At 54.7% G+C, this 56491-nt stretch carries 55 protein-coding genes, 2 tRNA genes and 1 other RNA gene (2 of these 58 cut by a window edge); 23 read left to right on the forward strand and 35 right to left on the reverse strand.

Annotated features, from left to right (window positions below):
- From gcvP to Q3O59_RS11245, 7 genes are all read right to left on the reverse strand, one after another.
- Positions 1 to 679 carry the beginning of an aminomethyl-transferring glycine dehydrogenase gene (gene gcvP / locus Q3O59_RS11215; RefSeq protein WP_305945666.1) on the reverse strand. It extends 2216 nt beyond the left edge of the window, so 679 of the gene's 2895 nt are visible here — the first part of the coding sequence; its start codon is at positions 677 to 679; the stop codon falls past the left edge of the window.
- Between the two features lie 88 nt (positions 680 to 767).
- Positions 768 to 1157: a glycine cleavage system protein GcvH gene (gene gcvH / locus Q3O59_RS11220; protein WP_228592017.1), complete on the reverse strand. Its 390-nt coding sequence runs from the start codon at positions 1155 to 1157 to the stop codon at positions 768 to 770.
- 122 nt (positions 1158 to 1279) lie between these two features.
- Positions 1280 to 2359: a glycine cleavage system aminomethyltransferase GcvT gene (gene gcvT / locus Q3O59_RS11225; RefSeq protein WP_305945667.1), complete on the reverse strand. Its 1080-nt coding sequence runs from the start codon at positions 2357 to 2359 to the stop codon at positions 1280 to 1282.
- 196 nt (positions 2360 to 2555) lie between these two features.
- On the reverse strand, positions 2556 to 3785 hold the full coding sequence (locus Q3O59_RS11230) for an FAD-dependent monooxygenase (RefSeq protein ID WP_305945668.1): 1230 nt from the start codon (positions 3783 to 3785) through the stop codon (positions 2556 to 2558).
- On the reverse strand, positions 3772 to 5019 hold the full coding sequence (gene ubiH / locus Q3O59_RS11235; RefSeq protein ID WP_305945669.1) for a 2-octaprenyl-6-methoxyphenyl hydroxylase: 1248 nt from the start codon (positions 5017 to 5019) through the stop codon (positions 3772 to 3774). The genes Q3O59_RS11230 and ubiH overlap by 14 nt, the downstream gene beginning before the upstream one ends.
- Entirely contained in the window at positions 5003 to 6364 is a 1362-nt protein-coding gene (gene pepP, locus Q3O59_RS11240) for a Xaa-Pro aminopeptidase (protein WP_305945670.1), read from the reverse strand. Before pepP ends, ubiH begins: the two co-directional genes overlap by 17 nt.
- Positions 6365 to 6385: 21 nt before the next feature.
- Entirely contained in the window at positions 6386 to 6988 is a 603-nt protein-coding gene (locus tag Q3O59_RS11245) for a UPF0149 family protein (protein WP_305945671.1), read from the reverse strand.
- A gap of 139 nt (positions 6989 to 7127) precedes the next feature.
- Between Q3O59_RS11245 and ssrS the strand changes: the two genes are divergently transcribed.
- The 4 genes from ssrS (at position 7128) to serA (ending at position 9983) form a co-directional block, all read left to right on the forward strand.
- Positions 7128 to 7310, forward strand: a non-coding RNA gene (gene ssrS, locus Q3O59_RS11250) — 6S RNA.
- A gap of 38 nt (positions 7311 to 7348) precedes the next feature.
- Complete coding sequence (locus Q3O59_RS11255; protein ID WP_228592004.1) at positions 7349 to 7936, forward strand: 5-formyltetrahydrofolate cyclo-ligase; 588 nt, start codon at positions 7349 to 7351, stop codon at positions 7934 to 7936.
- Between the two features lie 112 nt (positions 7937 to 8048).
- A complete protein-coding gene (rpiA, locus tag Q3O59_RS11260) occupies positions 8049 to 8702 on the forward strand; it encodes a ribose-5-phosphate isomerase RpiA (protein WP_228592002.1) in 654 nt (217 codons plus the stop codon).
- Positions 8703 to 8756: 54 nt separating this feature from the next.
- Complete coding sequence (serA, locus tag Q3O59_RS11265) at positions 8757 to 9983, forward strand: phosphoglycerate dehydrogenase (protein WP_305945672.1); 1227 nt, start codon at positions 8757 to 8759, stop codon at positions 9981 to 9983.
- A gap of 74 nt (positions 9984 to 10057) precedes the next feature.
- On the opposite strand, the gene Q3O59_RS11270 is transcribed toward serA, so the two are convergent.
- Together Q3O59_RS11270 and gltX are read right to left on the reverse strand one after the other, a co-directional pair.
- Entirely contained in the window at positions 10058 to 10849 is a 792-nt protein-coding gene (locus tag Q3O59_RS11270) for a DUF481 domain-containing protein (protein ID WP_305945673.1), read from the reverse strand.
- A 233-nt stretch (positions 10850 to 11082) separates the two neighbouring features.
- On the reverse strand, positions 11083 to 12492 hold the full coding sequence (gltX, locus tag Q3O59_RS11275) for a glutamate--tRNA ligase (protein WP_305945674.1): 1410 nt from the start codon (positions 12490 to 12492) through the stop codon (positions 11083 to 11085).
- Between the two features lie 188 nt (positions 12493 to 12680).
- On the opposite strand from gltX, the gene Q3O59_RS11280 reads away from it, so the two are divergent.
- The 3 genes from Q3O59_RS11280 to Q3O59_RS11290 all read left to right on the forward strand — a co-directional run bounded on the left by Q3O59_RS11280 (position 12681) and on the right by Q3O59_RS11290 (position 14911).
- Positions 12681 to 12756 (forward strand) — tRNA-Val (locus Q3O59_RS11280).
- 30 nt (positions 12757 to 12786) lie between these two features.
- Positions 12787 to 12862: transfer RNA gene (locus tag Q3O59_RS11285), tRNA-Val, on the forward strand.
- A 396-nt stretch (positions 12863 to 13258) separates the two neighbouring features.
- On the forward strand, positions 13259 to 14911 hold the full coding sequence (locus Q3O59_RS11290; protein ID WP_305945675.1) for a response regulator: 1653 nt from the start codon (positions 13259 to 13261) through the stop codon (positions 14909 to 14911).
- Here Q3O59_RS11290 and Q3O59_RS11295 read toward each other — a convergent pair.
- The 10 genes from Q3O59_RS11295 to Q3O59_RS11340 all read right to left on the reverse strand — a co-directional run bounded on the left by Q3O59_RS11295 (position 14905) and on the right by Q3O59_RS11340 (position 26600).
- A complete protein-coding gene (locus tag Q3O59_RS11295) occupies positions 14905 to 16707 on the reverse strand; it encodes a putative bifunctional diguanylate cyclase/phosphodiesterase (protein ID WP_305945676.1) in 1803 nt (600 codons plus the stop codon). The two genes, Q3O59_RS11290 and Q3O59_RS11295, sit on opposite strands and share 7 nt — an antisense overlap.
- A 170-nt stretch (positions 16708 to 16877) precedes the next feature.
- Positions 16878 to 17360, reverse strand: a complete 483-nt coding sequence (locus Q3O59_RS11300; RefSeq protein WP_305945677.1) for a DUF2919 family protein — start codon at positions 17358 to 17360, stop codon at positions 16878 to 16880.
- Positions 17360 to 17692, reverse strand: a complete 333-nt coding sequence (locus Q3O59_RS11305; RefSeq protein ID WP_305945678.1) for a DUF3392 domain-containing protein — start codon at positions 17690 to 17692, stop codon at positions 17360 to 17362. Before Q3O59_RS11305 ends, Q3O59_RS11300 begins: the two co-directional genes overlap by 1 nt.
- Entirely contained in the window at positions 17692 to 19725 is a 2034-nt protein-coding gene (ligA, locus tag Q3O59_RS11310) for an NAD-dependent DNA ligase LigA (RefSeq protein WP_305945679.1), read from the reverse strand. Before ligA ends, Q3O59_RS11305 begins: the two co-directional genes overlap by 1 nt.
- A gap of 55 nt (positions 19726 to 19780) precedes the next feature.
- Complete coding sequence (gene zipA / locus Q3O59_RS11315) at positions 19781 to 20686, reverse strand: cell division protein ZipA (protein WP_305945680.1); 906 nt, start codon at positions 20684 to 20686, stop codon at positions 19781 to 19783.
- Positions 20687 to 20704: 18 nt separating this feature from the next.
- Positions 20705 to 24124, reverse strand: a complete 3420-nt coding sequence (locus Q3O59_RS11320) for an AAA family ATPase (RefSeq protein WP_305945681.1) — start codon at positions 24122 to 24124, stop codon at positions 20705 to 20707.
- A gap of 6 nt (positions 24125 to 24130) precedes the next feature.
- The gene (locus Q3O59_RS11325) at positions 24131 to 24634 is read right to left on the reverse strand and encodes a YcgN family cysteine cluster protein (RefSeq protein WP_305945682.1); all 504 of its coding nucleotides are present in this window, start codon (positions 24632 to 24634) and stop codon (positions 24131 to 24133) included.
- Positions 24631 to 25296 carry a fumarylacetoacetate hydrolase family protein gene (locus tag Q3O59_RS11330; RefSeq protein ID WP_305945683.1) on the reverse strand — a complete coding sequence of 222 codons (666 nt, stop codon included), beginning with the start codon at positions 25294 to 25296 and terminating at the stop codon, positions 24631 to 24633. Before Q3O59_RS11330 ends, Q3O59_RS11325 begins: the two co-directional genes overlap by 4 nt.
- A gap of 3 nt (positions 25297 to 25299) precedes the next feature.
- Positions 25300 to 26268, reverse strand: coding sequence for a lytic murein transglycosylase (locus Q3O59_RS11335; RefSeq protein ID WP_228591529.1), 969 nt, complete (start codon positions 26266 to 26268; stop codon positions 25300 to 25302).
- Between the two features lie 53 nt (positions 26269 to 26321).
- Positions 26322 to 26600 carry a YcgL domain-containing protein gene (locus Q3O59_RS11340; protein ID WP_228591516.1) on the reverse strand — a complete coding sequence of 93 codons (279 nt, stop codon included), beginning with the start codon at positions 26598 to 26600 and terminating at the stop codon, positions 26322 to 26324.
- A 344-nt stretch (positions 26601 to 26944) separates the two neighbouring features.
- Between Q3O59_RS11340 and minC the strand changes: the two genes are divergently transcribed.
- Genes minC through minE form a run of 3 tightly spaced genes read left to right on the forward strand, consistent with a single transcriptional unit; the run spans position 26945 to position 28763 of the window.
- A complete protein-coding gene (gene minC / locus Q3O59_RS11345) occupies positions 26945 to 27655 on the forward strand; it encodes a septum site-determining protein MinC (RefSeq protein ID WP_305945684.1) in 711 nt (236 codons plus the stop codon).
- Between the two features lie 33 nt (positions 27656 to 27688).
- Positions 27689 to 28498, forward strand: coding sequence for a septum site-determining protein MinD (gene minD, locus Q3O59_RS11350; RefSeq protein WP_228591510.1), 810 nt, complete (start codon positions 27689 to 27691; stop codon positions 28496 to 28498).
- Positions 28499 to 28502: 4 nt separating this feature from the next.
- On the forward strand, positions 28503 to 28763 hold the full coding sequence (gene minE / locus Q3O59_RS11355) for a cell division topological specificity factor MinE (protein WP_228591508.1): 261 nt from the start codon (positions 28503 to 28505) through the stop codon (positions 28761 to 28763).
- 65 nt (positions 28764 to 28828) lie between these two features.
- Here the strand turns inward: minE and Q3O59_RS11360 are convergent, their stop codons facing one another.
- From Q3O59_RS11360 to Q3O59_RS11375, 4 genes are all read right to left on the reverse strand, one after another.
- Positions 28829 to 30205 (reverse strand): DUF4397 domain-containing protein, encoded by a 1377-nt coding sequence (locus tag Q3O59_RS11360; RefSeq protein ID WP_305945685.1) that lies wholly within the window; start codon positions 30203 to 30205, stop codon positions 28829 to 28831.
- A 145-nt stretch (positions 30206 to 30350) separates the two neighbouring features.
- Complete coding sequence (rnd, locus tag Q3O59_RS11365; protein WP_369812385.1) at positions 30351 to 31487, reverse strand: ribonuclease D; 1137 nt, start codon at positions 31485 to 31487, stop codon at positions 30351 to 30353.
- A gap of 6 nt (positions 31488 to 31493) precedes the next feature.
- Positions 31494 to 33152 (reverse strand): long-chain-fatty-acid--CoA ligase FadD, encoded by a 1659-nt coding sequence (fadD, locus tag Q3O59_RS11370; RefSeq protein ID WP_305945686.1) that lies wholly within the window; start codon positions 33150 to 33152, stop codon positions 31494 to 31496.
- Between the two features lie 378 nt (positions 33153 to 33530).
- Positions 33531 to 34148: an alpha/beta fold hydrolase gene (locus Q3O59_RS11375; protein ID WP_305945687.1), complete on the reverse strand. Its 618-nt coding sequence runs from the start codon at positions 34146 to 34148 to the stop codon at positions 33531 to 33533.
- Between the two features lie 120 nt (positions 34149 to 34268).
- On the opposite strand from Q3O59_RS11375, the gene Q3O59_RS11380 reads away from it, so the two are divergent.
- The gene (locus tag Q3O59_RS11380) at positions 34269 to 35600 is read left to right on the forward strand and encodes an alkaline phosphatase (protein ID WP_305945688.1); all 1332 of its coding nucleotides are present in this window, start codon (positions 34269 to 34271) and stop codon (positions 35598 to 35600) included.
- 20 nt (positions 35601 to 35620) lie between these two features.
- Here the strand turns inward: Q3O59_RS11380 and Q3O59_RS11385 are convergent, their stop codons facing one another.
- The 7 genes from Q3O59_RS11385 to Q3O59_RS11415 all read right to left on the reverse strand — a co-directional run bounded on the left by Q3O59_RS11385 (position 35621) and on the right by Q3O59_RS11415 (position 40769).
- Positions 35621 to 36121 (reverse strand): chalcone isomerase family protein, encoded by a 501-nt coding sequence (locus Q3O59_RS11385; RefSeq protein ID WP_305945689.1) that lies wholly within the window; start codon positions 36119 to 36121, stop codon positions 35621 to 35623.
- A complete protein-coding gene (locus Q3O59_RS11390) occupies positions 36102 to 36593 on the reverse strand; it encodes a DUF2878 domain-containing protein (RefSeq protein ID WP_305945690.1) in 492 nt (163 codons plus the stop codon). Before Q3O59_RS11390 ends, Q3O59_RS11385 begins: the two co-directional genes overlap by 20 nt.
- On the reverse strand, positions 36590 to 37327 hold the full coding sequence (locus Q3O59_RS11395; protein ID WP_305945691.1) for an SDR family NAD(P)-dependent oxidoreductase: 738 nt from the start codon (positions 37325 to 37327) through the stop codon (positions 36590 to 36592). The genes Q3O59_RS11390 and Q3O59_RS11395 overlap by 4 nt, the downstream gene beginning before the upstream one ends.
- 76 nt (positions 37328 to 37403) lie before the next feature.
- A complete protein-coding gene (locus Q3O59_RS11400) occupies positions 37404 to 37700 on the reverse strand; it encodes a hypothetical protein (protein WP_305945692.1) in 297 nt (98 codons plus the stop codon).
- An 83-nt stretch (positions 37701 to 37783) separates the two neighbouring features.
- On the reverse strand, positions 37784 to 38467 hold the full coding sequence (gene tsaB / locus Q3O59_RS11405) for a tRNA (adenosine(37)-N6)-threonylcarbamoyltransferase complex dimerization subunit type 1 TsaB (protein ID WP_305945693.1): 684 nt from the start codon (positions 38465 to 38467) through the stop codon (positions 37784 to 37786).
- A 69-nt stretch (positions 38468 to 38536) separates the two neighbouring features.
- Positions 38537 to 40471: a DNA repair helicase YoaA gene (gene yoaA, locus Q3O59_RS11410; protein ID WP_305945694.1), complete on the reverse strand. Its 1935-nt coding sequence runs from the start codon at positions 40469 to 40471 to the stop codon at positions 38537 to 38539.
- 55 nt (positions 40472 to 40526) lie between these two features.
- Complete coding sequence (locus Q3O59_RS11415; protein ID WP_305945695.1) at positions 40527 to 40769, reverse strand: hypothetical protein; 243 nt, start codon at positions 40767 to 40769, stop codon at positions 40527 to 40529.
- A 502-nt stretch (positions 40770 to 41271) separates the two neighbouring features.
- On the opposite strand from Q3O59_RS11415, the gene hisG reads away from it, so the two are divergent.
- The 9 genes from hisG to Q3O59_RS11460 all read left to right on the forward strand — a co-directional run bounded on the left by hisG (position 41272) and on the right by Q3O59_RS11460 (position 50746).
- Complete coding sequence (hisG, locus tag Q3O59_RS11420) at positions 41272 to 42180, forward strand: ATP phosphoribosyltransferase (RefSeq protein WP_305945696.1); 909 nt, start codon at positions 41272 to 41274, stop codon at positions 42178 to 42180.
- Positions 42181 to 42183: 3 nt separating this feature from the next.
- Positions 42184 to 43521 carry a histidinol dehydrogenase gene (hisD, locus tag Q3O59_RS11425; protein ID WP_305945697.1) on the forward strand — a complete coding sequence of 446 codons (1338 nt, stop codon included), beginning with the start codon at positions 42184 to 42186 and terminating at the stop codon, positions 43519 to 43521.
- Positions 43511 to 44611 (forward strand): histidinol-phosphate transaminase, encoded by a 1101-nt coding sequence (gene hisC / locus Q3O59_RS11430; protein WP_305945698.1) that lies wholly within the window; start codon positions 43511 to 43513, stop codon positions 44609 to 44611. Before hisD ends, hisC begins: the two co-directional genes overlap by 11 nt.
- Positions 44608 to 45678 carry a bifunctional histidinol-phosphatase/imidazoleglycerol-phosphate dehydratase HisB gene (hisB, locus tag Q3O59_RS11435; RefSeq protein WP_305945699.1) on the forward strand — a complete coding sequence of 357 codons (1071 nt, stop codon included), beginning with the start codon at positions 44608 to 44610 and terminating at the stop codon, positions 45676 to 45678. The genes hisC and hisB overlap by 4 nt, the downstream gene beginning before the upstream one ends.
- The gene (gene hisH / locus Q3O59_RS11440) at positions 45678 to 46274 is read left to right on the forward strand and encodes an imidazole glycerol phosphate synthase subunit HisH (RefSeq protein WP_305945700.1); all 597 of its coding nucleotides are present in this window, start codon (positions 45678 to 45680) and stop codon (positions 46272 to 46274) included. The genes hisB and hisH overlap by 1 nt, the downstream gene beginning before the upstream one ends.
- Positions 46271 to 47008: a 1-(5-phosphoribosyl)-5-[(5-phosphoribosylamino)methylideneamino]imidazole-4-carboxamide isomerase gene (gene hisA, locus Q3O59_RS11445; RefSeq protein WP_305945701.1), complete on the forward strand. Its 738-nt coding sequence runs from the start codon at positions 46271 to 46273 to the stop codon at positions 47006 to 47008. Before hisH ends, hisA begins: the two co-directional genes overlap by 4 nt.
- Positions 46990 to 47763, forward strand: coding sequence for an imidazole glycerol phosphate synthase subunit HisF (gene hisF, locus Q3O59_RS11450; RefSeq protein ID WP_305945702.1), 774 nt, complete (start codon positions 46990 to 46992; stop codon positions 47761 to 47763). The genes hisA and hisF overlap by 19 nt, the downstream gene beginning before the upstream one ends.
- A gap of 562 nt (positions 47764 to 48325) precedes the next feature.
- Entirely contained in the window at positions 48326 to 48940 is a 615-nt protein-coding gene (gene hisIE / locus Q3O59_RS11455) for a bifunctional phosphoribosyl-AMP cyclohydrolase/phosphoribosyl-ATP diphosphatase HisIE (protein WP_305945703.1), read from the forward strand.
- Positions 48941 to 49054: 114 nt separating this feature from the next.
- Positions 49055 to 50746, forward strand: coding sequence for a PocR ligand-binding domain-containing protein (locus Q3O59_RS11460; protein ID WP_305945704.1), 1692 nt, complete (start codon positions 49055 to 49057; stop codon positions 50744 to 50746).
- A 41-nt stretch (positions 50747 to 50787) separates the two neighbouring features.
- Here the strand turns inward: Q3O59_RS11460 and Q3O59_RS11465 are convergent, their stop codons facing one another.
- From Q3O59_RS11465 to Q3O59_RS11485, 5 genes are all read right to left on the reverse strand, one after another.
- Positions 50788 to 51225, reverse strand: coding sequence for a CBS domain-containing protein (locus Q3O59_RS11465; protein WP_305945705.1), 438 nt, complete (start codon positions 51223 to 51225; stop codon positions 50788 to 50790).
- A 67-nt stretch (positions 51226 to 51292) separates the two neighbouring features.
- The gene (locus Q3O59_RS11470; RefSeq protein ID WP_305945706.1) at positions 51293 to 52156 is read right to left on the reverse strand and encodes an EamA family transporter; all 864 of its coding nucleotides are present in this window, start codon (positions 52154 to 52156) and stop codon (positions 51293 to 51295) included.
- A gap of 91 nt (positions 52157 to 52247) precedes the next feature.
- Entirely contained in the window at positions 52248 to 52673 is a 426-nt protein-coding gene (locus Q3O59_RS11475) for a CBS domain-containing protein (RefSeq protein WP_305945707.1), read from the reverse strand.
- Between the two features lie 29 nt (positions 52674 to 52702).
- The gene (locus Q3O59_RS11480) at positions 52703 to 53827 is read right to left on the reverse strand and encodes a PilT/PilU family type 4a pilus ATPase (protein ID WP_305945708.1); all 1125 of its coding nucleotides are present in this window, start codon (positions 53825 to 53827) and stop codon (positions 52703 to 52705) included.
- A 9-nt stretch (positions 53828 to 53836) separates the two neighbouring features.
- Complete coding sequence (locus tag Q3O59_RS11485; RefSeq protein WP_305945709.1) at positions 53837 to 54889, reverse strand: type IV pilus twitching motility protein PilT; 1053 nt, start codon at positions 54887 to 54889, stop codon at positions 53837 to 53839.
- A 29-nt stretch (positions 54890 to 54918) separates the two neighbouring features.
- Between Q3O59_RS11485 and Q3O59_RS11490 the strand changes: the two genes are divergently transcribed.
- The 3 genes in view from Q3O59_RS11490 to Q3O59_RS11500 are tightly spaced (at most 31 nt apart) and all read left to right on the forward strand, a layout consistent with a single transcriptional unit that may run on beyond the window.
- Complete coding sequence (locus tag Q3O59_RS11490; RefSeq protein ID WP_305945710.1) at positions 54919 to 55617, forward strand: YggS family pyridoxal phosphate-dependent enzyme; 699 nt, start codon at positions 54919 to 54921, stop codon at positions 55615 to 55617.
- A complete protein-coding gene (gene proC, locus Q3O59_RS11495; protein WP_305945759.1) occupies positions 55610 to 56425 on the forward strand; it encodes a pyrroline-5-carboxylate reductase in 816 nt (271 codons plus the stop codon). The genes Q3O59_RS11490 and proC overlap by 8 nt, the downstream gene beginning before the upstream one ends.
- A gap of 31 nt (positions 56426 to 56456) precedes the next feature.
- Positions 56457 to 56491, forward strand: the 5' end (the start) of a protein-coding gene (locus Q3O59_RS11500) for a YggT family protein (RefSeq protein WP_305945711.1). It continues 508 nt past the right edge of the window; 35 of the gene's 543 nt are visible here — the first part of the coding sequence; the start codon lies at positions 56457 to 56459; the stop codon falls past the right edge of the window.

A 56491-nucleotide genomic window follows, 5' to 3' on the forward strand; every position in this document is an offset into this window, starting at 1 on the left:
CGCTGCTGCTTGGGTATTGCAGCAAGGCACCGAACACATCGTGGTTGGCAGCCTCGCTGGCAGGACCAGTGACGATGTCAAAACCAAACATCTCGGCACGGGTTTTCACCACGTCCAGTGTTTGTGGGTGCACATCGTTGGCAATAAAATAGCTGTTGGATTTTTTGTTTTTCGACACCCGCTTGGCCAGTGCCATGGCTTCGGCAGCGGCGGTGGCTTCATCCAGCAAGGACGCACTGGCCAGTTCCAGGCCGGTTAAGTCCAGTGTCAACTGCTGGAAGTTCAGCAGGGCTTCTAAGCGGCCCTGAGCGATTTCCGGCTGGTACGGCGTGTAAGCGGTATACCAGCCCGGGTTTTCCAGCACGTTGCGCAGGATCACGTTCGGCGTCAGCGTTGGGTGGTAGCCCATGCCAATGTAGGACTTGAACACTTTGTTTTTTGCAGCAACGGATTTCAGGTACGCAAGGGCTTCGGCCTCGCTGCGGCTGTCACCAATGGCCAGTGGTTGTGGCAAACGGATATCGGCCGGAATGGTTTGCGCGATCAGCTCTTCCACCGAGCTGACATTCAGCTCGGCCAGCATCGCCGCGGTTTCGTTGGCATCCGGGCCAATATGGCGTTGAATAAATTCCTGATGATTCGCAAGTTGCGACAGCGTTTTAGCAGCAGGGTTGCTCATGCTTGATGTGTCCTATAAATACAAAAGTGTACAGCCGATAAAAGGTAAGCCCCGAATAATACGGGGCTTACGCAGCAACAGATTGGTTTTAGTCTTCGTCGATCACGTTCTGGTAGCCTTCGGCATCCAGCAGTTCATCCAGCTCCGCCAGATCGGAGGCTTTGATTTTGAACATCCAGCCATCGTGGTAAGGGCTGGCGTTCACTTGCTCCGGCGCATCGGTCAGCGACTCGTTCACTTCGACCACTTCGCCAGACAAAGGGGCGTAGATATCCGAAGCGGCTTTAACCGACTCGGCCACCGCGCAGTCGTCGCCCTGAGACACCGTATCGCCAACTTCTGGCAGCTCGACAAAGACCATATCGCCCAGCAGCTCTTGCGCATGCTCAGAAATACCGACGCTGTAGATGCCATCGCCTTCGTGACGAACCCACTCGTGGGACGAGGCATACTTTAATTCTGTAGGGATAGAGCTCATGTTTAGTTCCTTACCTGATGTTGTTCTTTTAAGTCCGCATGCACAGACGGTTGCCATGCTATTGTGATACAGCAGGCAGGCTGTTGTACAGCTTTTGCACAACAGCCTGCCATCATTAAACTTTAGATCAGTTTTTTGCCCATGCGGACAAAGGCTGGCTTGATCACCTTCACCGGCACCAGCTTGCCGCGAATATCCACCTCGGCGCTATCGCCGACATTGGCCGGAACCCGCGCCATCGCAATACTAAAGCCCAGCGTCGGAGAGAAGGTGCCCGAGGTAATGATGCCTTCGCCGCCTTCAACCACCACCCGCTGACCATGGCGCAGCACGCCTTTTTGTTCCATCACCAGCCCCACCAGCTTGTCGGTGCCGGTTGCTTTCTGATGCTCCAGCGCTGCACGGCCAATAAAGTGACGATCGGCCGGCTCAAAGGCAATGGTCCAACCCATGTTGGCCGCCAGAGGCGACACAGTTTCGTCCATATCCTGGCCGTACAAATTCATGCCGGCTTCCAGGCGCAAGGTATCACGGGCACCCAGGCCACAAGGCTTGACACCTGCTGCCAGCAGTTGCTGCCAGAAATCCGCCGCCAGGCCTTCTGGCATGGCAATTTCGTAGCCGTCTTCACCAGTGTAACCGGTGGTGGCGATAAACAAATCACCGCTTTGCACGCCAAAGAACGGCTTCATGCCTTCAACCGCTGCCTGTTGAGCGGCATCCAGTAAGGTAGCGACTTTAGCTTTGGCATTGGGGCCTTGCACCGCAATCAGCGCCAGCTCTGGCCGCTCGGTAACGGTCACCTCAAACGCTGGTGCGTGCTGGTTGAGCCAGGCCAAATCTTTTTCACGGGTGGCGGAATTCACCACAATGCGGAAGTAGTCTTCTTGCAGGAAGTAAACAATCAGGTCGTCGATCACGCCACCGGCTTCATTCAGCATGGCGGTGTACAGGGCTTTGCCTGGCACCGTTAATTTGGCAACATCGTTGGCCAGCAAGTAGCGCAGGAAGTCACGGGTACGGGCACCGGTCAGGTCCACGATGGTCATGTGCGACACATCAAACATACCGGCATCCTGGCGCACCGCGTGGTGCTCTTCCATTTGAGAGCCGTAGTTAATGGGCATCTGCCAGCCGAAAAAATCCACCATTTTGGCACCGGCTTCCAGATGTTTGGCGTGTAACACGGTTTGTTGGGACATGGGCTTGCTTCCTGTGATCTGAGGCGACGCTCTGCCTGGTTGGTAGCCACAAGGCTCAAGCTGGCAGCAACGCCGCTGGTTCAGGCTGTACCCCGCAAGGTTATGCAACCCGACCGACTAAGAATGCATCGATTATAACGGAAGCCTGCGACGGCCAACAGCCCCCTTACCCTTAGATTTACTAATGATTAGACGTTCAGCCGAGGGCGGCATCCGATCCAGGCTGTGCTGGCCTGGCTGCTTTGGGCAAATCGCCGCTGTTGCCAAGCGCCAGCGCCATCATCGGTTGCTTCAGCTTGCTTTGCTTATCCAGCAGGCTCATGCCGATAGAGCGCAGCACTTTCGGCAGCAAAGCGCCACCGGCAAAGCCGCGTTTAAAGGTCTCCATCGCCAAAATCAGGCTTTGCGCTTCGGATTTTCGCCAGCGCTGATAACGGGCCAACAGCCGTGGGCAATCGATAGCGCCCTGCTGCTCCCGCTGCTCTGAGATTAGTTCTGCTAATGCAGCAACATCCATCAGTCCCAGATTCATGCCCTGACCGGCCAGTGGGTGGATGCTGTGGGCGGCATCAGCCACCAACACCACCCGGCCCTGCACCCATTGATTGGCGTAGCGCATGCGAAGCGGGATCCGTTGCCGTTCACTCACAAGTTGCAGCGGCCCCAGCACCGATTGACTGGCTGCTGTCACCGCTTTGGCAAAGGCCTCGGCCGGCAGTGCCTGCAAGGTCTGAGCCCGCTCGGGCGGTACACTCCAGACGATGGACACTTGACGGCTGTCCGGCAATGGCAACAACGCCAAGGGCCCATCCGGCCAGAACACCTGGCGGGCGGTGGCCTGATGCGGCTCGGTGCTGGCTAAGGTAGCGACCAATGCATGGTGTTGGTAATCCCAGTGCGTCAGGGGCAGTTGCAGCGATTCGCGGATAAAAGAGTTGGCACCATCGGCCGCCACCAGCAAACTGGAGAGCAGCAAGTCACCGCTTTCCAGTTGCAGCGCAACATTCTGGTCGCCCTGGCTGATGCGGCTGATGCCGCTGCCAAACAAGCACTGCACATTGCTGTGCTGGCTCAGCTGCTGATAGAGCTGCTGACGAATGCTTTGGTTGTCGCAGATCCAGCCAAGAGCCGGCAGCTGCTGCTCGGCCGCCGAAAAGCCCAGCCGGCCAAAGCTGTCGGCTTGCCACACTTCCATCTGCTGATAAGGCGCGGCCTCGGCGGCAATGCCAGACCAGACACCCAGCCCGGCCAACAAGCGCTGCGATGCCAGGTTCAGGGCACTGACGCGGGAAAAGTCGGCTGCACCTGGCTGCGGCTGCGGGCCTTTTTCCAGCAGCCGGATCTGAAGCCCGAGCGGAGCCAACAGCAAGGCCAGCGTCAGGCCAGCGCTGCCTGCGCCAACAATGGTGATATCACAATGCTGCATCGTTTGAAAACTCCTTCAGCTGTGCCTGCTGGCGCAGCGTCGCGCTGTAGCCCATGGCCTGGCGGGCCAGTGGTTGTTGCAACGGCTCACACAGCAGCATGCCGAGCAAACCCAGATTGCGGCCCAGTGCCAGCAACCGGGAGCGATTGGAAAATAGCCGCACCAGCCCATCGGTCAGGGTCATCACCTGCTGCATATCGGCCTCGCGGGCCAGCTGGTACTGGCGCAGCATGGCGTAATCGCCAATGGCTGTCGGCATCTGCTGCACCAGCGCGACCAAAGCAGCAATATCGCGCAGCGCCAGATTAAAGCCCTGACCGGCAATCGGATGCAGGCTGTGCAGGCTGTTGCCAAGCAGTGCAATGCGATGACGCACCGGGCTGTCGCTGCGCCTGAGTGTCAAGGGGTAACTGGCCCGGGCGCCACTTTTGACAAAGACCCCGGCCCGGTAGCCAAAAGCTTGCTGAGCGGCGGCGGTAAAGGCTGGCTCGTCCAGCTGCATCAACTGAGCGGCTTCTGCCGGTTGGGTGGTCCAGACCAAGGAGTAGCGCTTGCCAGGCAAGGGCAACAGCGCTATCGGACCATCGGCGGTAAAGCGCTCAAAAGCCCGCTGCTGATGCGGCTCGGCCAGCGCCAGATTGGCGATCACCGCCGTTTGCTCGTAGTGCTCGCTGCGCAGGGCAAAACCAGCCAGCTGCCGGGTGGGCGACAGGCCGCCTTCGCACACCACCAAAAGCCTGGCAGAGAGCGTTTTGCCACTGGCCAGTTGCAGCTGCACCTGATCGGCTTGTTGCTGCAAGGAGGCCACCTGATCCGGCTGCAGCATCATCAGTTGCTTGCCCGGTAATGCTTGCAAGCGCTGCTGCAGCAACTGCCCCAAGTGCTCCACTTCGAGCACTGCGCCAAATTCGCTCAGGCCAAAGTGATCGGCTTCAAGGTAGCATTTGCCAAAATGGCCGCGATCCGACACATGAATATGGCGGATGGGGCTGGCTTTGGCCCCAAGCTCCGGCCACAGCTGCCAGTTGCGCAATTGATCGACACTGGCTGCCGCCAAAGCGATGCTGCGACTGTCAAAACTGACCGAGCGCTCTACAGCGGCTTGTTGTTCTATCACCGCAATGCGAAGCGTCGGCCTGGCCTTAAGCAAAGCCCAGGCCAGCGTGAGTCCTGCCATGCCGCCACCGGCAATGGCGATATCGACCTCTGGAGCTGTGTCAGTCAAACTGGCCATGGCCTTGTCCTGGGTCGCTTGCATCCTGAGCCATTAAGGCTTCAATCTCAGCAATGGTTTTGGGCACCGCCGCCGTCAGATTGCGATGGCCCTCTGCGGTAACCAGCACATCGTCTTCAATGCGAATGCCAATGCCCCACCATTTGGGATCGGTGTCGCAGCCTTTGGGAATGTACAGGCCGGGCTCGACCGTTAGCACCATACCGGGTTCAAACACTCGGTTTTTCGCACCGGGCTCGGGTACGGCGCCTTTCGGCTGGTAAGAGCCAACATCGTGCACATCCAGCCCCAGCCAATGGCCCAGACTGTGAATCATCCAGGGCTTGGCCGCTTCGGCTTCGATGAGCGCATCCAGCTCGCCCTGGAGGATCCCAAGCCGATGCAGGCCTTCGGTCAGCACCCGGTAACAGGCTTGGGTGGCGAGCGCAAAGCTGCTGCCGGGTTTGATTTCAGCCAGCGCCGCCAACTGGGCATCCAGCACCAGCTGATAGAGGGCCGCCTGCTCAGTGCTAAAGCGGCCATTCACCGGGAAGGTACGGGTAATATCGGCAGCATAGCCCTGCCACTCGCAGCCAGCATCGATCAACACCAGATCGCCATCGCAAAGCTCGGCGTTGTTTTCGGTGTAATGCAAAATGCAGGCATTCTCGCCCCCGCCAACAATGGCGTTGTAGGCCGGGTAGCGGGCGCCCTGCATCGCACTGTGGTGCAAAATGCAGGCTTCTAACTGGTATTCCTGCATGCCGGGCTGACACAGCTGCATCGCGGCCTTGTGTGCATCCGCGCTAATGGTGGCGGCTTGCTGCATCAGGCTGATTTCGTGTGCATCTTTCAACAGCCGCAGCTCGCTAAGCAATGGCCGTAAATTGCATTGCTGCTGGGGCGCCAGCTCGCTTTGGCGTGGCGTAGTGCGGATCTGCTGTTGGCAAGCGTTCAACTGGCTTAGCAAAGCCTCATCGTCGCCAAAACAAAACCACAGCTGCTGTTTGCCTTTCATGGCGGCGACCAGCTGCGCTTGCTGTTCGCTGATGGAGGCTGCCGCTATACCAAACTGCTGCTCTGCCTGCTCCGGGCCAAAGCGCCGGCCTTGCCAGACTTCTTTTTCCACGTCTTTATCGCGGCACAGCAGCAGCTCAGCGCTTTGTCCGGCTGCATCTTTGGTTAAAATCAGCAGCGCATCGGGTTCCGGGAAAGCCGTCAGGTACCAAAAGTCACTGTTGGGACGAAAGGGGTACTCGGTATCACGGCTACGGGTCTGTTCATGGCCAGCGGCAATGACCGCGACCGAAGAGGCAGGTAATTCAGCCAGCAACCGCTGGCGACGCTCAGCCTGGGGCCTGTTCATGGTTTTTCCTTTGTACGGGGATCAGTGCAAGGTCTTTTTCGGCGCCGTGCCCTGTTGGTACTTTACACCCACTTCGTGGAAGCAGTTCAGCGCCAGGATACGGATATGTTCCAGCACCAGGTAATAGGACTCTTCGTTTTCCTGCTCGGAAAAATCGCTGCTGCTGTGCACATCGAGCCGGGTGATTTCGGTCAGCTGATTGACCGCATCGCGAATGTCTTCCGGCACCAGGGATAAGTCGGTTTGCAGCACGGCAAAGCCAACCAAAAAGGCCTGACACCACTCGACCACGGCTTCGAGCCGTTCAATCAGACTGTCGTCATCGCTGGGCAGCAACAAAGCAAAAGCGTAGTCGGTTTGCTGCAGTTGCTCGGCAGTAAGACCAATCAACTCGACAATCTGTTTTTGCACCGCGACCGGCACCGCCTGATTGTCGTTCAGAAAATCGTACAGTACCGGCAGGATCTGCTGTTGTTCTGCCTGGACACCGGCGGAGAGCAAGCCACTGATTAAACCATGCAGTTCGGCCGGAGAGGCCATCAGCTGCGATTCTTCCATCCGAAGCAGCCATTGCTCATACGGCATTAAATAAGGGGTCGGCATTTTGGCATCACCTAAAAGCATCCATGACCTTATCCTACCACTTGAGGAGCTGTCAGGCCAAGAAGCGGTCGACGATAAAGAAGACAGTGTTGGCACCAAGCGCACAGCTTTTCAGCACCCTGCCCTTTCATCCGGCCAGCAGCCGGTGCTATACTGAATTTGTTCTCTGAGCTGTTGGTGATTGGATCGACGTCCCTGAGCCGATATTCAGATTGCCAAGGGATTCACCTTGTCACTTTTGTGCAAGCCCGGCCCGTACCGGGAAGCCTACGGTGGCATCAGACTCCCGCCTTGAACCCAGGGTTCAAGGGCTACCATCCGACACGGCAGCTTCGGAGAACATAACCCCAGGTAACCATCACAACTTCAGGGAAGCAACGGGTGCAAAGCCGTCACGAACTGCGCCAACTGATCCGCCAGCGTCGCCAACAACTCAGCACCCAGCAACAACAGCAGGCCGCAGAGCAACTGGCCGAACGCTTTACTGCCCTCCCCTTTTTAGCCGATTGCCAGCATATTGCACTCTATTTAAGCAACGACGCCGAGCTCGATACCTGGCCGTTGATCCATGCCCTGTGGCAACTGGGCAAGCAGCTGTACCTGCCATTGCTGCACCCTGTTACCCCTGGCCATCTTATTTTCCAGCACTTTCATGCCAATACCCCGATGCGAGCCAATCGTTTTGGCATTCCCGAGCCCGACTGGAGCTGCCCGGATCTCTGCCCGGTGGCACAACTCGATCTGATTTGCACTCCCTTGGTGGCCTTTGATGCCAGTGGCAATCGTCTGGGCATGGGAGGCGGCTTTTACGACCGCACTCTGGCCAATGCTCCCCTTCGCAGCCGCGACGGCCAGCCCAGAGTGATTGGTCTGGCGCATGCTTGTCAGCAGGTGCCGGCAGTCCCCGTCGAGGAATGGGATGTGCCCCTACCGGCCATCTGTACCCCGACACAAATTTTCCTGCCGTAATTTCCGGTCAAAACTTTCTATAAAATACCGCGGGAACTGCTGTTGTCTGACGCGGAGTTGGTTATAATGACTGCCTAATTTATCCATCTGTACGGCTAATCAAGGTTTTCTTATGCTCGATGACATGAAACGCAAAGCAGCCTGGGCGGCGCTTGAGTTTATTCCGCGCCATACGGTGGTTGGTGTCGGCACAGGTTCGACCGTCAATCACTTTATTGACGCTCTTGCCAGCATCAAAGATGAGATCCAGGGAGCGGTTTCAAGCTCCGAGCAGTCCACCGCTAAACTGAAAGCCTTGGGCATTCCGGTGCTGAACCTGAACGACATTGACAGCTTCTCCGTCTACGTGGATGGCGCCGATGAAATTAACCCCGACAAGCACATGATCAAAGGCGGTGGCGCAGCCCTGACCCGGGAAAAAATCGTCGCTGCAGTGGCGGAAACCTTTATCTGCATTGTCGATGAAAGCAAGCAGGTCCCGGTGCTGGGTCGTTTCCCCTTGCCGGTAGAAGTGATCCCAATGGCCAGCAGCTACGTGGCTCGTGAGTTGAATAAATTGGGCGGCCGCGCTGTGTTGCGTGATGGCGTTACCACCGACAACGGCAACGTGATCCTGGATGTGCATGGGCTGGAAATTCATCAGCCGATACAGCTGGAGGCACAAATCAACAATATCGTTGGTGTGGTCACCAATGGCATTTTTGCCATTCGCGCCGCCGACAAAGTGCTGGTTGGCACGCCCGCTGGCACCACCCTATTAAAATAACAAGAAAGAACCAAGTTCTGCGTCCATTGTAGACGATGCAACAAGAGAAGAATCATGGAAAAATTTTCACTGGCGAAAGATAAAATCAAAATTTTACTGCTGGAAGGTCTGCACCAAAGTGCGGTTCAGACTTTCAAAAATCAGGGCTACAGCAACATTGAGTACCTGAAAACCTCTTTGCCGGAAGAGGAGCTGATTGAAAAAATCCGCGATGTGCATTTTATTGGCATTCGCTCGCGTACCCAATTAACCGCCAAGGTACTGGCTGCCGCTGACAAGCTGGCGGCGATTGGCTGCTTCTGCATTGGCACCAATCAGGTGGACCTGGCTGCGGCGTTAGAGCGCGGTATTCCGGTATTTAATGCGCCTTTCTCCAACACCCGCTCGGTCGCCGAGTTGGTATTGGGCGAAATCATTATGCTGCTGCGCGGCATTCCGGGCCGCAATGCGGCGGCGCATCGTGGTGAGTGGCTCAAAACGGCCAACAATTCCTATGAAGCCCGCGGCAAAACTCTGGGTATCATTGGTTATGGCCACATTGGTACCCAGCTGAGCATCATGGCTGAGCATTTAGGCATGCGGGTGCAGTTTTACGACATTGAAGACAAGCTGGTGCTGGGCAATGCGACTCAGGTGGATTTCTCTACCTTGCTGAAAACCTCCGATGTGATCAGCTTGCATGTGCCGGAAACAGCGCAAACCAAAAACATGATTGGCGAAGCCGAACTCGACCTGATGAAGCAAGGCGCCATTTTGATCAATGCTTCTCGTGGCACTGTGGTGGATATTGACGCCCTGGCCGAAGCCTTGAGCAGCCAGAAACTCAATGGCGCAGCCATCGATGTGTTCCCGGTGGAGCCGAAAAGCAATCAGGAAGAGTTTGTCTCACCACTGCGTGCTTTTGATAATGTGCTGCTGACCCCACACATTGGCGGTTCAACCCAGGAGGCCCAGGAAAACATTGGCTACGAAGTGGCGGGCAAGCTGGTCAAGTACAGCGACAATGGTTCAACCCTGTCTGCGGTTAACTTCCCGGAGGTCTCCTTGCCAGAGCACACCGGTCGCCACCGCTTGCTGCACATCCACAAAAACCAGCCAGGCATGCTGACCAAGATCAACGAAGCCTTTGCCCGTCACCAAATCAACATTGCCGGTCAGTACCTGCAAACCAGTGCCGATGTCGGTTATGTGGTGATAGACATCGATTCGGCCGATTACGAATTGGCGCTGGCGGAACTCAAAGCCATTCCTGGCACCTTGCGGGCCCGGGTCCTGCATTGAGAGCTGTGACAAGTGACAAGCTGAAACAATAAAACCGGCTGCAAAGCCGGTTTTATTGTTTAGAAGCCGAAAGATTAGAAAGAATAGACCACCGACGCAGAGGTTTCGGTATCGGTTTTAAAACGCCCGGCATCCGGCTTGGAGTCGTATTTCACCACAAAGTTAAAACGCATCGACAAGCGGCCATTGAGCTGGGCGGTTAAGCTGCTGCGACTGAGCACACTGGAGCTTTCGCCATCCAGCGACAACACCGTCTCCAAGGCCTGACGAAAACGGGTGCCTTGATACACTTTGTACTCCAGATTTGCCGCAGCAAACCAAATCAGGCCACCTTCACTGTCGCCATTTTGCCGCTTTTGATACCCCACACCCGGGCCAGTTTCCAAATCCAGGTAACTTGGGCTGCGCTCAAACACCCGGTTGGCATAACCAAGCGCCACAGAGGCTTGTTCACGAAAAGCACCAAAGCGGTCATTCAGATAAGCGGCACGGCCAAAGCCACTCTGGTTGCTGGCAGCAAATTTGTAGTTGCTCTGACCGGTCAGGCCAATGCGCTGGCCGGAGGTAATGCGATCATAGCCGTCGTTGTCGGCATTGCGGACTTTGCTGGTACGGGTTAATCCTTGCACCTGATAGCGGTTTCGAAAGTAGGGGATCTCGTGCACCAGTTCAGAGTTCAAACGCACTGAGGTTGCTTTGGTATTGCCGCTGCTGTACAGCAGGCCCAACTCGACATCCCCACCTAAGCTGGGTTCGGTCAAATGCTGCGATGAAAAAGGACTTTGCTCTGCCAACAAGGCAGCCGATGCCATCAGCCCAACAACACCGCAGAACAAAATAATGACTTTTGAACGCACTGCAACCACTTAAAATTTTTCCTGAACTGTAAAAAGCAATTATTGTAAAGCTTTTCAGACAGCAGTCCAATACAAGGGTTCACTAAAACACCAACAAAGGGATGAGTGGCGCAATTTACCGGATGGGCACCGCTTAGGCCCCTGCAACGGGGGCCTGCTAACCGGCCTTGGGATACTTTGTTTGTATCCCTAAACAGTATTCCTGCGCTGAATTCGTGCCCGCCTTTTGAGACGGGCACGACTTAGTCGGCAGCTCGGTTGGCAATAAAATCAAGCGCCAGGCTCAAACGCGCCAGGGTGCGCTCACGACCCACCAGTTTTAGGGTAACATCCAGCGACGGGGAGTTGCCGGCACCACTGACAGCAACCCGCAACGGCATGCCGACTTTCCCCATGCCAAGGCCTAACTCTTCTGCCGTGCTGTGAATGGCCTGCTGAATCGCCTCGACTGTCCAATCGCTTAAAGTAGTGAGCTTTTGCTGCACCAAAGCCAGCGGCTCAGCCGCAACCGGACGCAAGTGCTTTTTCGCTGCGGCTTCGTCAAAGGCATCGAAGTCCTCGTAGAAGTAACGGCTGACCTGCACCAACTCCTTCAGAGTTTTCACCCGATCGGCCTGCACCTGAATCACTTCGGTAATAGCCGGGCCCTTGCTGGTATCCAGCTGCTGATCGTTCAGATGCCAGGCCAGCTCTTCAGCAACCCGCTCGGCAGGTAGGGTTTTGATGTAATGCTGGTTCAGCCAAATGAGTTTTTCAGTGTTAAAGGCTGAAGGCGCCCGGTTGCAGTTCTTCAGATCAAAAAGCTCAATCAATTCGGTTTTGCTGAAAATCTCCTGATCGCCATGCGACCAACCCAGCCGGACCAGGTAGTTGAGCAGCGCTTCTGGCAAAAAGCCGTTATCGCGGTATTGCATCACCCCAACAGCACCATGACGCTTGGACAGGCGCTTGCCATCATCACCCAGGATCATCGGTACATGAGCGTAATGTGGGATCTGAGCGCCAAGGGCTGCCAGGATGTTCATCTGACGCGGCGTATTGTTGACGTGATCATCGCCACGGATCACGTGGGTAATGCCCATCTTCCAATCATCCACCACCACCGTCAGGTTGTAGGTGGGTGAGCCATCAGTTCGGGCAATGATCAAGTCGTCCAACTCTTTGTTGGCAATCTCGATACGACCCTTGATTAGATCGTCGATCACCACAGTGCCTTCCTGCGGGTTTTTAAACCGAATAACGAACGGCTTGTCGGTTGGATGATCGGTTCTGTCGCGCCACAAGCCGTTGTAACGGGGCTTTTCGCCCGCCGCCATTTGCGCCTCACGCATCTGGTCCAGCTCTTCGATGGTGCAAAAACATTTGTAGGCTTTGCCGGCATCCAGCAGTTGCTGAATCACCTCTTTGTACAAGTCGAAGCGCTTGGTTTGGTAGTAAGGACCTTCGTCCCAGTCCAGTCCCAACCAATCCATGCCTTGCAAAATGGCATCGACCGAGGCTTGGGTCGAACGTTCCAGATCGGTATCTTCGATCCGCAGGATAAATTTGCCACCCATTTTCTTGCTGTATAACCAGCTGTACAAGGCTGTACGAGCCCCTCCAACATGCAAATAACCAGTGGGGCTTGGCGCAAAACGGGTCACAATCGACATAGGGCATTCCTGTAGCAGTATTCAAGTGGCGCTATTGTAGCAAGTTTTCACTGGACTGTTGTGGCCTTTGCAGAGGAAACTGCATTGAATGACAACAAAATGACGCTTTTTGCAGCAACCGAATCGCATTTCTAAATTTCCTGTTGACAGCCTAACGCTGAACTCTATAATGGCGCCATTGATGCAGCGGATGATTAGCTCAGCTGGGAGAGCACCGCCCTTACAAGGCGGGGGTCACTGGTTCGAACCCAGTATCATCCACCATCATCAATGCTTCAGTTATTCTCTCAGAGTGGATGATTAGCTCAGCTGGGAGAGCACCGCCCTTACAAGGCGGGGGTCACTGGTTCGAACCCAGTATCATCCACCACTCTCAATTGCTTCTATTATTCTCAAACTCAATCATTAGCTAAGCCGAGAGAGCACCGCCCGCTCCCTGTGACAATACGGTTGCCTCTGGTTCGAACCCAGTATCATCCACCACTCTCAATTGCTTCTATTATTCTCAAACTCAATCATTAGCCAATCCGAGAGAGCACCGCCCGCTCCCTGTGACAATACGGTTGCCTCTGGTTCGAACCCAGTATCATCCACCACTTTCATTACCCCAATTATTTCACAGTAAATCATTTATCGTTTTATCTTCTTCACTTTTCTTGTTTCATTTAATTTCCCATTAAGCAGCTATTTTTATTCAAAACTTAGCCGTTATCTTGCTATAGTTGTGACATGACTAGGCTTTTCTTGTCCGGGTTTTAATCACTTCATGGATGCCAGCATTTCGCCCGATGTACAGATCCTGATTATCGACGAGCAGTCGCTCGCACAAAGCTACCTGAAATTCGCGCTGGAAAAGCTGGGCTACCAGCAAATCGATATGGCCGATCGGGCTCAGGATGCCATACAGCTGTGCAAAACCCGTCAGTACGATTTGATTATTTGCGCCCATAATCTGCAAAAAGGCAAAGATGGCTTTCAGCTGTACGAAGAGCTTAAAGCCCGGGGCCTGCAAAAACTTAGCACTGGCTTTATCTTTATCAGTGCCGATACCGATCCCTCCCTGGTGTACAGCGTGATTGAATTGCAACCGGATGAGTTTCTGGCCAAGCCCTTTGTGATGGGTGATCTGGAAGTCCGGATCGAGCGAGTATTAAAGCGCAAACAACGTCTTAAGCCCATTTACCAACTGTTGGATCATGGCCAGCCAGAGCGTGCCCTGGAGCTGGTGAATACCGAGCTTGCCAAGTCCTCCAGCACTGCTTTTTATCCTCTGCTGTTAAAGCTCAAAGGCGACTTGCTGCTGCAACTGCAACAGTACAATGAAGCCGAGCAGTTTTTTAACAGCATGCTGGATTTACAGCCTTTTCCCTGGGCACGAATTGGGCTGGCCCGTACCCTGCTCTGGCTGCAAAAAGAGGATCAGGCACTGGCCATGTTGCAGCAATTGACCCGACGGCCAGAAACCCGGCTGGAAGCTCTGGACTGCATGGCCGAGCTCGATTTTCGGCAACAGCAGTACGATGAAGCGCAGCAGCATTTGCAGCAAGCAGCCGCACTGGCACCCCGCAACTTGCTACGCCAGCAAAAACTGTTGCAGTTGTGCCGCATCAATCATGATTACGAGACCCAGTATCAGGCAGCCAAAAGCATGGTGAAGTTTTCCCGCCACTCCATGCATGAACAGCCCGATCTCTATCTGAATATGGCCCGGGCCGGCATTGACTTTGCGTTGACACTGGAGCAAGACGACGAACAGAGCTTGCGATTAAGCCGACAAATCAATCAATGCTTAAGCTCGATCCGTCAGCAGTTCAATGAAAACCGCAAAGAGTTTCAGCAAGAAGTGATTCAGGCCCGCTTGTTGTATCTCAAAGACAACAAAGACAAGGCACAACAATTGCTGAAAGATTTGCAGGAAAAAGTACCGGACAACGACTCCATTGAAGATGCACTGGACCGCGCCAAAGCTTTGCATGAAGTGGGTTTAAGCGATGCTGCCAACAAACTGTTCCGCCAGATCAGTCAGCGTTGTCAGCGAGAAGGGTCCGATCCGGTTTTCAGTGCCTACTTAAAACAAGAACAACAAGAACGGGCCAGCATGCCATACGGTGCCCGCGAGCTGAACAACAATGCGGTGCATCTTTACCAGCATGGCAATTGGCAGGAGGCCTTCAAAGCTTTTGAGCTGGCCCTGCGCGTGATGCCTAAAAGTGCTGCCATTGCGCTCAACCTGCTGCAAACCATTTTATCGGCGCCACGCCGCACCGCCATCAATGAAAGCCAGCAGGAAACATTGATCCTGCGCTGTCTGGACATTATTGAGCGCGGTAAACTGAATCCGGATCAAGTCAAACGCTATCAAAAGCTGAAAGAAAAACATCCGGAGCGTTTTGGCGATCCCAGCGTCATCAGTCATTGATGGCTGATGGACTGGCTTGGGCTAGCTTGGGCTTGGGCTGGCACAGCCCTCAAACCCTGAGCCAGCGCTTCAGCCTTTAAAGGTTTACTAAAAAAGTAACCTTGAAAACAGGAGCATCCTAAGGCGGTTAAGGTTTCCAGCTCAGCCTGCGTCTCGACCCCTTCGGCCACCACTTCCAGCTCCAAACTGGCAGCCAGAGCAATGATGGCTTTGGTGATGGCTGTGTTGTGTGCCAGGCTGTCCAGGTCCCGCACGAATTTTTGATCGATTTTTAACTGGCCAAGCGGCAACTGCTGCAAATAGCTCAGCGACGAGTAGCCTGTACCAAAATCGTCCAGCGCAAAGCGAACCCCCAGCTGTTGCAATGTCACCATTTTTGTGCGGACTTTGTCCACATCATCCACCAACATGCCTTCGGTTAACTCCAGCTTTAACCGCTCGGGTGCAGCGCCGGTGCGAATCAGGCACTGAATCACTTTTTCGACAAAGTTGTCCTGAGCAAACTGGTAGGGACTGATATTGACGGAGCAGATAAGATGTTTGCACTGTGCTTGCTGCTGCCACTGCACCAACTGGCGACAGGCTTGCTCCAGTACCCAGTCGCCGATGGCGACAATCAGACCGGACTGCTCGGCAAAAGGAATAAAAACGCCCGGTGAGACCGCTCCTTGCTCCGGGTGCTGCCAACGGATCAAAGCCTCCACTGCCACCACCTGCTGACCAGAGACGATGGGTTGGTACAATAAATGAAATTGCTGCTGCCGGATGGCTTGGTGCAGATCCTGCGCCAGCTGACTGCGCTGCTGCGCCAGTGTTTGCATTCTGGTATCAAAGAACTCCACCCCGTTCCGTCCTGCGGTTTTAGCACGGTACATCGCCATCTCTGCCTGCGCCAAGAGCGCATCGACCGGGCTCTGGCTCCCCTGAAATACCGTGATACCAATGCTAACCGATGCCTGGTAGCGATGCTCCCCCAAAGGGAGCGGGCAATTGATGCTATTTAACAGCAAATCGGCCACCTTGCGAGCATGAATCGCCGCATCCTGAGCCGAGCTGGCCAGCTCGCTCAGCACCACCACAAATTCGTCGCCGCCAAGACGTGCCATCACATCGCTGTCGCGCAGTTGATGACGAATGATCTGCGCCACCTGCTGCAAGTAGAGGTCTCCGAGCAAATGGCCATGGCTATCATTCAGGTTTTTGAAATGATCCAAATCGATCAACAGTACCGCACCCGCCAGGCCTGAGCGATTCGAGCTGGCCAACTCTTGCTGCAACAATTCAGACAGCAAGCGGCGGTTGGGTAGCTCGGTCAGGGCGTCGTAAAACGCCAATTGTGCCGCTTTGGACTCCACCCGTTGCCGCTCCAGGCCGCCGCCAATATTGCCGGCAATCAGCTCAAGCGCTGCGATACTTTCTTCCGACCAGTGATGCACAAAACGCACGATATCGAGTCCGAACATGCCTTGCAGCTGACCGGCCGCCATCACCGGCAGCATAATGACCGATTGAATGTGCTGAGCTTGCAATAACGCTTGCTCAGCACTGCCGGCAGGCAAAGTCGAGACATCGCTGATGGCGACCGGCAGTCCTTGTTGCATCGGCTTCATCCAGGCTGCTAAAAGCTCGGTATCCAAGCCCTGCAACATCGCTCGTTGACTGGAAACGCCGACCGCACACCATTCATGGGTGTTGTTGGCATGACGAAGATCCGGGGTAAAGGCAAACAGATAACTGCGATCGGCCTGGAAAAACAGACCGATATCGGCCAGCGCCTGATCAATAGCTGTGTTCATGCAATCACTGCTTGCCCCGGTTAACAAGGCCGACAGTTTAGCAACCAGTTGAAATAACGCTTTGTTGGACATCTGTGCCGCTAAGCTCACCAGGGTACCTTTTGATCGGTTCAACCTTAAGGCCGGTTCAAACTCTTAGTTTAGACGTCCTGCATAGAGGATGCAAAAAGCTACTTTTTGCCTATGATAGGATCTGGCCACTCGGCAAAAACCTGCGGCATGCGGCGACTGCGCAGCAACCAGAGCCCGAAAATCAGCAGCAAAGATGGCGCCAGCAGCAGCCAGGGTTGTTCTACCGCCACATAGGGGGGCAAGGCTTGCACCGTGAGCAGCAGATCCGGTACCAGACTGGCCAGCAACCACCATTTGCCATAACGCCAGACCCGAAACCAGGCGGGATGGCCTTTGGGTCGTCGCTGTGTCAGGGCGACGCAAAGCAGAAAAGTTGGCAACGCCAGCAGGCAAGCCAGCAAGAATTGCTGCTGATCCGGGTAGAAAAACGCCAGCATTTCACCTTTTTGCTCCGGTATGGTCAGTGCCAGCACCCAGCTGAGCAAGGGCCGCAGCAGCAACAGCAGCAGCAAGTAAAAGCGCAGCGGGATCACCACCAAGCCGTCGTTATCAAGTGGCCAGTGCAAATCCGGCTGCCGCATCAGGCCTGACGCCTGCGCTGGGCTAAGATGCCCAGCAGGGTAAAGATGCCCAAGGTGACCCAGGGCAGCCAGAGGTTACTAAGCCCGGCCAGCTGACGGGCCACAATAGGGGTGACAAAAAGAGTAAAAGCACCGTAGCCAAAGGCACAGACCAACACAAAGATCAGCGTGCGCCAGACAAAGTGCATCCCCGCCACCTGGCGGCGAATAAAGCGGTTGATGTCATCACCAAACACCACCAGGCTGGTAGCCACCATGGCCAGGGCAATGTCCCGGATATAAGGCCGGAACAAAGCGCCCCATTGCAGCAGCAGATCCTGCAACGCATCCATCAGGCAACTCCATGTTCAGTAAAAAGCGCCTGCATTTGCGCCTCATCCCACACCGGAACACCCAATTCTTCGGCTTTGGCCAGCTTTGAACCGGCATTCTCACCGGCAATCACGGCATAGGTTTTTTTCGACACCGAGCCGGAGACTTTCGCCCCTAAGCGCTGCAACAAGGCTTTGGCGTCATCCCTTCCCATGCTGCTTAAGGTACCGGTCAGCACCAGCGTCTGACCTGCCAATGGCTGCGCAGCGGCGCTTTGTACGGCGATGGCCGGCCAATGCACACCGACCGCTTGCAGAGCCTGGATCACCGCCTGATTGTGTGGCTCATGGAAGAATGCCACCAGATGCTGTGCCACCACAGTGCCCACATCCGGCACTTGTTGTAAGGCCTCTTCGTCCGCCTGCATCAGGGCAGCCAACTCACCAAAGTGCTGCGCCAGATTCAAGGCAGTGGCCTCACCGACTTCACGGATACCGAGGGCATAAATAAAACGCGGCAAGCTGGTGCTTTTGGCGGCTTCGATGGCGTTGAGCAATTTACTGGCCGATTTTTCGGCCATCCGCTCCAGCCCTAACAAGGCGGGTAAATCCAACTTAAAAATATCGGCCGGTGTTTGCACCAACTGCTGCTCGACCAGCTGATCAATCAACTTCTCACCAAGGCCATCGATATCCAAGGCTTTGCGCGAGACAAAATGCTTTAAAGCTTCTTTGCGCTGGGCCGCGCAATACAAACCACCTGTACAGCGGGCAACGGCCTCGCCTTCAACCCGCTCCACCTGGGATTGACACACCGGGCATTGCTGTGGAAAAACGATGGCACGACTGTCGGCCGGGCGCCGCTCGGACAGCACCGAGACAATTTGCGGGATCACATCACCCGCCCGGCGCACCGTCACGGTATCGCCAATTTGCACGCCCAGCCGATTGATCTCGTCCTGGTTGTGCAAAGTCGCATTGCTGACGGTTACGCCGCCCACCAGCACCGGTTCCAGCCGGGCGACAGGGGTGATGGCGCCGGTTCGCCCCACCTGGAACTCAACATCCAGCAAGGCGGTTAACTGCTCCTGTGCAGGAAACTTAAAAGCGATGGCCCAGCGAGGTGCCCGGGCGACGAAACCCAGCGCCCGTTGCTGTGCCAGACTATCGACTTTGACCACCACACCATCAATTTCATAAGGCAAGCTGGCACGGCGTTCGGCCACCTGCTGGTAATACGCCAGTACCGCCGCCGCACCCTGCACCCGCTCGATTTCCGGGCAAACAGGAAAGCCCCAGCCTTTGAGTTGCTGCAACCGCTGGTGATGGCTTTCTGCATCCAACTGGCCGGCGCTGTCCTGCACTTCGCCCAAACCATAGGCATAAAACATCAGTGGCCGGGCTGCGGTCACTTTCGGGTCCAGTTGGCGCAAGCTGCCTGCGGCGGCATTGCGCGGATTGGCAAAGACTTTATCGCCTTTAAGGCGGGCAGCATCGTTCATCCGCTCAAAGCCAGCCAACGGCATAAAGACCTCGCCACGAACTTCCAGCACTTCGGGCCAATCGGAGCCTTGCAAGCGCAAAGGAATGGCGCGAATGGTGCGAATGTTGCTGGTAATGTCTTCGCCGGTGCTGCCATCACCCCGGGTGGCGGCTTGAACCAGCAGTCCGTGCTGGTACCGGATGCTGACCGCCAAACCGTCCAGCTTCGGCTCGCAACAAAAGGCAAAGTCGCCGGCAAAGTCCAGTCGGTCGGCCATCCGCTTGCAAAAAGCGGTGAAATCCTCTGCCGCAAAGGCATTGTCCAGCGACAACATCGGCACCGAATGCGCAACCTGGGCAAACTGCCCCAAAGGCTTTTCTCCCACCCGTTGGGTTGGCGAATCTGGGCGGACCCATTCAGGATGCTGCTGCTCCCAGACTTGCAGCTGACGAAACAGCCGGTCGTACTCGGCATCAGGGACGCAAGGGTCGTCCAGCACATAGTAGTGGTAACTGTATTGATTCAATTGCTGTTGCAATTGCTCGACATCGGCTTGTGTCGGCGTGCTCATGGCGGGAAACTCACTTAAAGGAAGCAAGCAGGCAGCCGGGGCTGCCTGCAATGGATTAACGGGCGCCGCGGATCAACTGCTGGCGCTGGAACTCACGAATTTTTTCAACATAATGCCGCACGGTTTGCACTGTCAGCACGCTGCGCTGGCCATCCAACACCTGGCCACCGAACTCTTCGGCGATCTTCTTGGCCGCGTTGTTCATTAAATTGAAGTTTTGCAGCGGCTCACCAGGCCCCGGCAAGGTCATAAAGAGACTGATGCCTCGAGTGCTGATTTTTTCCATCTGATCGACATCAAAGGTGCCGGGATTAAACATATTGGCCAGACTGAACAAGACCTCACCGGCGCCGGTGCTGTCCTGATGCCGGTGAAAGATATCCATCTCGCCAAACTTAAAGCCGAGCGTCAGCAACAGCGGCAGCAAGTCCTGACCTTTGATTTCACGGCCTTCCGGCAGCAAGACGTACAAAATTAAAACCTCAGAGGGTTCGGCGCTGCCCGTGGCCTGCGCTTCCGCGTCATCCAGTTGCTGCTGTGCCGCGGCGGCGCTTTCTGCCCGCTGCACCGGGGCCTCATCGGTTGCATCCAGTGCGCTGAAGCTGAGCTGCGGCTCGGCTGGCTCGTCAAAATCAAACTGGTTTTGCACCTCGGCCGCTTGCTGGCTGTCGGCTGACTGCTCTGATTGTGCTTGCTGGGGCTCAGCCGCCTGGGCTGCGCCTTTGCGCAGTACCCGGACTTTACCCACCCCAAACTCGTCAAAGCCATCGCCATCGGACCGGTTTTGCTGACTTTCGCTGTCATCCTGCCCGCTGAGGTCATGATCCGGGCGGCCCTGGCCCGGGTGGTAGCGGTGCTTTTGACTGCCATTTTTACGCACCGTCCACAGCCCATGCAGCAGCAAGGCACCGATGGCCAAAGCTATCAAGATAAAAAGCGCTAAACGTAATTCACTCGCCATTCCCGGATCCTTTTGATTCTAAGAGGCTTCAGCCATTTTTACTGCATCATCAACATCGACAGCCACCACTCTGGACACGCCAGGTTCTTGCATGGTGACTCCCATCAGCTGCGCTGCCATCTCCATGGCTATTTTATTATGACTAATATAAATAAATTGTACCGTTTCTGACATTTCCCGCACAAGGTTGCAGAAACGCCCGACATTGGCATCATCCAAGGGTGCATCCACTTCATCCAGCATGCAAAATGGGGCCGGATTCAGCTGAAAAATCGAAAACACCAATGATAATGCGGTTAAGGCTTTTTCACCACCCGACAGCAAATGAATGGTGCTGTTTTTTTTCCCGGGAGGTCTGGCCATAATGGCCACCCCGGTTTCCAATAAATCGTCATCGGTCAGCTCCAGATAGGCACTGCCGCCGCCGAACACCTTAGGAAACAAGGTTCGCAAGCCCCGGTCAACCCGCTCAAAGGTGTCTTTAAAGCGTTGACGGGTTTCCCGATCGATTTTCCGAATGGCTGTTTCCAGCGTTTCAAGCGCTTCGGTTAAATCCTGATGCTGGGTGTCGAGGTAGCTTTTGCGCTCGGCTTGCTGCTGGTACTCGTCGATGGCAGCCAGGTTAATAGCACCCAGCCGGCCAATGGCGTCGGTGGTTTTATCCAGCTCTGTTTGCAGACCTTGTTCGTCGGCATCGGTTGCCAGCTGTTCCAACACCTGCTTTAACTGGACCTGCTGCTCTTGCAGAAGTTCCAACATGTTGTTGGCGCGGATGCGATGCCCTTCGGCGTCCAACCGCAGCGACTCCAGCTGTTGCCGCTGCTGATTCACCCGTTGCAAAATGCTGTGCTGCCCTTGCTCCAGCTGACGAATTTTTTGCTCACAGTCCGACAGCTGGTTTTGCAGCTGCTGCAACGCCTGCTCGGCAGCCTCCCGTTGCAACAGAGTTTCTTGCAGCGTTTCATGCAGCTGCATATCCGGCTCATCGTCGTCGCTCTGCTGCAACAACTGCTGCTCCCGCTCCTGCAGATGCTGGGACTGCTGCTGTGTGCGGTTTAGGCTTTGTTGCAACACCTGCAGCTGGCGCTGGCCGCTGGTGAGTTGCACGCTCAGTTGTTGCAGCTGCTGTTGCTGCTGATCCCGGGCCGCCCGCTCCGCGCGCAATGCCTGCTGCAAGCGCTCGCGCTCTTGCTCCAGTGGCAACTGCTGCGCTGCCAACTGCTGCAGCTGCTCTTCGTGCATCAGCAATTGCTCCGATAACTGCTCTTGCTGCAGCTGGCTTTCTTCCAACAACAGATCCAGCTCGCGCTGCTCTTGTTGCAACTGCTGCTGTTGCTGCTGCCATTGGCTGCTTTGCTGCTGCTGCAACAGCCAGGCGGTGCGGGCTTCTTGTTCCTGCTGCGATGCCTGCTGTACCCCTTGTTTGCATTGCTGCAACTGCTGCTGTTGGTCCGCGTGCTCTTGCTGTGCTTGACTCAGCGCCGCTTGCAGCTCTTGTTGCTGCTGGTTCAAATCTGCCAGCTGTGCACTTAGCGCCGTCAGTTGCTCGGCCCGGGCCAGGTAGCTGTCTTGCTCGTGCAAGCCGGCGACCAGGCACCAGTTGCTTCCATACCAATGCCCAGTCGGGGTCATCAGGCTAACGCCGGGTTCAAGCCTGGCCAGTTGCTGCTGTGCGTCAGCGTCATCCTGCACCAGCACAATGCGCTGAAAATAATCCGGCACCCCTTCGCCTTTCACCTTATCCGCCAGTACCGGGCCAGCCAGCCCCGAGCTATCAAGCTTTGATTTGCCGGTGAGCACCAGGGACGCGGTCAGGCTGTCAGGCCACTGGCTTTCGGTGCTGGCATGGCGCAATGCACCTAAGGCCAGGGTCACGGCCTCGGCCCAGCCGGCTTCGACCTGCCATGAGGCGACTAAATTGTGTTGCTGCTGGTGTTGCGCCTGCTGCAAGCGATGCTGTTGCTGTTGCAACTGCTGCCTTTCCAGCTGCAACCGGTCCTGCGAGCGCTGCAACTGTTGCAGTTGCTGCTGCCCTTGCTGCAGTGCTGCCTCGCTAGCTTCGAGCTGGCTTTGCTGATGGCTGGATTGCTGCTGTGCTTGCTGCCACTGCTGGTGCAGGCTCTGAACGGAGTCGCTGGCTAACTGCTGCGCCAGCTCGGTCAGCTGTGAGGTTAACTGATGCGCACGTTGCTGGTGCTGACTTTGTTGCTGACGCGCATTGGCCAGCTGCATTTCCCATTGCTGTTGCTGGCGCTGCTGGGCAAAATGCTGTTGTTGCCATGCCTGCCAGTCCCGCTCTGCCTGCTGCTGATCCTGCTCCAACTGCTCGAGCTGCTGCTGTCGCTCGGCCAGTTGCTCTTCGAGCAGAGCTTGCTCGGGCGCTAACTCCTCCAGCACAGCTTGCTGCTCTTCAAGCTGCTGTTGCTCCATCACCAGGTGCGCCTCTGCATCCTGCAATTGCAATCGCAGTTTATCCAGCTCACTGCTGCGCTGCTGCCGCTGTTGGCGCTGATGCAACAACTGTTGCTCAATACGACTGATCTCGGCACCCAGCCGATAGAAACCTTCTTGCTGCTCACTTTGACTAAGACGCAGCTCCTGCTGCTGCTCTTTCAGCTCAATCAACACCCGCTGATCGCCCAGCTGGGCCGCCTGAAACTTTTCCAGCTCGGTCTCTTCAGCCGCCAGTTGTTGCTCCAGCTGAGTTTGCAGCTGATGGTACTTTAACCAGCGCAGCGCCGTCACTTCGGCCTTAAGCACCCGTTCGCGGGCTTTTAATGCTTTGTAGCGCTCGGCAGCACTGGCCTGACGCTTTAATTTTTCCAGATTCTTACCGAGTTCTTCACGCACATCGGACAGCCGATCCAGATTCTCCCGGGTATGACGGATGCGGTTTTCGGTTTCACGCCGTCGCTCTTTGTATTTGGAGATGCCGGCGGCTTCTTCAATAAAGACCCGCAATTCTTGCGGTTTGGATTCAATCAGGCGGGAAATCATCCCCTGTTCGATGATGGCGTAGCTGCGAGGCCCGAGCCCGGTGCCGAGAAAGATGTCGGTAATGTCCCGCCGCCGGCATTTGCTGCCATTTAAAAAATAGCTGGATTGCGCTTCCCGGGTCACCAGACGTTTGATGGCGATTTCACTGCGATCGGCCATCGAGCCATGCAATCGACCCTGCGTATTTTCAAACACCAGCTCAACCGACGCCTGCGAAACCGGCTTACGCTGCGCCGAGCCATTAAAAATGACATCGGTCATCGCATCGCCACGCAAGTTTTTGGCCGAGCTTTCCCCCAGCACCCAACGTACTGCATCGATCACATTGGACTTGCCGCAGCCATTGGGACCCACCACGGCGGTCATCTGCTGTGGAAAAGGCACAGAGGTTGCGTCAACGAAGGATTTAAACCCCGCCAGCCGGATCTGCTTTAAGCGCATTTACCCTCAATCAAGGTCGTTCAGTGGCCAGCGCACAATGAAGTCTTCAAAGTCCTGCATATCCACCTGCGTTTCTGAGATGGTTTTATTGCGCACCGACATTTGTTTTTTATGCATCAGGCTTTTTTTACCATTGTTCAGCAATGGATGCCAGCTTGGCAAACCACGCCCTTCATGCAGCCGACGATAACTGCAGGATGGCGGCATAAAAAAGATATCGGACAAGTTGTCTTTGGTTAGCTGAATGCAGTCCGGTACCAGCACCGTGCGTTGTTGGTACTCGGTGCACTCGCATTTGTGCGAATTGAGATAACGGCAGGCGATGTTGGTGTAATGCACCTCCTCGCCCTGATGCAGTTGATCGGTCGGAGCAAACTCAAGCTCAGCGGCATCGTCGTCGATGAATTTGTTGAGACAACATTTGGCGCAGCCATCGCAGACGGCCTCCCACTCCTGCTGCGTCATCTCGGCCAGGGATTTGTGCTCCCAGAAGCGTTCAGTCAGGCTCATGCCGCCACCACCTTGGTTTGAACCCGCAGCAGATCGGCCAGCTGCAAGCTTAAAGCGTCTCCCGGCTGCAAAGGGCCGACACCTGCCGGCGTGCCGGTCAGAACCATATCGCCAGGCAAGAGGGTAAACCAGTGCGACATCTCGCTGATTATCTGGTGGATGCCGCGGATCATGGTGGCGGTGGTCCCGGACTGACGCAACTGACCATTGACCTGCAAGCTAAAATCCAACTGCTGTGGATGCTTGACCTGGGCTTGCGGAATAAAAGGCCCTACCGGGCAAGCCCCATCGAAGCCTTTGGCGATGTCCCAGGGGCGCCCCAAGCGTTTCAGCTCGGTTTGCACCTCGCGCAGGGTGAGGTCCAGTGCCAGACTGTAGCCCCAAACCGCAGTACCGACCTGCTCGACGGAGGCTTTGCAAAGCGGCGACTTAATCAGTACCGCCAACTCGGTTTCATTGTGCACGGCACCATGCTGCATCGGGATGGCAACCGGCTGCGTCAGATCGGCCAGGGCGGTTGCAGGCTTTATGAAAAACAAGGCCTCGGCTGCCACCTGGCTTTTCATCTCGGCGATGTGATCCTGATAATTTTGGCCAATACAGACCACCTTACCCACAGGCAGATCTATCCGGTCCCCACAAAGGTTTCGATGCTGGTACATAGCTTACTCGCTGATGATTAAATCGGCCAAATACCCGACACTGGTGACAAAATAATAAGAACGGTTCCAGTGCATCAGGGTTTTGTAGTTATCATAGGCCAAATAGGCCCGGCCGCCCTCATTATCAGGTAAAATCAGCGCTGCTTTAATGTCGCGCTCTGGCAAATCACGGCCATCAAGCCGCCGTACGCCCAGCTCTTGCCATTCAGCCAGAGTCCGTTCAGTACGGGCCCATTCACGCAACCAGGCCGCCCGGTTTGGGGTACCACGCGGGATGGCGTAGTCCATTGAAAAATTTGCTGGCAGTTTCACTTCCCGGCCCCAGGTCTGGCTGTTGTCCCAACCCAGGCTACGCAGGTAGTTGGCAATGGAAGCGAACACGTCCATCTGATTGCCCCAAATGTCTTTTTTACCATCGCCATCAAAGTCCTGCGCATAAGCAAGGAAAGAACTCGGCATAAACTGGCTTTGCCCCATGGCGCCGGCCCAGGAACCTTTCATGTCTTCAAGCGCAATGTGGCCAGCGGCCAGAATGTCCATGGCATGAAAAAATTCACTGCGGAAGAAGGCTTCCCGCCGGCCTTCATAAGCCAGGGTTGCCAGCGAGGAAGGTACCGAATGATTGCCCATAAAGCGGCCAAAGCTGCTCTCAAGCCCCCAGAGTGCAATGATAAAGCGCCCTTGCACCCCGTAGCGCGCTTCCACTTCTTTTAACTGCTCCTGATAGCGTTGGTAGCGCTCACGCGCCATCCGGATCCGGGTTTCGCTGACCCGCTTAGGTAAGTAAGTATCCAGAGTTTCAATGCGCTCGGGTTGATTGCGGTCGGCCGTGACCACCCGCTGATGAAATTCCAGACTGCCAAAGACCTGCTCGATCAGTGCCTGATCATAGCCCCGCTCGATGGCTTCTTGCCGCAAGCCCTCGGCATAGTCGTCAAAGGTTGGTGTGGCCAGTACCGGAAAAGCCAGCATGGCGCTCAAGGCACCGGCTTTTAGCCATTGAAGTATGCGCATAACACTCCCGTTTATGATTTTGATTGCAGCAAAGCTTTGTGTTCTGCCAGCAAGTCCTCTGGCGGTGGCGGCAATTGCAGATAATACCCCTGCTCTGTCAGAGCCGCTTTTACCTTACTGAGATCCGCCTGGGCTAAAGAAGTTCGCTTATTCAGATCAATCAGGGTAACCAATTGTGGCGTACCAAAGGTTGCCAGCAAGGCCTCCGGCACGTTGGAGAAGTCATCCCGTCGCTCGATGTAGAGGTAGGTTTGTTCTTTTTTGAGGCTTTTATAGACAACACACAACATGGCGTAAAATCACTTTATCAAACTTGCCTAACAAGGGTGTAAACTATACCATGAAGCCTGGGCCTTGTACCGCGCTTCCCGCTCTGCTGCTACGCTAACAGGATGAAATTCATTCAGCCGGATATCCCATTAGCAGCTTTAGCAGTTTTCCTGGTGTCAGGGTAGATGCTAACTAGTTTCCAACCTGAAACGGCATCCCTGCCGTTTCAGGGAGTCGCCAGGAAAAAACGCGTTTTTTCCTGACTCGCAAAAATGAGCCCAGGACGAATAGAACAAAGCCGAATAAAATAAAGCCAAATAAACTAAACGTGCGCTGCATTCAATTGAGATGATCATACCCAACTATGTCCGAACCATTCTTTGAGTTAAAAGGAAGTCTGTTCCCACTGTCTGTGATTCACAGCAGCGATCTGACACTGGCCGGTTTGCAAACCGCCCTTGAAAAAAAACTCAGCCAGGCACCTGGCTTTTTCCATCAGGCTGCCATGGTGATCCAACTGGCACCCGAGCAGCAAAACATCGACTTTGCTGGCATCAAGCAACTCTTTACTGCGCTTAAACTGGTGTTGGTGGGTGTGGCCAACGCCAGTCCAGAGCAAAAACAACAGGCACAAGCTGCAGGTCTGGCCGTGCTACGGCTGGGGCAAGATGCCAAACCAACGTCTTCAGCCTCAACAGCAGCAGAAAAACAGAACGACAGCGCCGCTGCCTCTGTGCAGCAGGTGCCGATGCACACCAAAGTCGTCGAGCAAAACATCCGCTCCGGCCAGCAAATTTATGCCAAAGGCGCCGATTTAATAGTGCGCGGCGCAGTGGGGGCTGGTGCTGAAGTCATTGCCGATGGTCATATCCATATCTATGGTACCTTACGGGGTAAGGCCATTGCCGGTGCTGCTGGCGATACCGGCAAACGCATCTTTTGTCACAACCTGCAGGCCGAACTGGTCTCGATTGCCGGTCATTACTGGCTAAGCGATAGCTTGCAAGGGGATTTTTGGAATAAAGCAGCCTGCATTCGGATGCAGGACGACAGCATTGTCATTGGCGAGCTGTAACATCAACTGAATTATAAAGAAGGAATTGAATCCATGGCAAAAATTATCGTGGTGACCTCTGGCAAAGGCGGCGTGGGTAAAACCACCTCCAGTGCCGCCATTGGCACAGGCCTGGCGTTGAGTGGCCATAAAACTGTAATTGTCGACTTTGATATTGGCTTGCGCAATCTTGATCTGATTATGGGCTGTGAACGCCGGGTGGTCTACGACTTTGTCAATGTGATCAATGGCGAAGCCAACCTCAAGCAAACCCTGATCAAGGACAAACGTGTCGACAACCTCTTTATTCTGCCGGCCTCACAAACCCGCGATAAAGATGCCTTGACCAAAGAAGGCGTGGAAAAAGTTCTGAATGAACTGGCGAAAGACTTTGAATTCATTATTTGCGACTCACCAGCCGGCATTGAAGCCGGTGCCATGATGGCACTGTACTTTGCCGACGAAGCTGTGGTGGTAACCAACCCCGAAGTGTCTTCGGTGCGCGACTCGGATCGTATTCTGGGCATGCTTAGCAGCAAGTCTCGGCGGGCCGAGCGTGGTGAAGATGCCATCAAGGAGCACCTGCTGCTGACCCGTTACAACCCAGAGCGGGTTGCCAAAGGCGAAATGTTGAGTGTGGAAGATGTGCAGGAAATTCTGGCAATTCCGCTGATTGGCGTCATTCCGGAGTCGCAGGCGGTCCTCAACGCATCCAACTCCGGCCAGCCGGTCACGCTGGATCAGGACAGCGATGCAGGCCAGGCCTATTTGGATACCGTCAGCCGCTTGCTGGGCAACACCGTCGACTTCCGCTTTTTAACGGTGGAGAAAAAAGGACTGCTGAAACGGATTTTTGGAGGTTAGCCGCATGTCGTTATTGGATTATTTTCGTTCCACCAAAAAGAAAAGTGCCAGCACCGCCAAAGAGCGGCTGCAAATTATCGTGGCCCATGAGCGCAACCGCCGCTCCGGGCCTGATTACTTGCCGCAACTCGAACGCGATATCCTGGAGGTGATCCGCAAATACGTCGACATTCCGGCCGATCAAATTTCGGTGTCGCTGGAGCAGCGCTCCGACGAGCTTTCGGTGCTGGAACTTAATGTCAGCTTCCCGGACGAAAAACGTTAATTGCTAAAAAAAGGCCCGGGTTACCCCGGGCCAAACTGCACATCAGTCAGGATGCTAGCACAGAATTAATCTTGCTGGACAAAGTCGTCCATCAGAATTAAACCAAAATCTGCGGTTAAGCCTTCACCATCACGTGCAATGGCGGTGTAAATGGTGTTTGCTTCCAAATCCAGCGTTACCGGGCCAATCGCCACATCTTTGGTTCCGGCCACTGTCACAGAAACCACATAAGAGCCCGCTGCCAGAGAGACATAGCCAGTTTCAGCCAGGAAAGGTACCTCGCTAAACGCAGGCTCGGCTTCGCTGATATCCGCCGTTTCAGTCACATAGATATCCACCTCAGGGGCTAGGAAGGAACCGTGGATGATACGGACTTTGGCTTCGGTGGCAACACGACGCGGCTGGTCAAGCAGCACCAGAGGCGTGATTTCTTCTTCACCCAGAGAACCCAGGGCCAGGACACTGTAAAAAACGCCTGCCGCCAAATCCAGATCAGCATCAATCGCAACGATGGAGTTGTCTGCATTGGCAGCAACCTTCACATTGTACTCCGCTGGGTCAACATTCAGATAGTCTGTAAAGTCTGGGAAAGCCAAGTCTTCAACCAACCGAATCTCGTCATTTACCAGCACATCCACAGCAGGCGCATCGGAAACACCATGCACAACACGCACAGCCGCTTTGCTGTTGGCATCCATCACGTCAAAGAAATTGCCATCCGGTGTGACTGCCAACAATGAGACAGGCGAATCGCCGGCAAAGCGATTGTTGATGGCTGCCACGACCAGATCAGTCCCTGCCGCTAAATCCAATGGGCCACTGTCAAACACCACTGTGTCTTCTCCAGGCAAGGTGATCCGCACCTGGTAATCACCAGCAGGCACATCGATTGGGGCTGTGTGATCTTTGAATCCTAAAGTCGCTATCGGCGCTGATAATGCGTCGCCAGGCGCTGTTACATGAATATCGACATCTGGCGCTGCGGAAGAAGCATGAACCACTTGCAACCGAATGTTACCGGATGCCAGACTGGTTTTGCTGTCGGCGATGATCAAAGGCTCAATGGTGCCGTCAGCCGCCGAACCAACCGCAAAGACTTTGTGATCTGTTTGTGAAGTCAGGCCAACAGTGGCTGGACCAATCACAGTCGCCCGCTCACCGCCCGGTAGTATTGCCCGCACTTCTACAGCGTAGTTTGCAGCAATGAGTGTAAATTTTTCAGAGCTTTCTGCGTAATCAAGCCCCTGAACAACATCGGTACCTGCCAGGCGAATGTCCACAGCTGGTGCGTCAGAAACGGCATGTATGACACGAAGCTCAGCCGACCTTTCCGGAGGTACTGGTGGCAATGAAATGGATGAATCATCAGAGCTGGAGCTATTGCACGCAGCCAGTGTGGATACCATGGCCGCAGAAATAGCCAATCGTGTTAGTCCTTTCATGTGTATACCCTTCTTGATTGATGGTTGCACAAACTTTACGCCACCGTATCAAGAAAGGATCACGAAAAAACCGTTTTAAAAAATAACCAATAACTATGAAAAAAAACGACTGATCGGCTTTGATTAACCGTCGTATAAAATTGGTTTACTCCTGCACAAGGTGCGTAGGAAAGGGCAATACCGGAGCAAGTAGCGGCTGTCGCCAGCCGCGGAGTAACTCAGGCTTTGGCAACTGCGAACGCTCGTTGTCGTCGATACGCCAACACCAGTTTAAAAACTCTGTTTGTTGACGCTTGGTCGCCAACAACTCCGCCGGTAACTGATGCTGTTTCGCAGCTTGCTGCACCACCTCACGAATTTGGGCGGTTACTTCCCGATAACCAGCAAAGGCCTCGCGATGATACACCGGCTCAGGCCAATGAACGGGCTGACTGGCAAGCGCCTGCTCCACCAGCTGCAGCAAGGTGCGACCATGCCGCTTTAGCTCTCGCTCAGGAAGTCCGGCAATGGCTTGCAGCGCCGATAGACTTGTCGGTGCTTTACGTGCAATATCGAACAATTGCGCATCTTTAAATACCAGGCTTAGCGCTAAGTCTTTGCCTCTGGCGTACTCCAGCCGCCAACAGACCAGACGCTGCAGCACCACCAGAGCGCGGGCCGGCAATTGCCAGCTGTTTTTAATATCAATAAAACGCAACCGATCCGGCCACTGCTGACTGCGCCGCAGTTGAATTTGCTCTGCTTCGGCCAGCAACAACTGATACTGCTCCGTGGACAACTGTTGCTGCAGGGCCTGATAAACTGGCAGCAAGAAGAGCACATCGTTGGCAGCATACTGCAGCTGCGCATCACGTAACGGCCGCGCCAACCAGTTGGTTCGGGACTCGCCTTTATCCAGAGCAGTGCCAGTGATGGATTCAACCAAGGCAGCAAATCCCAGGCTGCTGCCCTGCCCCAGCAACAAAGCCGCCATTTGGGTATCGATCAATGGCTGGATCTGTGCAATGCCAATGGTGTGAAAAGCATCCAGGTCTTCAAGACAGGCATGCATCACCTTGGTCACCGCCGGATTGGCCAGCAAGTCTGCCAACGGCTGCCAGTCGGTGATGGCTAAGGGATCCACCAAGGCCAGCTGGTCACCATCGTACAACTGAACCAAACCCAACTTGGGTTGCAAGGTGCTTTGGCGGATAAACTCGGTATCTAGCAACAAGACTGGCCGGGTGGCAGCCTGCTGGCAAAAATGCCGCAGGCTGTCGTTGTCATGCAGTAAAGGGATCAAAAGAACTCAAGACTCCCGCAATTCACGGCGTAAGATTTTACCGACATTGGTTTTCGGCAACTCATCGCGGAACTCCACTTGCTTCGGTACCTTGTAGCCGGTTAGGTGTTGTTTGCAGTGAGCAATTAACTCTTCCGCGGTCAAAGATGGATCTTTTTTCACCACAAAAAGTTTCACCACTTCACCGGCGGCTTCATTGGGAACACCCACGGCGGCCACTTCCAGCACTTTGTCATTCATAGCAGCGACTTCTTCAATTTCGTTCGGGAACACATTAAAGCCCGACACCAGAATCATGTCTTTTTTCCGATCGACGATGAAAAAGAAACCGTCTTCGTCCATGCGCGCCACATCACCGGTGTACAACCAACCATCCTTGATGGTTTTGTCGGTTTCTTCAGGACGATTGTAGTAGCCTTTCATCACTTGCGGACCCTGCACAATCATTTCGCCCGGCTCACCGGCAGGAACGTCCTTGCCGTCTTCATCAACAATACGAATCACAGTGGATGGCGCTGGCAAACCAATGCTGCCGGTAAAACCATCCACATCGTAGGGGGTTATGGTAACCAGAGGACAGCACTCAGTCAGACCGTAGCCTTCGAGTAAGCGGGTTTTAGTTAATTTTTGCCAACGCTCAGCGACTGGTCGCTGTACCGCCATGCCACCGCCCAATGAAATTTTAAGCTGGCTAAAATCGATGTCGGTAAAGCCAGGGGTATTCATCAAACCATTAAACAGAGTATTGACCCCGGTTAAGGCAGTAAATGGGAAGGCTTTCAGCTCTTTGATAAAAGCAGGCAGATCCCGTGGGTTGGTAATCAGCAAATTGGTGGCACCATACTTCATAAAGACCAGAAAGTTCGCGGTCAGCGCGAAGATATGATAAAGCGGTAGCGCCGTGACCACCCGCTCTTTGCCTTCTTCCAGCACTGGATCCAGGCAAGCAGAGGCTTGTTCCAGGTTGGCGACCATGTTGCGATGCGTCAGCATCGCCCCTTTGGAAACCCCAGTGGTGCCGCCGGTGTATTGCAAAAATGCCAGATCGCTACCATCGACATCAGGCATCTGATACTTTAGATGCTGCCCTTTTTCCAACACCTCTTTAAACGGGATCACCTTGCTTAATTGGTAGGCCGGCACCAGCTTTTTAACGTGCTTGACCACCAAATTGACGATGGTGCCTTTCAAAGTGCCCAGCATGTCGCCCATTTTGGTCAGGATCACATGCTCGACTTTTACTTTTTTCTGCACCGCCGCCAGAGTGTGGGCAAAGTTTTCAACAATGACAATGCCCTTGGCTTTGGAGTCATTCAGTTGATGCTCCAATTCGCGCGGTGTATAAAGGGGATTGACGTTGACCACAGTGCAACCTGCCCGCAGGATGCCCGCGATCACCACCGGGTTTTGCAATAAGTTGGGCATCATCACAGCCACAGCATCGCCCTTGCCTAAACCCAGCTCTTTTTGCAGGTAGGCAGCAAAGGCCTTGCTTAGTTTATCAAACTCGCGGTAGGTGATGCTTTTGCCCATATTGACAAAAGCAGTATGGTCAGGAAATTTATTGATACTCTGCTCAATAATATCCAACAAGGAATGATAATGATCAGCATTGATCTCAGCAGGTACGCCGGCCGGATAACGTTTTAACCAAACTTGCTCCACCGTCCTCTCCTTAAAATGTCGTATTTTCTGTTTTATTATGGCCTTACTGTCCCGGCAACCGGGCACAGCAAGTTCTGAGTTTTTACTCTAGCTAATTATCTTCCCACAAAAGTGGTCAGGCCACAATCGGCTTGCTGTCATCTTAACTCAGGTTGCGACAGATAAAAAATGCTCGATATGGCTTGCCACCTCTTTTGAACGAGTCATGTGGCAATGGTGGCCGCCACGAACAGACTGCACCTGGATATCTGGATACAGCGGTAACAACCTTGCTGCTTGCTCATTAAAGATACCATCTTCCGCCAGGATCGCCAGTACCGGGCAGCGAAGCTCAGCGATAAAAGTGTTTGCTTGCGCAGGACTTAACCGATACACCGATTACTGCTTTAAACGCATATCCGCCCGCCAACGCCAGCCCTCGGCTTCCTCGATGCAGCCGCGCTCAGCCAGTAGCATGGCCTCTTGCAATGAAAAGTCGCTTTGCCTTAAGCGTGCTTGTGCTGCGGCTTGAAGGTTGGGGTAGCGCGGGCTAGCTCTGCTGTCAGCTCGAAGCCGGGACTCCACACCCAGCCGCAACTGCTTGGCTGCTGTGGTTTCGTCGGCCACCACAAACCCCAGGGTGTCGATCAACACCAGCTGCTTAACCAGCTCGGGAAAACTGGCGGCTAGCGCAGTCGCCACCATGCCCCCCATCGAGTGGCCAATCATGGTGAGCTGCTGCCACTGCTGCTGGCGACAGAGCCGGACCAAGTCCTGCACCCAATCAAAAAAGTAATAGTGCGCATCGACGCCCCGGTGTGTTGAGTGCCCATGCCCCGGAAACTCAAGTGCCAACAGCGATTGGCTGGGCAGCACCCTGGCCAGCGGTATAAAACTGGCTGCATTGTCCAGCCAGCCATGCAAGCAAAGCACTGGCGACGTCGGTACAATTCGGCTACTACTAAGCGCAGTTAGCTCCAGCGCCCCCAGCTTGAATCGATGATGGTAGCTTAGCAAAGTTTATCCTGTTCAATAGGTTTGGGCGCAAAATCATCTTTGCTTTCTGGCGCCGACATTTTGTCATCATGGTAACAATTGGGTACACTGGATACTATCTTCAATCGTCGGAAACCAAGCATGATGATCCGTTTGACCTGCCTGGCAGCCAGCCTGCTGCTGACCGCTTGTGCGCAATCACCGCAGCAAAGTGCTGCCTCATCAGAACCAGAGACACCACGTAACATCATTTTTATGATTGGTGATGGCATGGGCGCCAACTACCTGACAGCCTACCGCTATTTCCTGGCCGAAGGCAAACAACAACAGATCAAACCCACCATTTACGACGAGTTATGGACTGGCATCTCCAGCACCTGGCCGGACGATCAAACCCTGGTCACCGATTCGGCCGCCAGCGCGACCGCTTTGGCGACTGGTTACAAGACCTTTAACGGCGCTATCTCAGTCGATCAGCAGCATCTGCCGATTGGCACCCTGATGCAGCAGGCCAAGCGCCTGGGCAAAGCCAATGGCATTGTTGCCAGCTCGCAGGTCAACCATGCTACCCCAGCGGCGTTTTTAGCCCACAACCCAAGCCGGCGTAATATGGATGCCATTGCCGATCACTACTTTGATATCCGGGTAGAGGGACAACTGGTGCCTGATCTGATGTTCGGTGGCGGTGCCCGTCATTTTATTCGTGATGATCGTAACCTGGTGGCGGAATTTCAGGCCGAAGGCTACCAGTACGCTGACAGCTGGCAGCAGTTAACACAGCTATCGCAAGCCCCCGCACTGGCATTGCTGGCCGACAATGGCCTGCCTTCGGTACTGAATCAAGAGAAGGAAGCGCCTTTGCAGGTGATGACCGAAAAAGCACTGGAGTTGTTGGCGGATCACCCCAAAGGCTTTGTGCTGATGGTGGAAGGCAGCCAAATCGATTGGTGCGGCCATGCCAATGACATCGCCTGCGCCATGGCCGAAATGCACGATTTTGCCCGCGCCATTCAATCGGCCAAGGCCTTTGTCGATGCCAACCCGGATACCTTGCTGATTATCACCGCCGATCATGAAACCGGTGGCCTTGCGCTGGCCGCCGACGGCATTTACGAATGGCGTGCCGATTTAATTTATGGTGTGCAGTACACAGTTCGGGAAATTACCCGACGTATGATGAAGCTGGAACCGGCAGAGCTGGCGGATCAATGGCGCCACTGGACCGGGCTGACACTAAGCGATGAACAACTGACTGAAGTACAAACCGTGCACCAGCAGCAACCCGAGCTATATGCCCTGCTCAATGGCTACATCAACAAGGCCACCCGCACCGGCTGGACTACCGACGGCCACACCGCGGCCGATGTACCGGTGATGGCCTATGGTGCCGGCGCGGAGCAATTTACTGGCTTTATGGACAACATTGATATTGCCAAGCGCATCATGGGCTTTATTCAGCAATCGGCCAATTAGGGCTTGTTGAGCTAGCGCGTTTAACGCGCCGCCAGCAACTGGCGGCGCAGCGTTGGAGCACTGGTATCCGGGTGCAACCAGATATCAAAAAACAAAGGGCCAAACTCGGTATCCTTGACACTGCCTATCGCTTCGCCGTTTAAGAAAAAATCCACCGTCATATCCGGTTGCAGCAAAGCGGCCAAACGATCGCCACGCCCGACATCCTGCCAGATGCCTTTGAGCTGATTGGCCCAGTCTTGTTGCTGTGCTTCGCTGCTGTGTCCCAGATGCTGCCACTGATCCACGGTAGCATCAATAAACTGGTCACGGCTGATGCTGCGTTTGTAGGTTAGCTCCAGCAGCACCGGTGCATTGTTTTGATAGCCATCGAAACTGCCATCACTGGTTTTTAACCGGGCGTCGTACAGTTGCCAGAACAGATAGCGAAAACTGCCTTCGCCAACCAGTTGCAAATCCGGCATGGCAGCAGCCGGCCACAGCCACGCCAGCAGAACAACACTAAGCAAGTTTTTGCGCATGCAATCGCTCCTTATTTAACGAACCATAATAAGCGGCCAGACCCGCCCAGATCAGCACCAGGCAGGCCCAGGAAACCCAGCCCAAAGGCATCAGCAACTGACCACCACTTAGAACAGCACCCCCCAGATAAGACAAGGGCCCACCAACAGCACCGAGAATAGGTGCCAGCCAAAGGGGTTTGAGCAAGGCTGCAAAGACCTCCACTACCGCCAGCGCAAACAAACACCAGAGTAGCAAGAACCAGGCGGGCAACCAGGTGGTGGTGGTAAACTGCAACACCCCGCTGAGCACCAAGACGCTGTCGATAGCTATCCCCAAGAGCGCCAGTTGCAACACCAGGATCTGCCTGGGTTTCGGCAAACGCCACCAGGCCCACAGCAGGTAGATGGCCACCGGCAGCATCGCCAGATGTTGAAAATACACCAGCGCCAACCAGCCGAGTTCAAAGCCAATCACGGCGCGCCAGTTCATGGTTTCATTCCCCCGGCTACCCTGATCCGCAGCGGGTACGGCAGCAGCCGCAGCAGATTGAGCGACCAGACCAGGCGTTTGGGAAAACGGATGCGAGGCTTGCCCTTGCTCAGCCCTGTCAGCATTCGCTGGCTGGCATCCTCGACACTGAGTAAAAACGGCATGGCAAAGTCATTTTTCTGCGTCAGCGGTGTATCGACAAAGCCGGGTTCTATCAGAGTCACCGCCACCCCCTTGTCGGCCCAATCAACCCGCAAACTGTCGGCAAAATAACTGACCGCCGCCTTGCTGGCCCCATAGGCTTCGGCCCTGGTAAAGGGAAAGTAGTGCGCCAGGCTGCTCACCAGTGCCAGCCGCCCTTGCTTCGACTGCTGCAACAAGGGCAGCAAGGCGGCGCTTAACCGGACAATGGCAAAGAAATTAATGGCGAAGGTTTGCTCAAAGTCTGACAGCTGCAAATCCCCTGCATCGACATAAATGCAGGTGCCGGCGTTTAAAACCGCCAAATCAAGCGGCTGGTCGGATTCGGCAATGCCCTGACAAAGCGCGGCCACATCTTGAGCCCGGGTCAGATCGGCCACCACCGGACGGATGCCGTTATGCTGAGCAGCCAGGGCTTCCAGCGCATCGGTTGAGCGGGCGACGGCCAGCACCTGCCAACCGGCCCGGGCGTAGTCCAGGGCAAGCTGGCGGCCAATGCCGGAGCTGGCACCGGTAATTAAACAACAGGGCATGATCAATCCAATGTAGAGCAATATCGTATTCTACGACTGGGATCAGCAGGAAGATCAGCTGGATTGAAACGGAAAGTTAAGCGTACAGGTCTATGCCCAGCATGGATTGCAGTTCAGAGCGTTGCTGCTGGTTGGCAATGTCCTGGTAGAGTGCGGTTTTTTGCAATGCCTGAGCCCCAGCTGGCATGGCATTTTGCCGGCTGCGGTTTTGCTCCAGTGTATCCAGTGCTTTTTCAGAGCGGCGGATGCCCTGCCCTTGCGGTAGTTCCGAGTTAACAGCTGGCTGTTGCGGCCGGGCAGGCCGTGGCGTGGTATCCCGAAAGATCCCGGCAACGCCTGTAGCAGCAAGATTATTTTCCAGACTAAAACTCAAGGCAGTGGCTCAGCAAAAAAATAAATGATTGACTGAAGTATAACCAGTGTCGGCGGCAGTGCCAAGTAACCAGAAAGAGCCAACTAACGCCCTGGCAGCTTTTGCCAACTGACAGTATCCCTTACATAACTAGGCTCTGCCTGCTCGGCGGCAACAAAGTGACCCGCATCCCACGCCTGCCTGGCCTGGGGCAACATATCCTGCGCCGATGGGTACAAAATATCGCTGCTTTTTGCTGACTGCCATTGCTGCAGCACTTCAGCATAAGTCTGCCAACCAGTGCCCACCGCGGTAAAATCCTTACCAGAATCAAGCGGGGCCAATTGGTCCGGTTTAACCGCTTGCTCTTGGCCTTGCAGCTGCATCAGGCCATTGGCATCCAGTTGATAATGGCCAAAATAGATTTCGGCCATACGGGCATCGATGGCTGCGAGCACCTGGCTGGCCTGCAACTGCCGGTAAGCGGCCTGCGCCATGGCGGCCAGGGTCGAAACACCGTAGACCGGTAAGTCGGCACCGAACGCCAGCCCCTGCGCCACCCCAACGCCAATCCGCACACCGGTAAAGCTGCCCGGCCCTTTGCCAAACACCAGGCCATCGAGCTGGGCTAAGCTTAGACCACTGTCGGTCAGTAGTTGCTGCACCATTGGCAGCACCCGCTTGCTGTGCTGCTGTGGGCAGACTTCATCAAGCGTCAGCAGCTCATTGCCATTCAGCAGAGCCACAGAGCACGCTTCGGTTGAGGTATCCAGGGCCAGTAATTTCACGCCATACTCCAGAGGTCACAGCCAAAAAGACAGCGGATTTTACCTTGGCTGGCTGTAAAGTGCCAAGGATTACAAATTCTCTTTGTCGGCAATAAAGCCAAGTACCGTCGTAAGATCGCGCGTTCGGCGCATCGGTGGCAGGCTTTTTAAAAAAACCTCACCGTAAGGCCGGGTCACCAGCCGGTTGTCGCAAATCACCAGCACACCGCGATCGGTCACATCACGGATCAAACGCCCTACGCCTTGCTTTAGGCTGATCACCGCCTGCGGCAGTTGCACGGCAGCAAAGGGATCCACGCCCTGCTTGCTGCTGGCTTCCATCCGGGCCTGCAACAAAGGATCGTCCGGACTGGCAAAGGGCAGTTTGTCGATAATCACCAGACTCAGCGCATCGCCACGCACATCCACCCCTTCCCAAAAGCTGCTGGTGCCAAGCAAGACGGCATCGTCCAGCTGCACAAACTTATCCAGCAGTACCCGTTTGCTGGTTTGGCCCTGCACCAGCACCGGCTGACGAATCTGCTCTGGCAGCACCTCGGCCATCCACTTCAACATGCGATGACTGGTAAAGAGCATAAAGCAGCGGCCCTGATTGGCCTCAATCAGCGGTATGGCGGTGTTGAGTAAGGCTTGCTGCATCGCCTGATGCTGATGCGGCTCGGGCAAATAACGCGGCACACAGAGCAGTGCCTGCTGCAGGTAATCAAAGGGACTGTCCAGCAGCAGGGTATCGGCCTGCTCCAGCCCCATTTGCTGCTGATAATGGGCAAAGCCGCCATCCACCGAAAGCGTGGCCGAAGTAAAAACCCAGCTTTTTTGGCCAGCAAACACCACCTCGCGAAATTTTTCCGCAATGCTCAGCGGCGTCAGGTGCAAGGTCAGATGCAGGCGGCTGGTGTCGTACCAAAGACTGACATCCGGCTTGCTGGTATCGATCAGTTTTTGCAGGCGATTGCGGTTTTGCGCCAGCCGCTCAAAGCAGTGATCAACGGCGTCACTGCGGCCCAAGCTTTCCTTCAGGACCTGATACAGCAACTCCATACTCTCGGTTAAACGCTGCATCATGCTTTGCATCTGCGGTTGCTGACTGCGCTCACGCCAGTTGCCCCGCTCGGGCTCTACCGGGAACTGCAAGCGCCAGTCTTTCACCTGCTGCGCGACTTTGTCGGTGATTTTGCGCAGCTGAGGGTGATCGCGCAGTTCGGTTTTGCAGGCCAGATCCAGGTCGCGGCACAGCTCCAGCAACTGCCGGCTGGAAACGTGCTCGCCAAAGTAATCGCAGGCTAAATCCGGCAATTGATGCGCTTCATCAAACACAAACACATCCATTTGCGGTAGCAGCTCACCAAAGCCGGTGTCTTTAATCGCCAAGTCAGCAAAAAACAAATGGTGATTCACCACCACCAGATCAGCCGCCTGAGCTTTTTTGCGGGCTTTCAGTAAATGGCAGTCTTCGTACACCGGGCAGTCTTTACCGAGGCAGTTGTCGGTGGTGCTGGTGACATAGGGCAAAGCTTTGGAATCTTCGGCAATGTAGGTCAGCTCACCGATATCGCCGGTTTGGGTTTCGGCTGCCCACTTGTTGATTAAAGTTAAATCCTGCATCAACTGCGGCTCGGCCACCGGCACATGGGCCACATGCTGCTCCAACCGGTACAGGCAAAGATAATTGGCGCGGCCTTTTAACAAGGCCAACTGCAAAGGACTGGCCAAAGCGGCGGTCATGCTGGGTAAATCACGGTGAAACAGTTGTTCCTGCAGATTCTTGGTCCCGGTCGAGATCAGCACTTTCTGGCCGGATAACAGCGCCGGCACCAGATAGGCGAAGGTCTTGCCGGTACCGGTACCGGCTTCGGCCAGCAGCACGCTTTGCTTTTCAATGGCATGGGCGATGCGATCGGCCAGCTGCAACTGCGCATCGCGGGCGCGAAAGCCTGGGATCTGACGGGCCAAAGGCCCTGCTGGACGAAATGCTGCTGCCACCTCTGCGCGAATGGATGCCATGCCTGCCTTAACCAAGGTAAAGATAATGTTGTGGCGCTATGGTAGCAGATAAGGCTTAGATATAGATATCGACATGGCCGTCCTCGTCGACGGTTTGTTGATCCTCTGGTGTGGTTTCCGGTGCTTCTGGCAAGCTGCCGGCTTGGCGTTTTTTCCCGCCATAGTGGTCATCGCGCTGATCGCGTTCTTTCTTCAGTGGCGTTAACCGGGCTTCTTTAAACACAGGCGGGACTACCCTGGGTTCCTGATCGACTGGGGTACCCGGGGTGCGCTGCAAAAATGGAATAATGACATCCATTGCCCGCCTCCATGATTAAGTCGTTAAAAGCTTAGCTTGTTATCGGCTGCCAGAAAAAAAAATTAAGTAAGCTTTTACATTAAGCTAGTAGATTTGACACCAGAACAACATGCAGGTTTCAGAACACAACTGAAATGACTATACAACAAGTGTAAAATATCGACAAAATAATACATTACCTAGCTTAAATATTGGATGAAGGTTTTAAGTCAAAACGACGAAAAACAAATAATGGCCAATAATAACATAAACTTAATAGAAATACGAAACTGCTGTTTTTTGATTGAAAACACTTGTCAGCTGGGAGCAAAAAGGATAAGTTGTATAACAACAAACAAACAACAAAGAGCAAGCGATGAGCCTGAATCTCATTCACCGCCACCATCATCATTACTAAGCCATCCGGCTTTGTCGGAGGGCTGATGTTTGGTTCCTCCGGTGGCAGCTTGCAGAAACCCCGGGAGAGCCCGGGGTTTTTTCTTATTGATTTCGGAGTACCAACATGACGTTTAACCAAAATTCCAACCGCCTACGGATTGCGATGCAAAAATCCGGTCGCCTGTCGCAGGAATCCCAGGCGCTGCTTGGCAGCTGCGGCCTGAAAATTAATTTACGTGAGCAGCGGTTGATTGCGCATGTTGAAAACATGGCGATTGATATCCTGCGGGTTCGTGACGACGACATCCCCGGCCTGGTAATGGATGGTGTCTGCGATCTTGGCATTGTCGGCGAAAACGTGCTGGAAGAAGAGTCCTTGCAGCGCCAGCTGGATAACGAGCCCTGCGATTATGCCGTGCTTAGCCGGCTCAATTTCGGCGGCTGCCGCTTATCCATCGCCGTGCAGCAAGAGTCGGCCTACGATGGCCCGGCCAGCCTGAACGGCAAAACCATTGCTACCACCTACCCGCGACTACTGAATCGCTACTTGAAGCAGCAAGGAGTGCAAGCCCGCATCGTCACCTTAAAAGGGTCGGTCGAAGTAGCGCCCCGGGCCGGCCTGGCCGATGCCATCTGTGACCTAGTTTCAACCGGCGCAACCCTGGAGGCCAACGGCCTGAAGGAAGTCGAAGTCATTTACCGCAGCAAGGCGGTGCTGATTCAGCGTAAAGATCTGGCCGACGCTGCCCAGTTAAAGCTAATCAACACCCTGATGCCACGCATCAATGCCGTTATGCAGGCCAATGAAAGCAAGTACATTATGCTGCATGCGCCCAAAGCCAAACTAAGCGACATTATTGCGCTGCTGCCAGGCGCGGAAAACCCAACCCTGCTGCCACTGGCTGGCAATGACGATCAGATGGCGGTGCATGTGGTCAGCAGCGAAACCCTGTTCTGGGAAACCATGGAGCAATTAAAATCCTTAGGCGCCAGCTCCATTTTGGTGCTACCGATTGAGAAGATGATGGAGTAAGACATGACGCAGTGTCTGAACTGGCAGCAGCTAAGTGCTGCCGAACAAGCCGCAGCTCTGGCCAGGCCCAGCCTGCCAGACTCGGCGGGGCTTACCACCACAGTGGCAGGCATTATTGCCGAAGTACGCCGCGATGGCGATGCGGCGCTCAAACGTCTGAGCACCCAGTTTGATGGCCTGGCCGACAATGCCTTGCTGTTGTCCCAAGCGCAGCGAGCCGCCTTGATAGCAGAGCTTAAGCCCGAGCGTAAAGCCGCGATTGAGCTGGCTTATGGCAATATCCGTCGTTTTCATGCCGCCCAACAGCCCAGCGATATTCAGGTCGAAACCACGCCGGGTGTCTTCTGTGAATTGCGCCAGCGGCCAATTGGCTCGGTTGGCTTGTACATTCCGGGCGGCAGTGCTCCGTTGCCGTCCACCGTGCTGATGCTGGGTGTACCAGCCCAGCTGGCCGGCTGCCCACGCACCGTGCTGGTGACGCCTCCGGGACGGCCTTCGGCTGCGGATATTGCTCCGGAAATTGTCTATGCCGCTGAGCTTTGTGACATTCAGCAAATCTTTACCATTGGCGGCGCTCAGGCCATTGCCGCCCTGGCCTATGGCACACAAAGCATCCCCAAGGTCGATAAAATTTTTGGCCCTGGCAACCGCTATGTCACCGAAGCCAAGCAGCAAGTCAGTCAGGATGCGCAAGGCGCCATGATTGATATGCCGGCCGGGCCTTCCGAAGTGCTGGTACTGGCCGATGACAGCGCCAACCCTGCTTTTGTCGCCGCCGACTTGCTGTCGCAGGCCGAACACGGGCCGGACTCGCAGGTCTTGCTGGTCAGCCCCAGTCAACCGCTGATCGACAAAGTGCTGCAGCAAGTGGAGCAGCAGCTCAAAATCCTGCCACGGGCCGATATTGCCCGCCAGGCACTGAGTCACAGCCGGGCTATTTGCACCGCCGACTTGGCGACAGCGGTAGCCGTCACCAATGCCTATGCGCCGGAGCATTTAATTGTGCAAACGTACAACGACGATGCCCTGGTGCCGCAATTTACCAGCGCTGCCAGCATCTTTGTCGGCCCCTGGACGCCGGAGTCTGCCGGGGACTACGCCAGTGGCACCAACCATGTGCTGCCGACCTATGGCTACAGCCGCACCGCTTCCAGTTTATCGCTGACCGATTTTTACCGCCGCTTTACCGTGCAAAAACTGACGGCAGCGGGCATGCAGGCGATAGGCCCGGCCATTGTCACCTTAGCCGAAGCCGAGCAGCTGGGTGCTCATGCCTTAGCCGTATCTTTGCGCTTACAACAACTGGATCCAAAACAAGGGGCATCTGTCAATGAACGTTAAGATATCTGAACTGGCCCGCGCCTCCGTGCAGGCCATTGTGCCCTATGCCTCGGCCAGACGCAGCATGAGTGGTGGCGCCAGCTGGCTCAATGCCAATGAGAATGCACTGGCAAGCGAGTACCAGCTCAGCGGGCAGTTTAACCGCTACCCTTCCTGCCAACCGGCTGCGCTGATTGAAAGCTATGCCCGCTACGCCGGCGTTCGCCCGGAGCAGGTGTTGGTCAGTCGCGGCGCCGATGAAGGCATTGAACTGCTGATCCGAAGTTTCTGTGAGCCGGGCAAAGATCGCATTGCCATCTGCCCACCGACCTACGGCATGTACGCCATCAGCGCCGAGAGCAATCAGGTCGCCTCCGTCATCGTGCCGCTGCAACCGGATGCCAGCCTGGATGTTGAAGCCCTGATGCAGGTCGCAGCCAAGCTGGTGTTTATTTGCAGCCCGAACAATCCGACCGGCGACCTGATTAGCCGCCAGCAAATTGTCAGCGTGCTGGAGCACTTTGCCAGCAGCGCTTTGGTGGTGGTGGATGAAGCTTACATTGAGTTTGTCATGCAGGCATCAGTGGTCGATTTATTGGCGCAGTACCCGAACCTGGTGATCCTGCGCACCCTCTCCAAAGCCTTTGCGCTGGCCGGCCTGCGCTGTGGCTTTACCCTGGCTGCGCCCGAGGTGATCAACGCCTTAAAGCAAATGATCGCGCCCTACCCCATTGCCGAGCCGGTGGCGCAAATTGCGGTGCAGGCCTTATCAGAGCAAGGCATTGCCCGCATGCAGCAAAGCGTCGCCATCATCAATCAACTGCGCGCTGAATTCAGTGCCTTTGCCAGCACACTGCCAGGTGTATCGCGGGTTTGGCCCAGCCAGGCCAACTTTGTGCTGCTGCAGGTCCCGGATGCCGCCGCTTGCGTTAGTGCACTGCAACAGCAGGGCATTTTGATCCGCAACCAATCGGCACAGCTTGGCTTGTCGGAAGTGGTGCGGGTGTCGATTGGCAGCCCGGATGAGATGCAGGCGCTGCAACAAGCGATGCAGGACTATTTTAGCAACACGGGTGCGTGCACCCCCAATTCACAGGAAGCAACGGCATGAGTGGCCAACCGATCCTTTTTATTGACCGTGACGGCACCATGGTGGAAGAGCCCGCCATCGATAAACAGTTAGACAGCCTGGAAAAGCTGGTGTATGAACCCGGCCTGGTGCCGGCCTTGCTGAAATTGCAGGCCGCCGGTTACCGGCTGGTGATGGTGACCAATCAGGATGGCCTGGGGACCGACAGCTTCCCGCGCCCAACCTTTGATGCGCCGCACGACAAGATGATGCAGCTGCTGACCTCGCAAGGCATTCAGTTTGACGATGTGCTGATTTGCCCGCACTTTGAGCATGACAACTGCAGTTGCCGCAAACCCAAACTGGGTTTAGTCAAAGACTATCTGCAGCAAGGCAAAATCGATTTTACCAACTCCTATGTCATTGGCGATCGTCAGACCGATGTGCAGCTGGCAGAAAACATGGGGCTGCCGTCATTCCAATACCAGCGTGACAGCCTGGGTTGGGCCGAAATCACCCGGCGTATTTTAAGCCGGGGCCGAAGCGCCGAAGTGGTTCGTACCACCCGCGAAACCGATATCCGGGTGGCGGTGGACCTGGATCAGCCTGGCAACAACCAGTTTGATACCGGCATTGGCTTTTTCGATCACATGCTGGAGCAAATTGCCACCCACGGCAACTTCTCGTTGCAGGTCACGGTAAAAGGCGATCTGCACATCGACGATCACCACAGCGTGGAAGATACGGCGCTGGCACTGGGTCAGGCACTGAAAAAAGCCCTTGGCAATAAGCGTGGCATCAACCGTTTTGGCTTTGTGCTGCCGATGGACGAGTGCCGCGCCGAATGTGTGATGGATTTATCCGGTCGCCCTTTGTTTAAATTCAACGCCGAACTCGGCGATGGTCTGGTCGGTGGCCTGAACCTGGAAATGGTGCCGCACTTTTTCCGCTCCCTCAGCGATGCCATGCTGATGACGCTGCATTTGAGCATCACCGAAGGCAACAAACACCATCAGGTGGAAGGCTTGTTTAAAGCCTTTGGCCGGGCCCTGCGCCAGGCCATTACCGTCAGTGGCGAGGCCCTGCCAAGCTCCAAAGGGGTGCTGTAATGAGCGGTTTGGTTATTGTCGATACCGGCTGCGCCAACATCAGCTCGGTGTATTTTGCTTTCAAGCGCCTGGGAGCAGACGCCACCATCAGCAAGGATCCACGTGCCATCAAAGCCGCCAGCCGCATTGTGCTGCCGGGCGTTGGCAGTGCCCGTCAGGCCATGCAGAACCTGCAGCAGCGTGAACTGATCGAATGCCTGCAAGCAGTGCAGCAGCCGTTGCTGGGAATTTGCCTTGGCATGCAGCTGCTGACCGCCCACAGCATGGAGGGCGATGTGCCCTGCCTGAATTTGATCCCGGGTGAAGTGCTGCCGCTGCAGGCCAATGGCCTGCGCCTACCGCATATGGGCTGGAACACCTTACACAGCATCAGCGAGCACCCACTGATGGCTGGTTTTGATCCCCAGGATTACGTCTATTTTGTGCACAGCTTTGGGGTGGCTCCCAACCGTTATAGCCTAGCGCTGTGCGATTACGGCAACGATTTTTCAGCAGTGATTGGCAAAGGCAATGTGGCCGGTGCCCAGTTTCACCCGGAGCGCTCCGGCAAAACCGGCGCCCGTTTACTGCAAAACTTTCTGGAGTGGCAACCATGATTATTCCTGCCATTGATTTAATCGACGGCCAAATAGTCCGGCTGTATCAGGGCTCGTACGACCAAACCACCGAATACAGTTTCAGCCCGCTGGCACTGCGCGATCAATACGCGGCTGCCGGCTCACCCATTTTGCATGTGGTGGATTTATCCGGCGCCAAAGATGCCAGCAAGCGCCAACTGGCCTTGCTGACCAAGCTGATGACCAAGGCCCCGCTTCACATCCAGGTCGGCGGTGGTGTGCGCTCAGAGCAGGATGTGCAGGAGCTGTTAGCGGCGGGCGCCAGCCGGGTAGTGATTGGCAGCCTGGCCATTCGCCAGCCCGAACTGGTGCAAAGCTGGCTCAGAACCTATGGCGGTGAACGCATCGTGCTGGCCTTGGATGTGGCCATTAACGCTGAAGGCGAGAAAACCCTGCCCAGCCATGGCTGGATTGAAGCCTCCAATGTGACCTTAGAGCAGGTGCTGGATGGCTTTATTGCCGCCGGCGCCCGGCATGTGCTATGCACCGATATCAGCAAAGATGGCACCTTAAGCGGCTCCAATGTCGCTTTGTATCAGGAGCTGACCAAGGCTTACCCACAAATTGCCTGGCAGGCATCCGGTGGCATTGGCTGCCTGGACGATATCCGCGCCCTGCGTGGCTCCGGCGTGGCCGGTGTGATCCTGGGCCGCTCCTTACTGGAAGGCAAGTTTACCCTTGAGGAGGCCATAGCATGCTGGCAAAACGGATAATACCCTGCCTGGATGTGCGGGATGGTAAAGTCGTCAAAGGGGTGCAATTTCGCAACCACGAAATTGTCGGCGATATCGTGCCGCTGGCCGAGCGCTACGCCAAAGCCGGTGCCGATGAACTGGTGTTTTACGACATCACCGCCTCAAGCGATGGCCGGGTGGTCGATAAAAGCTGGGTGCAGCGCATCGCTGAAGTAATTGATATTCCGTTTTGCGTCGCGGGTGGCATCAAAAGCGTTGAGGATGCCGGCCGCATTCTGGAAATGGGTGCCGATAAGATTTCGGTCAATAGCCCGGCGCTGCTTAGGCCTGAACTGGTGCGCGAGCTGCACGATACCTTTGGTCAGCAGTGTGTGGTGGTCGGCATCGACAGTTTCTTTGATGTCGCCAGTGGTCAGTATCAGGTGTACCAATTTACCGGTGACGAAAGCCGTACCCAAAAGACCCGCTGGCTGACCCGCGACTGGGTGCAAGAGGTACAGCAACTGGGTGCTGGTGAGATTGTGCTGAACTGCATGAATCAGGATGGGGTACGTAAAGGCTATGATATTGCCCAGCTCTCGACCATTCGCGCTTTGTGTCAGGTGCCTTTGATCGCCAGTGGTGGCGCCGGGGCAATTGAGCACTTTGCCGAGGTGTTCCAGCAAGCCGATGTCGATGGCGCTCTGGCGGCCAGCGTGTTTCACAAAGCGGTGATTGAGATTGCCGATTTAAAGGCACAGCTGATTGCCGCTGGGGTGTCTATTAGACCCTGAGATATCCAGGGATGGCCGGATGGTGTTTTTCCGGGAACCTGAGACGCCCGGACGGCGTATCAAGAGCGCCCAGGGAGGGGTTTACAGCGTTTCCCGGAAAAATCACCATTGGTCAGCCCGGTGACAATAAACAGGTGTAGGCAACAAGAGCAGACTGCACACGGAGACGTCGTGAATACATCCCTGTAGGCTCTGCTTTGGCATCCATGCCAAAGAAGCTCCGCTTAGCAGTCTACTCCTGTTGCTTGCAGACCGCGGTGCAGGGGTGACCGGATGGTGTTTTTCCGGGAACCTGAGACGCCCGGACGGCGTCTCAAGAGCGCCCAGGGATGGGTTTACAGCGTGTCCCGGAAAAATCACCATTGGTCAGCCCGGTGGCAATAAACAGGTGTAGGCAACAAGAGAGACTGCACACGGAGACGCCGTGAATACATCCCTGTAGGCTCTGCTTTGGCATCCATGCCAAAGAAGCTCCGCTTAGCAGCCTGCTCCTGTTGCTTGCAAAGCTTGGTGTGTAGCCAGTGAAACCATAAACTAAATAAAACAAACTTGAGAAGCGACCATGAATAAAGACACCATCAGCCAACTCAAATGGCCCGACACCGGCCTGCTGCCAGCCATTGTTCAGCACGCCATCTCCGGCAAAGTGCTGATGCAGGGCTATATGAATCAGCAAGCGCTCAGCCACACCCTTAGCAGTGAAAAAGTTACTTTCTTTAGCCGCAGCAAACAACGGCTCTGGACCAAGGGCGAAAGCTCAGGTCATACCCTGGACTTGGTTGCCATCAGCAGCGACTGCGATGATGACAGCATCCTGGTGCTGGCGATGCCCAAGGGCCCGACCTGCCATGTTGGCACCGAAACCTGCTGGCACGACGATCAAAGCAACAGCCCGGCGCTCAGCTTCTTGTACGATTTAGAGCAGGTGATTCAAAGCCGCAAAGAGGCCGATCCTGCAAGCAGCTACACCGCCAGCCTCTTTGCCAAAGGGGTGAAGCGCATCGCGCAAAAGGTCGGTGAAGAAGGTGTCGAATCCGCCCTGGCGGCCATGGCTGGCGATCGGGAAGAACTGAAAAATGAAGCCGCCGATTTGCTGTTTCATTTGCTGGTGTTGCTGCAAAGTCAGCAGCTTGAGCTAAGCGATGTACTTGAGGTGTTAAAAGCACGCCATCGCTAACTGAGTAGCGCTACAGTACTGGCAAGCTCGGCATACAGTTCTGTTCAAAATGCCGACTGAAATAATACATGCATTGCCCTCTTTGCAACCAGCTTGGGCTAGACTTAGCAAGTCATGACGAAAAAACAGCCCCACCTGCACCGTGAGGCCAACCTGATCCAGATGCTGGACCCAATAACCAGTGACTGGAATCAGGCTTTGCCAGCACCTGATGAGACGGTTGCCGAAGAATTGGTAGCCGCAATTGACTTTTCCCAGTTGAATATTCTGTTCGAGAACTTTTTGCAAGTGATGGGCATTCCCATTGCACTCATCGATATGCAAGGTAAAGTATTAGCATCCTCGCACTGGCAGCGCGCCTGTGCCCACTTCCATCGTCAAGCTCCCGATACCTTAAGCCGCTGTCTCGAAAGCGACCGGGATCTTGCACTGCAACTGGAGCAAGGCAAAAACTACTCGGTGTACCGCTGCCGCAACGGCTTGATCGACTGCGCCACCCCAATTTTTCTGGAAGACCGCCATATTGCCAATCTTTTTATCGGTCAGTTTTTTACCAGCGAGCCTGATATTGCCTACTTTACCAGGCAAGCTGAACAAGCCGGCTTTGATGTCACGGAATACTTAGCCGCCATTGATGAAGTGCCAATTGTGAATGAAGCCAAGCTACCAGCCATACTCAATATGCTCTCAGCGCTGGCCCTGCAAATCAGCCAGCTTAGTTTGCTCAATAGCCGCTACCAACAAAGCCTGAAGCATACCGAACAGCTGGTAGCAGAACGCACCCAAGAGCTGCAGATGCAAAATACCATCTTGCAACAGATCAGTGAGGGAGCGCCACTTAGCACTGTGTTACGGCACTTAGTACAGCAAGTGGAGGCGCTGCACTCTGGAGCGATTTGTTCCATTTTATTACTGGATGAGGATGGTCTAACTCTGCGCCATGGCGCAGCACCTTCGCTGCCAGATGCCTACAATCAAGCCATCGATGGTGTCCAAATCGGTGTAGGGGTCGGCTCCTGCGGCACAGCGGCTTTCACCAAAGAAACCGTGATCGTCAGTGATATTCAACAGCATCCTTATTGGCAACCTTATCTGGCTCTGGCAGAGCTGGCTGGCGTTCGAGCCTGCTGGTCACAGCCGGTCATTACTTCTGAGGGCAAAGTACTGGGGACCTTTGCTATTTACTCAAAACAACCTGCCGAACCCTCGCCGCAACTGCTGGATAAAATCAACAGTTACAGCAAACTGGCCGAACTGGCTATTAGTCGCAGCCTAAGCAGTCAGCAAATTCGGCAACTGGCATTTTACGACAGCCTCACCCGCTTGGCCAACCGACGCTTGCTGGAAGAGCACCTGCTGCAGGTTATAGCAGCCAGTCAGCGCAGCCAAAAGTACGCCGGCTTGATGTTTATTGATCTGGACAACTTTAAGCCAGTCAATGATCTCTATGGCCACAAAATTGGTGATGCTTTGCTGGTAGAGGTTGCCAGCCGCTTGCAGCAAAGCGTCCGCAGCGCCGATACGGTAGCACGCTTTGGCGGGGATGAATTTGTTGTGTTAATACGCGATATGGACAGCGACGAGGCCAAAGCACGCCAGCAGCTGGAAGCCCTGGCCGCTAAAATCCAACAACGGTTGCTGCACCCTCACCCACTCCCCAGCGGTAGCATGCATCAATGCAGTTGCAGCATTGGTTTGGTGTTGTTTATGGGGGAAAGCAGCAGCGATGAGCTGTTACGACGGGCCGATGCAGCCATGTATACAGCAAAAAAACAGCACAGTCAGACCAGTTGGTACCAAAATTAAAGCTGAAACCATTTCTTTGCTGAAGTGCAGAGTTAGTTAATTCACTCTTTGTCGCCCCCAGCCAGCAAGTCACCTGCAAGCCTTACAAAATCTGAGGAGGTCAGGATGCCCAGCAGATTGTCTTCACTGTCGACTACCGGCAAACAGCCGTGTTTATTCTTTAAAAAATAGCTGATGACTTGCTGCAAGGGTTGGTCTGGCTGCACCGTGGCAAAGTCGGTATCCATCAACTCACCGATCAGCTGCTGCTTTTCTTTGCGCTCCATCGCACTGGTGCCGTATTTGGCCAGCAGCCCCATCACAGTAGCAATCATTTTTTTCTGTGTCAGCACCCCCACCAGTTTGTCTTGTTGATCCAACACCGGTATATGGCGGATATTCTTGCTTCGCATCAAATCATGCGCATCTTTCAGGCTTTGCTCACGGCGCACGAATAATGGGTTGGCTGTCATTAACTGCGCCACGGTTTTTGCGGTCATAATCAGATCTCCTTGCTCGGATTTAATGCAAGCTTAGCCAAATTCGCGCCAACTTTCCCGATACAGATCAAACTTTAGCTGGCTTGGTAAGACTGCTGCCCAACGAGGCGGTGATCACCATGGCAATGGCCAGCCATTGCCACAGGGTCAGAAACTCCGCCAACAACAAAAGGCCGGCCACAGCGGCCACAGCGGGCTCAACACTCATCAAGACACTGAAGTTTTTCGCGGGCAACCGCTTTAATGCCACCATTTCCAGACTGTACGGCAAAGCACTCGACATCAGGGCCACCATCAAAGCCAGTGGCAGTACCTGCCATTGGAACATTGCCGTGCCAGCAGTCAGCACCCCTAAAGGAAAGAGATACAGTGCGGCAATGGTCATGCCCAGCGCCACAGTAGCACCGCCGGGGGCCAAATGACCGGCTCGTTGACCAAACAAGATGTAACCGGCCCAACAACCGCCTGCTGCCAATGCCAACGCAACCCCAACCGGGTCAAGCGCATCAGCCCCCCGCATGTCCGGCATCAGCAAAAACACTCCGGCCAGCGCAAATCCCACCCAGAGCAAGTCCAGCTTTCTTCGTGATGACAACAAAGCCACCGCCAAGGGACCGGTAAACTCAAGCGCCACTCCTACCCCTAGCGGGATCCGTTCTATCGCCATGTAAAACAAGATATTCATGCCACCAAGACAACCACCATAGATGATCAGTGCCTGCCATTGGCGTCCTTTCGGCCAGTGCCGCCAGGGACGAAACACCAGCCAGAGAATCAATGCCGAGAAGCCAACCCGAAGGGCTGTGGTGCCCTCTGGGCCAATTAATGGAAACAGTTGCTTGGCAACAGAAGCGCCCGACTGAATAAACACCATGGCCAGCAGCACGCTGACCACGGCCAACAACAAGGTTTTGAGATTGGTGTCGGACATAACAGGGAGTCTCGGGAGTCAGGAAAGGGCAACCTGATCAGTATAGCGGAAACGAAGCTGAAGTTTGAGCGCTACTTTTGGCGAACCCGTGTCAAGCTCCTTTATCCTTGGGCTGCAACGCAAATCGCAGCACATCCTTCCAGGACACAATGCCGAGCAAGCGTTGCTCGGCATCCACCACTGGCAAGCAACCAATGTTGTATTGCAACAACAAGTTGGCTGCTTCTTTGATGCTGGTTTTATCCGATACACTGATTGCCGGGGACGTCATCACATGACGGACCCGGCGGCTTTGAATGTAGTTCTCGACACTGGTTTCAAAGGCCGAGTCCATTACCGGGCTCAGCGCACGAAAGTAGTCTTTCACCGAGATAATGCCTTGCAACCGACCCGAGCTATCCACCACCGGCAGGTGCTGAAACTTGGCCGCAGAGAACACCTCGCGCAAGGATGACAAACTGGCATCCTCAGTCGTGGTTTGCACTTTATGGCTCATGATGGTTCCGATACGGCTCATAGCCTTCCTAAATCAACACCAGAACGAGATTATTCATCCGGCTTTTCAAAACCTTCAATAGTGACGCCAGACAGCAGCCCTGAACCTCTGGTGTCATTGCTTCGCAGCTTGATCATCAAACGCAAATCGTTTGGCGAGTCGGCATGATGCAATGCATCGGCATAACTGATTTTGCCGCGCTCATAGAGATCATACAAGGCCTGATCAAAGGTTTGCATACCAAGTTCGCGCGATTTCGCCATCACCGCCTTGATTTCGCCCACTTGTCCCCGGGCAATCAGATCAGCCACCAACGGCGAGTTCAGCAGCACCTCAATGGCAGCGACACGGCCAGCTCCATCGGCTGTTGGCACCAGTTGCTGAGCAACAATTGCCCGCAAGTTCAGCGACAAATCAAACAGCAGTTTTTGGTGCATTTCTTTTGGTACCAAATGCATGATGCGGTCAACGGCTTGGTTGGCGTTGTTGGCATGCAAGGTCGCTACACACAGATGACCGGTTTCGGCAAAGGACAACGCATACTCCATGGTCTGCATATCGCGCACCTCACCAATCAGGATCACATCTGGCGCTTGACGCAGCGAGCTTTTTAAAGCCGCAGAAAATGATTCTGTATCAATGCCGACTTCACGCTGGGTAATCAGACTCTTGTGGTGTTCGTGCACAAACTCAATCGGGTCTTCAATGGTCAGAATATGACCTTTGGCATTGCGGTTGCGGTAGCCAAGCAGAGCCGCCAGTGAGGTCGACTTACCGGTACCGGTACCACCGACAAAAAGCACCAGCCCGCGTTTGGACATGATGATTTCTTTTAAGATAGGAGGCAGCCCCAAATCATCGGCATTGGGAATATCGGTCACGATGCGCCTGATCACCATTCCTGCATGATCGCGTTGCCAAAAGGCAGATACCCGAAATCGCCCCGCCTGGTTTGAAATAGCAAAGTTGCATTCTTTACTGACCACAAACTCCTGCTTTTGCTTCTCCGTCATGGCCGACACAACAAGTTGGTAAGAGTCGTCTTCGCTAAGGGGTTGATCTGCGATGGGCACCAGCTCGCCATTGACCTTGGCAGCGACTGGCATTCCTGCGGTCACAAAAAGATCGGATGCTCCTTGGTCCACCATGCTTTGCAAATAATCGAGTAGCTCCATAGTCCCTCCCTACATCCGCCCCATGGTACTAAAAGTGTTTTTGTCCTGAGCTTTGCCCTGGGCATCTTTTTGCGACACCATGCCACGATTGACCAGGTTAACCAAACATTGATCCATGGTTTGCATGCCTTGTGCCGCTCCAGTTTGGATCACCGAGTACATTTGGGCAATTTTGTCTTCCCGGATCAAGTTACGAATGGCAGGAACCCCGATCATAATTTCATGGGCAGCGACCCGGCCACCGCCAATTTTCTTTAGCAGGGTTTGCGAAATAACGGCCCGCAGCGATTCTGATAGCATGGAGCGAACCATGTCTTTTTCTTCGCCGGGAAAGACGTCAATAATACGGTCAATGGTTTTCGGTGCTGAGGTGGTGTGCAAGGTGCCAAACACCAGGTGACCGGTTTCAGCCGCAGTCATCGCCAGTCGAATGGTTTCAAGATCCCGCAGCTCACCAACCAGAATAACATCGGGATCTTCCCGCAAGGCCGAGCGTAAGGCATTTTTGAAGCTGTGGGTATCGCGGTGGACTTCACGTTGGTTAATCAGAGATAGCTTGTTTTGATGGACGAATTCGATGGGGTCTTCAATGGTCAAAATATGATCGTAACGGGTGGTATTGATGTAGTCGATCATCGCCGCCAGGGTGGTACTCTTACCCGAGCCGGTCGGCCCAGTGACCAACACCAGACCCCGCGGATTTTCTGAGATCGTTTTAAAAATATCCGGCGCGGCCAAATCATCCAGCGTCAACACATCGCTTGGGATGGTCCTAAACACCGCTGCCGCCCCGCGGTTTTGCACAAAGGCATTGACCCGGAAGCGAGCTAGGTTTGGCACTTCAAAAGAAAAATCTGTTTCCAGGTTTTCTTCGTATTCTTTTCGTTGTTTATCGGTCATAATTTCATACACCAAGGCGTGAACTTCTTTATGATTCAACGAAGGAATATTCAGCTTGCGGACATCACCATCCACCCGGATCAATGGCGGCACCCCGGCAGAGAGGTGTAAATCGGAAGCTTTGTGTTGCACACTAAATGCCAGTAACTCAGTAATATCCATAACAATTCTCACTTAATACAATAGAGTATATGACTACCATAGCAGAACGCTTGCAAAGCGCCTACCGACAAATTGCAGAGGAATGCACTAAGCTTGGGCCAAGTGCAGCAAATGCGCAATTAATCGCCGTCAGCAAAACCAAACCGGTCAGTGATATTTTGTCCGCTTACGCTGCCGGTCAACGTCATTTTGGTGAGAACTACCCGCAGGAACTGGCTGAAAAAGTGCAACAGCTTTCGCAATACACAGAGCTGTGCTGGCACTTCATCGGTCCTTTGCAATCGAATAAAACACGACTGGTTGCCGAAGCGGCCAGCTGGTGCCACAGCTTGGACCGGGTAAAAATTGCCGAGCGTTTGTCCGCCCAGCGTCCAACCAACATGCCAGCACTGAAGGTCTTGCTGCAAGTTAATATTAGTCAGGAGAGCAGTAAGGCGGGCATAACGCCAGAGGCTATCTTGCCGCTGGCCAAAACGGTGGATGCTTTACCAGGCCTTGAGCTGAAAGGGTTGATGACAATTCCAGCACCCAGTGCACAGCAACAAGTGGAAACAGCCTTCGCCAGCATGCAGCAACTTAGTAAGGAACTGCAACAGCATTACCCCAAGGCCACCGAACTCTCGATGGGGATGAGCGATGACTGGCAACTGGCTCTACGATACGGCGCAACTATGATACGATTGGGCACCGCAATTTTTGGCGCAAGGAATTATGAAAGACATGAATGACAACGTGGTGGCATTTATTGGCGCCGGCAATATGGCGCGCTGCGTGATTGCAGCCATGATCAAATCAGGTTATCCGGCCAGCAATATTATTGCCAGCAATCGTACTCAACCCAAATTAACGCAGTTGGCTGAGGATTATGGCATCCGTACCTGCCTGGATAATCTGGAAGCAGTGCGTCAGGCCGATGTGATTGTGCTGGCGGTGAAACCACAAATGATGGCCGAAGTATGCCAGCATCTGGTCGAGCATGCGCCTGAAATCCGTGAGAAGCTGTTCGTGACTGTAGCTGCTGGCTTGCCGGTTAGCCGTTATGAAAGCTGGCTGGGCGAAGTACGACTAGTGCGCAGCATGCCCAACACCCCCTCATTGGTAGGGCTTGGTGTCACCGGGCTTTTCCCAAGCCGCTGCTCCAATTACGAAAAAGCCTTTGTTGATGCCATGTTTAAAGGCACCGGCATGACGGTCTGGCTGGAGCAAGAAGCTGAGATCGATCATGTTATTGCCGTGACCGGCAGTGCACCGGCTTATTTCTTCTTTTTTATGCAGGCAATGCAACAAGAAGCAGAAACCCTGGGCTTTGCACCAGAGCAAGCAAAGAAAATGGTGGCACAAACGGCTATGGGCGCAGCCACCATGGCGTTGGAGAGTCAGCACAGTTTTGCCGAATTGCGCAGCCAGGTCACCTCCAAAGGGGGCACCACCCATGAGGCAGTCACCAGCTTCGCTGATGCCGGCCTTGAAACCATGGTCAGTAATGCCATGCAGGCCGCGATTCGCCGCGCCCGTGAGATGGCAGAAACACTTTGAACGATGCAGAAACAAACTACTTGGGACTTCTATGAATAATGCGCTGCTTTTTTTGATCAATACCGG

This window comes from Alkalimonas delamerensis, from assembly GCF_030717955.1.
GTDB classification, from domain to species: Bacteria; Pseudomonadota; Gammaproteobacteria; order Enterobacterales; family Alteromonadaceae; genus Alkalimonas; species Alkalimonas delamerensis.

Coding starts and splice junctions, on each gene's coding strand:
- gcvH (WP_228592017.1), bottom strand. CDS start 1,157: ATGAGCTCTATCCCTACAGAATTAAAGTATGCCTCGTCCCACGAGTGG.
- gcvT (WP_305945667.1), bottom strand. CDS start 2,359: ATGTCCCAACAAACCGTGTTACACGCCAAACATCTGGAAGCCGGTGCC.
- Q3O59_RS11230 (WP_305945668.1), bottom strand. CDS start 3,785: ATGCAGCATTGTGATATCACCATTGTTGGCGCAGGCAGCGCTGGCCTG.
- ubiH (WP_305945669.1), bottom strand. CDS start 5,019: ATGGCCAGTTTGACTGACACAGCTCCAGAGGTCGATATCGCCATTGCC.
- pepP (WP_305945670.1), bottom strand. CDS start 6,364: ATGAACAGGCCCCAGGCTGAGCGTCGCCAGCGGTTGCTGGCTGAATTA.
- Q3O59_RS11245 (WP_305945671.1), bottom strand. CDS start 6,988: ATGCTTTTAGGTGATGCCAAAATGCCGACCCCTTATTTAATGCCGTAT.
- rpiA (WP_228592002.1), top strand. CDS start 8,049: ATGCTCGATGACATGAAACGCAAAGCAGCCTGGGCGGCGCTTGAGTTT.
- serA (WP_305945672.1), top strand. CDS start 8,757: ATGGAAAAATTTTCACTGGCGAAAGATAAAATCAAAATTTTACTGCTG.
- gltX (WP_305945674.1), bottom strand. CDS start 12,492: ATGTCGATTGTGACCCGTTTTGCGCCAAGCCCCACTGGTTATTTGCAT.
- Q3O59_RS11290 (WP_305945675.1), top strand. CDS start 13,259: ATGGATGCCAGCATTTCGCCCGATGTACAGATCCTGATTATCGACGAG.
- Q3O59_RS11295 (WP_305945676.1), bottom strand. CDS start 16,707: ATGAACACAGCTATTGATCAGGCGCTGGCCGATATCGGTCTGTTTTTC.
- Q3O59_RS11300 (WP_305945677.1), bottom strand. CDS start 17,360: ATGCGGCAGCCGGATTTGCACTGGCCACTTGATAACGACGGCTTGGTG.
- Q3O59_RS11305 (WP_305945678.1), bottom strand. CDS start 17,692: ATGGATGCGTTGCAGGATCTGCTGCTGCAATGGGGCGCTTTGTTCCGG.
- ligA (WP_305945679.1), bottom strand. CDS start 19,725: ATGAGCACGCCGACACAAGCCGATGTCGAGCAATTGCAACAGCAATTG.
- zipA (WP_305945680.1), bottom strand. CDS start 20,686: ATGGCGAGTGAATTACGTTTAGCGCTTTTTATCTTGATAGCTTTGGCC.
- Q3O59_RS11320 (WP_305945681.1), bottom strand. CDS start 24,124: ATGCGCTTAAAGCAGATCCGGCTGGCGGGGTTTAAATCCTTCGTTGAC.
- Q3O59_RS11325 (WP_305945682.1), bottom strand. CDS start 24,634: ATGAGCCTGACTGAACGCTTCTGGGAGCACAAATCCCTGGCCGAGATG.
- Q3O59_RS11330 (WP_305945683.1), bottom strand. CDS start 25,296: ATGTACCAGCATCGAAACCTTTGTGGGGACCGGATAGATCTGCCTGTG.
- Q3O59_RS11335 (WP_228591529.1), bottom strand. CDS start 26,268: ATGCTGGCTTTTCCGGTACTGGCCACACCAACCTTTGACGACTATGCC.
- Q3O59_RS11340 (WP_228591516.1), bottom strand. CDS start 26,600: ATGTTGTGTGTTGTCTATAAAAGCCTCAAAAAAGAACAAACCTACCTC.
- minC (WP_305945684.1), top strand. CDS start 26,945: ATGTCCGAACCATTCTTTGAGTTAAAAGGAAGTCTGTTCCCACTGTCT.
- minD (WP_228591510.1), top strand. CDS start 27,689: ATGGCAAAAATTATCGTGGTGACCTCTGGCAAAGGCGGCGTGGGTAAA.
- minE (WP_228591508.1), top strand. CDS start 28,503: ATGTCGTTATTGGATTATTTTCGTTCCACCAAAAAGAAAAGTGCCAGC.
- Q3O59_RS11360 (WP_305945685.1), bottom strand. CDS start 30,205: ATGAAAGGACTAACACGATTGGCTATTTCTGCGGCCATGGTATCCACA.
- Q3O59_RS11380 (WP_305945688.1), top strand. CDS start 34,269: ATGATGATCCGTTTGACCTGCCTGGCAGCCAGCCTGCTGCTGACCGCT.
- Q3O59_RS11385 (WP_305945689.1), bottom strand. CDS start 36,121: ATGCGCAAAAACTTGCTTAGTGTTGTTCTGCTGGCGTGGCTGTGGCCG.
- Q3O59_RS11390 (WP_305945690.1), bottom strand. CDS start 36,593: ATGAACTGGCGCGCCGTGATTGGCTTTGAACTCGGCTGGTTGGCGCTG.
- Q3O59_RS11395 (WP_305945691.1), bottom strand. CDS start 37,327: ATGCCCTGTTGTTTAATTACCGGTGCCAGCTCCGGCATTGGCCGCCAG.
- yoaA (WP_305945694.1), bottom strand. CDS start 40,471: ATGGCATCCATTCGCGCAGAGGTGGCAGCAGCATTTCGTCCAGCAGGG.
- Q3O59_RS11415 (WP_305945695.1), bottom strand. CDS start 40,769: ATGGATGTCATTATTCCATTTTTGCAGCGCACCCCGGGTACCCCAGTC.
- hisG (WP_305945696.1), top strand. CDS start 41,272: ATGACGTTTAACCAAAATTCCAACCGCCTACGGATTGCGATGCAAAAA.
- hisD (WP_305945697.1), top strand. CDS start 42,184: ATGACGCAGTGTCTGAACTGGCAGCAGCTAAGTGCTGCCGAACAAGCC.
- hisC (WP_305945698.1), top strand. CDS start 43,511: ATGAACGTTAAGATATCTGAACTGGCCCGCGCCTCCGTGCAGGCCATT.
- hisB (WP_305945699.1), top strand. CDS start 44,608: ATGAGTGGCCAACCGATCCTTTTTATTGACCGTGACGGCACCATGGTG.
- hisH (WP_305945700.1), top strand. CDS start 45,678: ATGAGCGGTTTGGTTATTGTCGATACCGGCTGCGCCAACATCAGCTCG.
- hisA (WP_305945701.1), top strand. CDS start 46,271: ATGATTATTCCTGCCATTGATTTAATCGACGGCCAAATAGTCCGGCTG.
- hisF (WP_305945702.1), top strand. CDS start 46,990: ATGCTGGCAAAACGGATAATACCCTGCCTGGATGTGCGGGATGGTAAA.
- hisIE (WP_305945703.1), top strand. CDS start 48,326: ATGAATAAAGACACCATCAGCCAACTCAAATGGCCCGACACCGGCCTG.
- Q3O59_RS11460 (WP_305945704.1), top strand. CDS start 49,055: ATGACGAAAAAACAGCCCCACCTGCACCGTGAGGCCAACCTGATCCAG.
- Q3O59_RS11465 (WP_305945705.1), bottom strand. CDS start 51,225: ATGACCGCAAAAACCGTGGCGCAGTTAATGACAGCCAACCCATTATTC.
- Q3O59_RS11470 (WP_305945706.1), bottom strand. CDS start 52,156: ATGTCCGACACCAATCTCAAAACCTTGTTGTTGGCCGTGGTCAGCGTG.
- Q3O59_RS11475 (WP_305945707.1), bottom strand. CDS start 52,673: ATGAGCCGTATCGGAACCATCATGAGCCATAAAGTGCAAACCACGACT.
- Q3O59_RS11480 (WP_305945708.1), bottom strand. CDS start 53,827: ATGGAGCTACTCGATTATTTGCAAAGCATGGTGGACCAAGGAGCATCC.
- Q3O59_RS11485 (WP_305945709.1), bottom strand. CDS start 54,889: ATGGATATTACTGAGTTACTGGCATTTAGTGTGCAACACAAAGCTTCC.
- Q3O59_RS11490 (WP_305945710.1), top strand. CDS start 54,919: ATGACTACCATAGCAGAACGCTTGCAAAGCGCCTACCGACAAATTGCA.
- proC (WP_305945759.1), top strand. CDS start 55,610: ATGAATGACAACGTGGTGGCATTTATTGGCGCCGGCAATATGGCGCGC.